General features: G+C 32.6%; 51 protein-coding genes and 1 tRNA gene (2 of these 52 cut by a window edge). 21 read left to right on the forward strand and 31 right to left on the reverse strand.

Translation table 11 applies throughout. From position 1 onward, the window contains the following. The 4 genes from KO504_RS14780 to KO504_RS14795 form a co-directional block, all read right to left on the reverse strand. On the reverse strand, positions 1-64 hold the 5' end (the start) of the coding sequence (locus KO504_RS14780; RefSeq protein WP_215928090.1) for a polysaccharide lyase family 7 protein. It extends 983 nt beyond the left edge of the window; only the first 64 of its 1,047 coding nucleotides appear in the window; its start codon is at positions 62-64; the stop codon falls past the left edge of the window. Positions 65-88: 24 nt separating this feature from the next. Then, entirely contained in the window at positions 89-2,395 is a 2,307-nt protein-coding gene (locus tag KO504_RS14785) for a chondroitinase-B domain-containing protein (RefSeq protein ID WP_215928092.1), read from the reverse strand. 88 nt (positions 2,396-2,483) lie between these two features. Beyond that, positions 2,484-3,434 carry a T9SS type A sorting domain-containing protein gene (locus KO504_RS14790; RefSeq protein WP_215928093.1) on the reverse strand — a complete coding sequence of 317 codons (951 nt, stop codon included), beginning with the start codon at positions 3,432-3,434 and terminating at the stop codon, positions 2,484-2,486. Between the two features lie 498 nt (positions 3,435-3,932). Next, a tRNA-Leu gene (locus KO504_RS14795) sits at positions 3,933-4,014 on the reverse strand. A gap of 179 nt (positions 4,015-4,193) precedes the next feature. On the opposite strand from KO504_RS14795, the gene KO504_RS14800 reads away from it, so the two are divergent. From KO504_RS14800 to pth, 3 genes are all read left to right on the forward strand, one after another. Next, positions 4,194-5,135 carry a ribose-phosphate pyrophosphokinase gene (locus tag KO504_RS14800; protein WP_215928094.1) on the forward strand — a complete coding sequence of 314 codons (942 nt, stop codon included), beginning with the start codon at positions 4,194-4,196 and terminating at the stop codon, positions 5,133-5,135. A 179-nt stretch (positions 5,136-5,314) separates the two neighbouring features. Further along, positions 5,315-5,947: a 50S ribosomal protein L25/general stress protein Ctc gene (locus KO504_RS14805; protein ID WP_215928096.1), complete on the forward strand. Its 633-nt coding sequence runs from the start codon at positions 5,315-5,317 to the stop codon at positions 5,945-5,947. Positions 5,948-6,027: 80 nt separating this feature from the next. Next, a complete protein-coding gene (gene pth / locus KO504_RS14810) occupies positions 6,028-6,660 on the forward strand; it encodes an aminoacyl-tRNA hydrolase (protein WP_215928097.1) in 633 nt (210 codons plus the stop codon). A gap of 58 nt (positions 6,661-6,718) precedes the next feature. Here the strand turns inward: pth and KO504_RS14815 are convergent, their stop codons facing one another. Next, on the reverse strand, positions 6,719-10,684 hold the full coding sequence (locus KO504_RS14815) for a reprolysin-like metallopeptidase (protein WP_215928099.1): 3,966 nt from the start codon (positions 10,682-10,684) through the stop codon (positions 6,719-6,721). Positions 10,685-10,749: 65 nt separating this feature from the next. On the opposite strand from KO504_RS14815, the gene KO504_RS14820 reads away from it, so the two are divergent. From KO504_RS14820 to KO504_RS14870, 11 genes are all read left to right on the forward strand, one after another. Further along, positions 10,750-11,682 carry a bifunctional riboflavin kinase/FAD synthetase gene (locus tag KO504_RS14820; protein WP_215928100.1) on the forward strand — a complete coding sequence of 311 codons (933 nt, stop codon included), beginning with the start codon at positions 10,750-10,752 and terminating at the stop codon, positions 11,680-11,682. Then, a complete protein-coding gene (locus KO504_RS14825) occupies positions 11,675-12,982 on the forward strand; it encodes an HTTM domain-containing protein (RefSeq protein WP_215928102.1) in 1,308 nt (435 codons plus the stop codon). The genes KO504_RS14820 and KO504_RS14825 overlap by 8 nt, the downstream gene beginning before the upstream one ends. A gap of 172 nt (positions 12,983-13,154) precedes the next feature. Beyond that, positions 13,155-14,426, forward strand: coding sequence for a serine--tRNA ligase (gene serS / locus KO504_RS14830; RefSeq protein WP_215928103.1), 1,272 nt, complete (start codon positions 13,155-13,157; stop codon positions 14,424-14,426). 408 nt (positions 14,427-14,834) lie between these two features. Beyond that, the gene (locus tag KO504_RS14835; protein ID WP_215928105.1) at positions 14,835-16,619 is read left to right on the forward strand and encodes a tetratricopeptide repeat protein; all 1,785 of its coding nucleotides are present in this window, start codon (positions 14,835-14,837) and stop codon (positions 16,617-16,619) included. 187 nt (positions 16,620-16,806) lie between these two features. Further along, positions 16,807-17,127, forward strand: a complete 321-nt coding sequence (locus tag KO504_RS14840) for a DUF4286 family protein (RefSeq protein WP_215928107.1) — start codon at positions 16,807-16,809, stop codon at positions 17,125-17,127. An 81-nt stretch (positions 17,128-17,208) separates the two neighbouring features. Continuing rightward, entirely contained in the window at positions 17,209-17,997 is a 789-nt protein-coding gene (rsmA, locus tag KO504_RS14845; protein ID WP_215928109.1) for a 16S rRNA (adenine(1518)-N(6)/adenine(1519)-N(6))-dimethyltransferase RsmA, read from the forward strand. A gap of 89 nt (positions 17,998-18,086) precedes the next feature. Then, positions 18,087-19,460, forward strand: coding sequence for a magnesium transporter (mgtE, locus tag KO504_RS14850; RefSeq protein ID WP_215928111.1), 1,374 nt, complete (start codon positions 18,087-18,089; stop codon positions 19,458-19,460). A 49-nt stretch (positions 19,461-19,509) separates the two neighbouring features. Next, positions 19,510-20,448, forward strand: a complete 939-nt coding sequence (locus KO504_RS14855; RefSeq protein WP_215928113.1) for a 2-hydroxyacid dehydrogenase — start codon at positions 19,510-19,512, stop codon at positions 20,446-20,448. A gap of 29 nt (positions 20,449-20,477) precedes the next feature. Beyond that, positions 20,478-20,933, forward strand: a complete 456-nt coding sequence (locus KO504_RS14860) for a DUF1801 domain-containing protein (protein WP_215928115.1) — start codon at positions 20,478-20,480, stop codon at positions 20,931-20,933. Between the two features lie 54 nt (positions 20,934-20,987). Next, the gene (locus tag KO504_RS14865) at positions 20,988-21,374 is read left to right on the forward strand and encodes a VOC family protein (RefSeq protein WP_215928117.1); all 387 of its coding nucleotides are present in this window, start codon (positions 20,988-20,990) and stop codon (positions 21,372-21,374) included. Between the two features lie 73 nt (positions 21,375-21,447). Beyond that, positions 21,448-21,927 (forward strand): YtxH domain-containing protein, encoded by a 480-nt coding sequence (locus KO504_RS14870; protein WP_215928119.1) that lies wholly within the window; start codon positions 21,448-21,450, stop codon positions 21,925-21,927. Positions 21,928-21,972: 45 nt separating this feature from the next. Here KO504_RS14870 and KO504_RS14875 read toward each other — a convergent pair whose 3' ends face one another. The 4 genes from KO504_RS14875 to KO504_RS14890 are packed head-to-tail and all read right to left on the reverse strand — an operon-like array spanning position 21,973 to position 26,557. Continuing rightward, positions 21,973-22,992 (reverse strand): carboxypeptidase-like regulatory domain-containing protein, encoded by a 1,020-nt coding sequence (locus KO504_RS14875; protein WP_215928120.1) that lies wholly within the window; start codon positions 22,990-22,992, stop codon positions 21,973-21,975. Then, positions 22,982-24,811 (reverse strand): GNAT family N-acyltransferase, encoded by a 1,830-nt coding sequence (locus tag KO504_RS14880; RefSeq protein ID WP_215928122.1) that lies wholly within the window; start codon positions 24,809-24,811, stop codon positions 22,982-22,984. The genes KO504_RS14875 and KO504_RS14880 overlap by 11 nt, the downstream gene beginning before the upstream one ends. A 19-nt stretch (positions 24,812-24,830) precedes the next feature. Further along, positions 24,831-26,081, reverse strand: coding sequence for an aspartate kinase (locus KO504_RS14885; protein WP_215928124.1), 1,251 nt, complete (start codon positions 26,079-26,081; stop codon positions 24,831-24,833). Continuing rightward, entirely contained in the window at positions 26,081-26,557 is a 477-nt protein-coding gene (locus KO504_RS14890) for a GNAT family N-acetyltransferase (RefSeq protein WP_252723707.1), read from the reverse strand. The genes KO504_RS14885 and KO504_RS14890 overlap by 1 nt, the downstream gene beginning before the upstream one ends. Positions 26,558-26,684: 127 nt before the next feature. Between KO504_RS14890 and fbp the strand changes: the two genes are divergently transcribed. Continuing rightward, on the forward strand, positions 26,685-27,689 hold the full coding sequence (fbp, locus tag KO504_RS14895) for a class 1 fructose-bisphosphatase (protein ID WP_215928137.1): 1,005 nt from the start codon (positions 26,685-26,687) through the stop codon (positions 27,687-27,689). Positions 27,690-27,762: 73 nt separating this feature from the next. Here fbp and KO504_RS14900 read toward each other — a convergent pair whose 3' ends face one another. Further along, entirely contained in the window at positions 27,763-28,194 is a 432-nt protein-coding gene (locus tag KO504_RS14900) for a TerB family tellurite resistance protein (protein WP_215928138.1), read from the reverse strand. 116 nt (positions 28,195-28,310) lie between these two features. Between KO504_RS14900 and mfd the strand changes: the two genes are divergently transcribed. From mfd to KO504_RS14920, 4 genes are all read left to right on the forward strand, one after another. Then, on the forward strand, positions 28,311-31,643 hold the full coding sequence (mfd, locus tag KO504_RS14905) for a transcription-repair coupling factor (RefSeq protein WP_215928139.1): 3,333 nt from the start codon (positions 28,311-28,313) through the stop codon (positions 31,641-31,643). Continuing rightward, positions 31,640-32,506, forward strand: a complete 867-nt coding sequence (locus KO504_RS14910) for a DMT family transporter (RefSeq protein WP_215928140.1) — start codon at positions 31,640-31,642, stop codon at positions 32,504-32,506. The genes mfd and KO504_RS14910 overlap by 4 nt, the downstream gene beginning before the upstream one ends. Positions 32,507-32,570: 64 nt before the next feature. Then, on the forward strand, positions 32,571-33,284 hold the full coding sequence (locus KO504_RS14915; protein ID WP_215928141.1) for a class I SAM-dependent methyltransferase: 714 nt from the start codon (positions 32,571-32,573) through the stop codon (positions 33,282-33,284). Between the two features lie 35 nt (positions 33,285-33,319). After that, positions 33,320-34,621 (forward strand): TlpA family protein disulfide reductase, encoded by a 1,302-nt coding sequence (locus tag KO504_RS14920; RefSeq protein WP_215928142.1) that lies wholly within the window; start codon positions 33,320-33,322, stop codon positions 34,619-34,621. A gap of 255 nt (positions 34,622-34,876) precedes the next feature. On the opposite strand, the gene KO504_RS14925 is transcribed toward KO504_RS14920, so the two are convergent. Continuing rightward, positions 34,877-35,824: a nicotinic acid mononucleotide adenyltransferase gene (locus KO504_RS14925; protein ID WP_215928143.1), complete on the reverse strand. Its 948-nt coding sequence runs from the start codon at positions 35,822-35,824 to the stop codon at positions 34,877-34,879. Positions 35,825-36,036: 212 nt separating this feature from the next. Here KO504_RS14925 and KO504_RS14930 point away from each other — a divergent pair, with 212 nt between their 5' ends. Beyond that, complete coding sequence (locus KO504_RS14930; RefSeq protein WP_215928144.1) at positions 36,037-37,038, forward strand: NAD(P)H-dependent glycerol-3-phosphate dehydrogenase; 1,002 nt, start codon at positions 36,037-36,039, stop codon at positions 37,036-37,038. A gap of 21 nt (positions 37,039-37,059) precedes the next feature. Here the strand turns inward: KO504_RS14930 and KO504_RS14935 are convergent, their stop codons facing one another. The 9 genes from KO504_RS14935 to KO504_RS14975 form a co-directional block, all read right to left on the reverse strand. Beyond that, positions 37,060-37,455, reverse strand: a complete 396-nt coding sequence (locus tag KO504_RS14935; protein ID WP_215928150.1) for a hypothetical protein — start codon at positions 37,453-37,455, stop codon at positions 37,060-37,062. Between the two features lie 18 nt (positions 37,456-37,473). Next, complete coding sequence (locus KO504_RS14940) at positions 37,474-38,067, reverse strand: TetR/AcrR family transcriptional regulator (protein WP_115838318.1); 594 nt, start codon at positions 38,065-38,067, stop codon at positions 37,474-37,476. Between the two features lie 6 nt (positions 38,068-38,073). Next, positions 38,074-39,492 (reverse strand): efflux transporter outer membrane subunit, encoded by a 1,419-nt coding sequence (locus KO504_RS14945; protein WP_215928151.1) that lies wholly within the window; start codon positions 39,490-39,492, stop codon positions 38,074-38,076. Between the two features lie 5 nt (positions 39,493-39,497). Next, entirely contained in the window at positions 39,498-42,635 is a 3,138-nt protein-coding gene (locus KO504_RS14950) for an efflux RND transporter permease subunit (RefSeq protein ID WP_215928153.1), read from the reverse strand. Positions 42,636-42,657: 22 nt separating this feature from the next. Further along, positions 42,658-43,794 (reverse strand): efflux RND transporter periplasmic adaptor subunit, encoded by a 1,137-nt coding sequence (locus tag KO504_RS14955; protein WP_215928155.1) that lies wholly within the window; start codon positions 43,792-43,794, stop codon positions 42,658-42,660. A gap of 4 nt (positions 43,795-43,798) precedes the next feature. After that, positions 43,799-44,299: a GbsR/MarR family transcriptional regulator gene (locus tag KO504_RS14960; RefSeq protein WP_215928157.1), complete on the reverse strand. Its 501-nt coding sequence runs from the start codon at positions 44,297-44,299 to the stop codon at positions 43,799-43,801. A gap of 135 nt (positions 44,300-44,434) precedes the next feature. Further along, positions 44,435-45,454 carry a phenylalanine--tRNA ligase subunit alpha gene (gene pheS, locus KO504_RS14965; protein ID WP_215928299.1) on the reverse strand — a complete coding sequence of 340 codons (1,020 nt, stop codon included), beginning with the start codon at positions 45,452-45,454 and terminating at the stop codon, positions 44,435-44,437. Between the two features lie 93 nt (positions 45,455-45,547). Continuing rightward, positions 45,548-45,952 (reverse strand): lipocalin family protein, encoded by a 405-nt coding sequence (locus KO504_RS14970; protein ID WP_215928158.1) that lies wholly within the window; start codon positions 45,950-45,952, stop codon positions 45,548-45,550. A gap of 41 nt (positions 45,953-45,993) precedes the next feature. Then, positions 45,994-46,350, reverse strand: a complete 357-nt coding sequence (locus KO504_RS14975) for a hypothetical protein (RefSeq protein WP_215928160.1) — start codon at positions 46,348-46,350, stop codon at positions 45,994-45,996. A 186-nt stretch (positions 46,351-46,536) separates the two neighbouring features. On the opposite strand from KO504_RS14975, the gene KO504_RS14980 reads away from it, so the two are divergent. Continuing rightward, positions 46,537-47,049, forward strand: coding sequence for a CvpA family protein (locus KO504_RS14980; protein WP_215928162.1), 513 nt, complete (start codon positions 46,537-46,539; stop codon positions 47,047-47,049). Positions 47,050-47,079: 30 nt separating this feature from the next. Here KO504_RS14980 and KO504_RS14985 read toward each other — a convergent pair whose 3' ends face one another. The 11 genes from KO504_RS14985 to KO504_RS15035 form a co-directional block, all read right to left on the reverse strand. Next, complete coding sequence (locus KO504_RS14985) at positions 47,080-47,706, reverse strand: carbonic anhydrase (protein WP_215928164.1); 627 nt, start codon at positions 47,704-47,706, stop codon at positions 47,080-47,082. A 6-nt stretch (positions 47,707-47,712) separates the two neighbouring features. Continuing rightward, a complete protein-coding gene (locus KO504_RS14990; protein ID WP_215928166.1) occupies positions 47,713-49,575 on the reverse strand; it encodes a SulP family inorganic anion transporter in 1,863 nt (620 codons plus the stop codon). A 68-nt stretch (positions 49,576-49,643) separates the two neighbouring features. Further along, positions 49,644-50,327 carry a DUF2490 domain-containing protein gene (locus KO504_RS14995; protein ID WP_092445514.1) on the reverse strand — a complete coding sequence of 228 codons (684 nt, stop codon included), beginning with the start codon at positions 50,325-50,327 and terminating at the stop codon, positions 49,644-49,646. A gap of 17 nt (positions 50,328-50,344) precedes the next feature. Then, entirely contained in the window at positions 50,345-50,971 is a 627-nt protein-coding gene (locus tag KO504_RS15000) for a carbonic anhydrase family protein (protein WP_215928168.1), read from the reverse strand. A 39-nt stretch (positions 50,972-51,010) separates the two neighbouring features. Then, positions 51,011-51,811 carry a universal stress protein gene (locus tag KO504_RS15005; RefSeq protein ID WP_215928170.1) on the reverse strand — a complete coding sequence of 267 codons (801 nt, stop codon included), beginning with the start codon at positions 51,809-51,811 and terminating at the stop codon, positions 51,011-51,013. A 6-nt stretch (positions 51,812-51,817) separates the two neighbouring features. After that, positions 51,818-53,410: a SulP family inorganic anion transporter gene (locus KO504_RS15010; RefSeq protein ID WP_215928172.1), complete on the reverse strand. Its 1,593-nt coding sequence runs from the start codon at positions 53,408-53,410 to the stop codon at positions 51,818-51,820. A 91-nt stretch (positions 53,411-53,501) separates the two neighbouring features. Continuing rightward, positions 53,502-53,795, reverse strand: a complete 294-nt coding sequence (locus KO504_RS15015; RefSeq protein WP_215928174.1) for a hypothetical protein — start codon at positions 53,793-53,795, stop codon at positions 53,502-53,504. 48 nt (positions 53,796-53,843) lie between these two features. Then, a complete protein-coding gene (locus KO504_RS15020) occupies positions 53,844-54,602 on the reverse strand; it encodes a tetratricopeptide repeat protein (RefSeq protein ID WP_215928175.1) in 759 nt (252 codons plus the stop codon). Position 54,603: 1 nt separating this feature from the next. Next, the gene (locus tag KO504_RS15025; protein ID WP_215928177.1) at positions 54,604-56,373 is read right to left on the reverse strand and encodes a BatD family protein; all 1,770 of its coding nucleotides are present in this window, start codon (positions 56,371-56,373) and stop codon (positions 54,604-54,606) included. Positions 56,374-56,445: 72 nt separating this feature from the next. Beyond that, on the reverse strand, positions 56,446-57,270 hold the full coding sequence (locus KO504_RS15030) for an aerotolerance regulator BatC (RefSeq protein ID WP_215928183.1): 825 nt from the start codon (positions 57,268-57,270) through the stop codon (positions 56,446-56,448). Between the two features lie 83 nt (positions 57,271-57,353). After that, positions 57,354-57,671, reverse strand: the 3' end of a protein-coding gene (locus KO504_RS15035) for a VWA domain-containing protein (protein ID WP_215928185.1). The gene runs 723 nt beyond the window's last position; only the last 318 of its 1,041 coding nucleotides appear in the window; its start codon lies beyond the right edge, outside the window — the gene reads right to left on this strand; it ends in the stop codon at positions 57,354-57,356.

The raw sequence follows: 57,671 nt of genomic DNA on the forward strand, positions 1-57,671 counted from the left end.
CTGTTTCGTTCTTACACGATACAATTGTTAAAAGTATAGCGAAGGTGAATAGTGTTTTTTTCATGTATAGAATAATTTAGCAGTTAGATTAATACATCAGCGTCATAACTAAGTTTTCTTCTGTCTTAATTTGCCCTGAATTGATAAGGGTGTTGTTTGACTCAACATTGTTTTTTGCTCCCCAAAGAATGGAAACAAATTTCACCTTATTGTTTTTAAAGGTATTATTATTAATATTCACATTTACAATTCCGTTATGGTTTAACAATCTTTGGTTTTTCTCTTCTGATCCACTATTTGTAAAGGTACTGTTAGTAATTAAAAGATTTCCTCCAATAGTAGACTCGTCGTAACCACCTCTATAATAATCAACAACATTTTGTTTTACATTATTAAAAGTACAGTTATCAATGGTTAGATACTCTGTGTTATAATCTCCTCTGTCGTTTGTTTCTTCAGATAATTCGATACCATTTTCACAATCAGCAATTGTAGTGTTTTTGAAAGTGATCTCTTCTGAAAACGCTTGTTTGTATACTCTTAACGCGTAATTAAAATTGCTGATTTCAGAATCTATAACTTCTAAACCAAAATGATTAGACATATTTTCTTTTAAACTGGCAAATGCATAATTTGAAGTGTTACCTATTAGCTTAATGTTCTTAACTGTTAATTTCCCATAAGGGGTTAAAGAAAAAGCAGGTGTATTTGCAGCTCCCTCGTGTACTATTTCGGTATTACCTTTAGATTGAATAGTGATGGTTTTATCAATAATTAAAGATTCTGAAATCTTAAAAACTTCAGCATTTAATTCTAAAATATCTCCATTTCCTGCGTCTTTAAGTTTAGCCACTAATTCTGAAGCATTTGATACACTATGCGTTTTAGGGTCTCTAACTTCTACTTCATTTGAATACCAATCTGCACCGTAATTGGCTTTATTCAAAATATCTAACTTGATATTTTCTACATCTAAAATCGCCCCCACCTGATTTGACTTACCTCTTGAATTTCCTAATACATCTTCAGTGATTGTTTCAAAATCAAAACCGTTATAAACCTCAACATCACTAAAACCAGAAACTGGAGCAGAAATACCTGAACCTATAGGCGTTAGTGTTAATTTTTTTGAAGTTAATCCGTCTCTTTTAGAAAAATCTACTCCATTATTATCTATAATATTGCTTGCAAAAGTTACACCATCAGCTTTATCGTGCTCAATAATTGGATTAGCATCACCAACAGAATTATAGATAACATTATTTACAACTTCTGTTCTTAATGGTCTAGCGGAACGAATTTCTGATTTAGGTAATACATCAGCTTGCGAAATATTAGTACCAACCCCAAACTGCCAAGGCGAATCTGAATCTATAAACGTATTATAAGCAACAACCACATCTGTTACCTGATTATACCTATTTAATGGCGATTTTGGTATTCCGTTCATAATTGCTATTGGACTTCTAAAATTCTTTCCTTTTATTTTATAAAAAAGGTTATTTGTAATCCAATGCCCTGTATTAATAATTCTTATTCCACCATATTGGTCGTTTACACCATCACCAATAAAATAATTACCATCAACAGTAACATAGTTTCCATGACGTGTTACTACAGAGCCTTCACTTTTATAAAATACATTATTTTTAATGATGTTGAAGTTAGTTTTGCTTGATATAATTTCAACTTCACCATTGCATTCTTCAAATAAATTATTGGCAATTGTTGTATTACTTGGACTCATAGATGTAAAACTGCTTCCTAATTGAATGGTTTCACCTCTTGCACCACCTTTTCTAGGTCTTGGCCCAAAATGATTGTTTATAATGTTATGATAGTTTCTTATACTTTGATTCCCTTTAAGATCTACCCTAACTGTTGGTCCGCCATTAGTTTTACCAGCAATATAACAGTTACTTAATTCATTTTGCTTTCCGTAAAACTGCACCCAAATATTATCTTGGTCTCGTTCTAAATTATTAAAATCCAGAATAACACAATTTGTAACTTTAGAATGATTTGCAACCTCTTTTGCACTAGTTCTGAATGCAATTACGTTAGTTTTAGGAGAATGACCGTTTCTAAAAAACAATCCACTAACCTCTAAGTGATTTCCGCTTAGTTCTAAACTGGAAACACCTTCAATAAAAACCTCTCCTGCTGTTTCTGCTTTTAAGATAATTGGGTTTTCTTCTGTACCATTTCCTAAAAATTTAATTTCAACATCTTTCCAAACTCCATTAGCTAAAACAATTTCATCTCCAGCTTTGCAGTCTTTAATAGCAGCGTTTAATTCTTCTAGATTAGACACCTTAATTAGCTTAGAGATTTTAGGCTTACTACAAGCTGTAAGTAATACTAATAGACAAATAATGGTTGTTATTTTTTTCATAAATGGCACTATTTTATTTCATATATTGTTAAAAAGACAAAAGCCTTTTGTTTTTAAAAGGCTTTTTTAATAGTTATTAAAGCTTAGACTACTCAATAATTATCTTTTTAATTGTCGTATTTCCGTTAGCATTAATTTGTAAAAAATAAACACCGTTATTTAACATAGAAACATCTAAACGGTTATTGTTTAATCCTTTTTGAGAAAGTACGTTCTTTCCTAAAATATCATAAACCGCTACAGAAGCCACTTCTAATGTATTTGAATCTATATTAATATAATCTTTTGCTGGATTAGGATACACTTTAACCCCTTGAGCAGAGAATTCTCCTACTGATAGTGACTCATTAGTTAAAGCTACATAATCTATTCTCGTTTCTTGATCACCTGCAGACCAAGTATAACATCTTGTAATATCTTCTGGAGCATCATCACAATCATTATCATCATTAGGAGTATTTGGTCTACCTATACCTCTCGCCAAAATTGCTATACTTGTTTCATCTCCTGTATTAAACGTAAATTCAGCAAGCGTATAATCATCATTACCTGGATAAGGTTCTACAATAGTAGCTATATTATTTGCTACATTTTCTACCACAGTAATATCAGAATACCCAAACCCATCAGATGGCACTTCTACAGGTGCAGCATAATAGGTAGGCACATAACCGTCTGTATAACCTGTTCCTTTTAAAACACGTATTTCTAATTCACTTGTTCCATCTTCACCACCACTAACTCTATAACGATACGTTAATTTATAATCTGTATTTGCTAAAACTGCAATTTCTTGATACATTAAATCGGCTTCAAAATTATCAAATTTAATGGCATCATTACCTGGTGTTTCATCAATATTTTCAGAAGATTCCGCTTGATCTCCTAATGATTTATTCATCCATCCCGAACAAGAACAATCACTACCAGAAATTTTAGGTATTTTATCAAAATCGGAATTCAAAACCACAGGGTCTTGAGCAAACATTGTACTACTAGCCAAAGCTAGAATAAAACTAAAAAGTAAATTTGTTTTCATAATAATGTAATTTAATTGTGGTTAATATTTAATGTGTAACTTATTAAGTTTCTTTTGTTGTATTCACCTACAGGTTAAGTTTAATTTCCTATTAGAAAAATTAATATCTAATTATTAACGCCCCATTATTCATCATCTACCACAACTACATTCTTATCTAAATACAAAAAAAAAGCACTTTAGAAACAACCTATATCGAAGCTAAGTTCCACCTCATTTAATACTTTTATATTTTGGTAAACCAATCTGGTAAACCAAAAGTAGAGATAATTTTTCACACTAAAAAAGGAATTGGGTTAATTTTGCATATAAAACGGATAATTTTCTTAAGAAAACTGATTAATCACGTTAAAAAAGCCTTTATTAAAACGTCATTAAATCTTATAATAGAAGTACAATTAGGCAGCATATTAAGAATTAAACTAACTAATTCTCAAAAAAAACAAAGTTTACAAACAAAAAAAGCCTCCAACCTGTAAAAGGTTGGAGGCTTTAGCGTACTCAAGGCGGGAATCGAACCCGCACGTCTCGCGACATTGGATTTTGAATCCAACGTGTCTACCAATTCCACCACTTGAGCAATTAAAAATAATTGGTAACTTCTAAACTGCTAATGCAATTTTGGACTGCAAAAATAGAAAATTATTTCTGTCAACCTATCAAAATTAGTAGGTTTTATCCTTTTTGTAGTAAAATAATTTTCTAAATTTGAAGCAAATAAAAAACACAACACAACACCAACCAAATAACTGATATCAAATGTCATACGAAACCAAAGAAGCCAAATTTTTTGCTTGTACACAAAGCACAGACCTTGCAGAACAAATTGCAAAATCCTACGGTGTTAAACTAGGAAATGTAATTACATCTACTTATAGTGATGGCGAATTTCAACCATCTTACGAGGAATCTATTAGAGGTACACGTGTTTTTATTATTGGATCTACGCATCCAGGACCAAAGAATTTAATGGAAATGCTTTTAATGATAGATGCAGCTAAGCGTGCTTCGGCAAGACACGTCACTGCTGTTATGCCATATTTTGGTTGGGCAAGACAAGATAGAAAAGACAAACCTAGAGTTCCTATTGCTGCAAAATTAGTAGCTAAAATGTTAGAAGCAGCTGGTGCAACACGAATTATCACTATGGATTTACATGCTGATCAAATTCAAGGATTCTTTGAAAAACCTGTAGATCATTTATTCGCTTCAACCATATTTTTACCATATTTAAAAAGCTTAAACTTAGACAACCTAACCATAGCTTCACCAGATATGGGAGGTTCAAAACGTGCCTATGCCTATTCTAAAGCATTAAAAAGCGATGTTGTTATCTGCTACAAACAACGTGCAAAAGCAAATGTTATTTCTCATATGGAACTCATTGGAGATGTTACTGGTAAAAATGTCGTTTTAGTAGATGATATGGTAGATACAGCTGGGACATTAACCAAAGCCGCAGATTTAATGATGGAACGTGGTGCTTTAAGTGTAAGAGCGATTTGTACACACCCTATTTTATCTGGTTCTGCTTATGAAAGACTTGAAGCTTCTAAACTTGAAGAATTAATTGTTACCAATTCTATTCCTTTAAAACAAGAAAGCAAAAAATTAAAAGTCTTGAGTTGTGCCGATTTATTTGCCGAAGTTATGCACCATGTACACCATAACGAATCTATTAGTAACAAATTTATAATGTAAATCTAGATTTTAAGCCCTTTTCAGACGAAACTTAAGGCTGAAAAAATGCTTATTTAATTTCAAAAAAAAGTGACCTTATAAAAAATAGTCCACTAACACTAGTATTTTCATATAATATACCTAAATTTGCAGCCCTCAAAATGAGGGAATTAAATTTTATATAAACAAACATTTTAAAAATGAAATCAATTACAATTAACGGATCTCAAAGAGAAAGCGTAGGCAAAAAGGCAACGAAGGCCTTACGTAATGCTGGTCAGGTTCCTTGCGTTATATACGGAGGAGACAAAGCTTTGCATTTCTCAGCACCAGAATTAGCTTTCTCAAAACTTGTATACACACCTAACGCACACACAGTTGTGATTGCTTTAGATAACGGTGAAGAATACAATGCAGTAATGCAAGATATTCAATTTCACCCTGTAACAGACAGAATTACACACGTAGATTTCTATCAAATTTTCGAAAACAAAGCGATTACAATGGAAATCCCTGTGAAAACAATAGGATCTTCTAAAGGTGTAATGAATGGTGGTAACTTAAGAATGCCTTACCGTAAACTTAGAGTAAAAGCTATCCCTTCTAAATTACCAGATTTTATTGAAATCGATATTACTCCATTAAAAATTGGAAGTAAATTTTATATCACTGAATTAGAAAACGAAGATTACAAATTCTTACACCCAGACAACACTGTTGTTTGTCAAGTAAGACGAAGCAGATTAGCTGTTGTTGATGCTGATGATGACGAAGATGAAGCAGGAGATGTACCAGCTACTGAAACTGACGATGTTGCTGCAGTAAAAGAATAGATATTACAATTTTCAAATATTTAAAAAGCATTCTATTTATAGGATGCTTTTTTTATTTTTACACAAAGATGAAATACTCTATGTATAAACTTTTAAAAAAATGGTTTGGTTTTAGCGATAAGGCTAAACTTACAGAAGACGATATAATGAAAAAATTCTTAATTGTTGGCTTAGGAAACATTGGAGAAAAATACACCCATACCAGACACAACATTGGCTTTAAAATTCTTGATCATTTAGCTGAAACTAATGCAGTGTCCTTTGAAACTGTAAAACTAGGTGATGTTGCGACTTTAAAAATTAAAGGAAGAACCTTAATTCTTTTAAAGCCTAGCACATTTATGAATCTCAGCGGAAAAGCCATAAAATATTGGTTAGAAAAAGAAAAAATACCTTTAGAAAATCTACTCGTTGTAACAGATGATTTGAACCTGCCTTTTGGATCACTACGCCTTAAAACAAAAGGTAGCGACGGAGGGCACAACGGTTTAAAAGACACACAAGACAAATTACAAACCGTAAAGTATAACCGTTTTAGATTTGGTATTAGTGACGAATTTAGCAAAGGAAGGCAGGTAGATTACGTTTTAGGCGAATGGAATGAAGAGGAAAATTCTAAACTCGATGAGCGCTTAAAAATTTCCGCAGAACTTATTAAATCTTTCGCCTTAGCTGGTGTAAATACAACAATGAATCAATTTAATGGAAAATAAAAAAGCTGTCTGAAAAATTATATTTTCAGACAGCTTATACTAATTTCTACTCTGTAAGTTAGTTCACTACAATTTTCTTAATAATTTGATGATTTCCATCTTTAACTTTTACCAAATATATACCAGACTGTATCTGACTTAAATTTATTTGTTCATCAACTATTTGAGTAGAGTTAAAACGTTTTTCAAAAATTCTTCTACCATTAATATCATAAACCTCAATATCAACTTTATTAGATATAGGATTACGCATTGTAATATTAAATGTTCCGTTATTAGGATTTGGATAGATATTTAAATCCGAATTAAATGTAACTTCATTTACAGATAACAAAGGAAGCACACACAATTCTAGTGTAAACTCTTCTATTGATCCTCCATCTCCATTAGCATCATCAACTACGGTTAACGTCCAATCTCCCGCTGCAGATTCTCCATATATGGCTGACAAATCACCTTCTGGTAAAAAGCTTCCCGTAAATGGAGCTGAAGCACTAGAGATTGATGCAGAAGCCTCTCCATCAAATAAAGTATCTGTATAATTATCACCACTACCACCATTATCTGTAGACAATTCTACAACTGTTCCACTCGGACTAGTTATTGATATATCTAAATCTGAAGCGTAAGAATGTGAAACATTTAGTAAGACATTAACATCAGACACCAAACCAGTATTAGCAATAGAAATTGTAGAGGTATATACAACATTACCTACATTAGATATAGTAATTGGAGTATCTGTTGCTGAAGTTATACTACATTCAAAATCACATACGTCACCTATTCCATTTTCATTTGTATCAGCTTGATCTGTATTAGCATATAAAGGACAGTTATCACTATCATTTAAAATTGTATCACCATCAATATCGTCATCACAAACATCTCCTATACCGTCTCCATCTAAATCTGCTTGATCTGAATTTGCTGTCATTGGACAATTGTCTGAATCATTAGGTATACCATCATTATCATCATCTGCTTGAATCACACCACATATTTCAATAGACCAACTTTCTAAATTACCTCCAATAAAAAATCCTGTATCAGACGCATTTAAAATCCAATCACCACCTGAAAGACTTCCATTTAATGCTGATAAATCTCCTTCTGGCTGAAAAGCACCTGTAAAAGGTGCCACTCCTGCAGTTATTAATGCACCTGCCTCATTGTCAAACACAGTTCCAACATAGTCACTACCATTACCTCCATTACTTGTTGACAATGGAATTTCTGTTCCGTTTGGAGCTATTAGCTTTAAAGTAACATCTCCTACCCAATCATGAGTTACATTTACAGTTACATTTATGTCACTGATTATTGATGGTGTTGGTACATTTATAATTGAACTAACACCTGAAGTATTAAAATCTGGAATACTTAACGGTGTATCTGCAGAATCATATAATGCACATGAAATATTTGCCGTCGTAAAGCTTGATTGCGAGTAATTCCCCAATCCACAATCATTACTACTTCTCACTCTCCAAAAATAAGAAGTAAGAACATTTAAAGTCGTAACTGTATATGTTGGGTTATCAACTGTTGATGTTGCAACAATATTAGTAAATCCTGCATCTGTAGCTACATCAATGTCATACATTGTAGCATTTGAATCTGCATCCCATGTAAAAACAGCAGCATCTGCAGGTACATCAGTAGCCCCATTAGAAGGAGTTAATAAATTTAAAGTAGATAAATTAGAGTCATATACATTAAATTCTACTTCAGAAGTTTTAGTTATTGCACCAGAGGTACCAACCAAATTAAATGGATAATTCCCTGATGATAAAGCTCCAATACCATTAATAGTAACTGTAACCTCTGTACCATCTGCAGTTGCTGAAAATGGAGAAAAAGAGGCAGTTACACCTCCAGGTAAATCCGAAGCACTAAAAGTAGTGGTGTCAGAAAACCCTAAAAACGTATTATAAGTAAAGGTAAACACAGCATTATCTGGCGTACAAACATCTACAGAACTTTCAGCAACATTAAGAACAAATTCTGATTCTTGAATGGTGAAGTTTGTAGGATTTATAGCGTAGAAAATATTGTTATTTCCTTCTACTTTAACTCTAACAGTTGTTGAGTCACCACCTGTAATTGGTATAGTAACATCGTGTGATCCATCATTTGGCACAGCAGTAGCCATTACAAATGGAAATGTATAACCACCATCTGTAGACAATAAGATATTTACCGTAGGTGTATTAACAGAGCCACTGTCTGTATTAGCCACATCCCAAGTTACAGTTTGACTAGATCCTGCATCCCAAATTTCATTAGTAGTTTGAGACGTTACCACAAAAGGCCCTGAAGCATCATCAACTGTAACAGTCATCGTATCAAAATCACTTTGAGGCGTTTGCCCAACTCCATCAGCCTCACTTCTATCCCTTATAGTGAGTGCAAAATTTAAAGTTCTCCCAACATTAGATACCGTTTCCCAAGAGGAATTATTTGCCGTTACTACTGGATTTGTTTCTGTTAATTGTCCAGAAATTACACGTTCAATAATTGGCATATAACGATCTGGTGATGTACTTGGAGGTCGCGATCTCCAAACTGCACCAGAGGTTTTATTTGGTCCAAAATTCCCAAAATTTGTTGTCCCATCGTCAATTTGCTCCCATGTATATGTTAAAACATCACTTCCATCAGCATCTGTAGCGGCTCCTTTTAAAACAAAAGCAGTTCCAACAGGTATGGTATAATCTAATCCTGCATTTGATACTGGAGGATTATTAGTAATAGGAGTACTTGTCCAACACGTTCTTACATTAAGATTATCTAATATTTGCGTAATAGAGGCATAATGAAAATATGGATCTGAATGATCTTGCACATCATTATTACCTGTAATACCTGCATAACCCATAATTGTTGTACCACTACCTGGCTCTACATTTACACCTGTGTTTTCAGAAAAATTTGAATACGTATGGTTTGCCCCTAGTTGGTGCCCCATTTCATGTGGTACGTAATCAATATCAAAGAAATCTGACATATATGGTCCTCCATCATTGTCTGTAAATTCATGAGCAGAGAAACCGCTTCCTTTTTCTCCATCTACACAAACACAACCTATACAACCTGCATTTCCGTTGTTATCATCATAAGTAAATAAATGACCTATATCGTAATTTGCTTCACCTATATTATTGGTCAATGTGGTTTGTAATTGCGAATTTAAACTACCTGTGTAAGGGTCTGAACCAGCATTTGCATATATAATTTCTTTTCCTGTAACTAAAACAAATGTTACAGCCATATCAACTTCATAGATTTCATTAACTCTATTTAAAGTTGAAACAACCTGAGCCAAAGCATCGTCTTGAGCATCACCATTACCAGCATTGCCATCGTCCCAAAAGTTAGTGTATTCACCCGTTGTTGAAATTGCAATTCTAAGAGTTCTCAATATTTGATCATTAGCATCTCTACCTGCATACTCAATAGTATCGTTTTCTATAAATACATCTTCTGTTAAACATTCAAATTCTTTTAAATTTTCAGTTCGCGCAGCTCTATTGTATAGAATATACGAAGTAGCATCTGTTTTACTCAATGGTACTAAAAAATGCATTGGCGCATCAGGATAGGTTACCATACTTTGTAAACCTTGAGGAGTAATACTAAAACGCGCTCTTGCACCTGGCACTCTAGTACTAAATCCTAAATATGTTTTAATATTAGGATGCTCTAGAGATAATTCTTCGGATAAAACAGGAGTTTCAACAACCATAAATTGTTCTAATTCACCTTCTAAATTAGGAAGGTAAACCTTAGTATTAGATGTCGTTGTTGTAACAGAACGCAATGGAGCATTAATTAATTGCGCTTTAAAGGTCTCTATATCTAATTGATATGTCTGATAAAATTTTTGATTAAGAGTTGAATTGCTTCCATTGGCATTCAGCTCATTTTTATTCATTTTTTTCCAATAATTCTGCTGAGCTGTTACTGAAAATATAGATAAAAATAAGGATAATGCCAAAACAAAATGTAGCTTTGTTTTCATAAATGTTTGTATAAAAATTAAGATTCTTCGAAATTAAGGTTTTTTTTTACAAATATTTGTTAAAAATGAACACTTATAAAAGACAACGCTTGACTTCAATTTTAGCAAAAGTAACAACCATTGGCACCTTTGACGGTGTACACATTGGACATCAAAAAATACTAAAACAAGTTGTAAAACTTGCTCAAGATAGTGGTCATATTCCTGTGGTATTAACCTTATTTCCACACCCTAGAATGGTGCTTCAAAAAGATGTTTCCATAAAATTACTAAACACTATTGATGAACGAATAGATTTATTAAAAGCACATGGAATAAAAGAGGTTATTGTCAAAAAATTCACTAAAGAATTTGCTAACCTTTCTGCTAAAAACTATGTAAAACAGATTTTGGTAGACGAACTCAACACCAAACAAATTGTTATTGGTTATGACCATCACTTTGGAAAAAACCGAAATGCAAATATTAAAGACTTAAAAGAATTTGCCCAACTCTACAGTTTTAAAGTCGAAGAAATTTCTGCACAAGATATCAAAGATGTAACCGTAAGTTCTACTAAAATTAGAAAAGCATTAAACAACGGAGAAGTTGCATTAGCAAATTCTTTTTTGGGTTACAATTATTTTATTACCGGAACTGTAATTAAAGGAAAAGGCTTAGGAAGAACTATTAATTTTCCTACTGCGAATATTCATATTAAAGAGGCTTACAAATTAATTCCTCGAGATGGTGTTTATATCGTACAATCTAAATTTGAAGGTAACACTATTTTTGGAATGATGAATATTGGCTCTAATCCAACAGTTGAAGGCAAAACACGCTCTATTGAGGTTCATTTTTTCAACTTTAAAGAGAACATCTACAATGCTAAGCTAAAAATTGAATTCCTAAAACGTCTAAGAAGTGAAGAAAAGTTTGAAAATCTTGAGGCTTTAAAAATTCAACTTAAAAAAGATATGATAGACGCTTCCGATTATATAAAAACATTAAATGAATAAGTTTTTATTTAAACATATTGATAATTCAGGACTCATTATTTTTAGAGTCATTTTTGGATTACTATGTTTTTTAGAAGCAGTTGGAGCTATTTTTACAGGTTGGATACAACGCACCTTAATAGAACCTGAATTTACATTTTCATTTATTGGTTTTGAGTGGTTACAACCATTACCTGGCAATTGGATGTACATTTATTACCTCGTCATGGGTGTTTTTGGGCTCTTTATAATGCTAGGCTTCAAATACCGATTTAGCATGGTAATGTTTGCTTTAATGTGGACAGCCACTTACCTCATGCAAAAATCATCATACAATAATCATTATTACCTACTTGTTTTATTGAGTTTTTTAATGGTGTTTTTACCCGCAAATCGTTATGCTTCATTAGATGTAAAATTAAAACCATCGCTCAAAAGTATTTCAATGCCTAGTTGGTGTAAATGGATTTTTGTCCTGCAACTATTTATCCTTTATTCTTATGCTTCTGCAGCAAAACTCTATCCAGATTGGCTAGATGCTTCTGTTATTGAAATCCTAATGAGAAATAAAGCCAATTACCCTATTATTGGTGAACTTTTACAGCAAAACACCGTACATTATATTCTGGCCTATGGAGGCATTCTATTTGATGGTTTAATTATTCCTCTGCTACTCTTTAAGCCTACTCGAAAATATGCATTTTTTGCATCTATTTTCTTTCATTTATTTAACTCTATTGTCTTTCAGATTGGTATTTTCCCATACATGTCGTTAGCCTTTAGCTTGTTCTTTTTTGATCCAAAAACCATAAAAAATATCTTCCTAAAGAAAAAGCCCTTTTATGACGCTAATGCTATCATTGTTCCAAAATATAAACCCATATTAGTTTCGTTTTTCTCAATTTACTTTATGGTTCAAATGGCTTTACCTCTTAGACATCATTTCTTTAAAGACGATGTGTTATGGACCGAAGAAGGTCATCGCCTCTCTTGGAGAATGATGCTCAGAGCAAAAAGTGGTAGAACAACCTATTCTGTAATTAACGCCAATACGAATAAAGCTATTCCTATAAAGCTAGATGATTATCTGACCAAAAAGCAGCAACGAGGTGCAAGTAGTAAACCCGATGTTATTTGGCAATTTGCACAGCACCTTAAACAAGATTTTGCTAAACAAGGAATCCCTGTTAAAGTGTTTGTAACATCTTATGTAAGCGTAAACGGTAAACCCTCAAAACAACTCATAGACCCTAAAGTTGATATTGCAAACGAAGAATGGCACCATTTTAAGCATCACGATTGGATATTACCTTCAGAATAGGATTTAGTTGAGAATGAAAAGGTTGAAATTCGTGTCTAAAAAACAGAAACTCGACCAAGACCCAAATCCTCAGTCAAAATTGACCACTTTATATTTTTTTCTGCTTATTTTATTTTTACTTTTGTTTCCTGTTTTTACTGAGCTCAATTGGTAAAAACCTAAATTAAAAGATATGTTACAAGTTGCTTTTATTAAAGAGAATAAAGAAGACATCATAGCACGTTTAGCAAAACGAAATATTGATGCTACCGAAATGATTAATGAAGCTATTGCTTTAGATGAAGACCGTAAAGCACTTCAGACCTCATTAGATAATACAAAAGCAGAATCAAACGCATTATCTAAAGAAATTGGTAATTTGTTCAAATCTGGAGAAACTCAAAAAGCAAATCTTTTAAAAGAGAAGACCACGCAATTAAAAGAATCTACTAAAAACTTTGAACAAGAGCTAAACGACAAAGCTAATGCCCTTGCAGAGTTATTGTATAAGATTCCTAATGTCCCAAATCCTATTGTTCCTGCTGGAAATACAGACGAAGACAATGAAGAAACATTTAGAGAAGGTGATATTCCAAAATTACATGACGGCGCTTTACCACATTGGGAATTAGCAAAAAAATACAACATCATTGATTTTGAATTAGGAAACAAAATCACAGGTGCTGGTTTTCCTGTTTACATTGGTAAAGGTGCTAGATTACAACGTGCACTTATTGCATATTTCTTAGACAAAAACACTGAGGCTGGTTATACAGAATACCAAGTACCACATTTAGTCAATGAAGCGTCTGGCTTTGGAACTGGACAATTACCAGATAAAGAAGGACAGATGTATCATGTTACTTTAGATAATTTATATTTAATTCCAACTGCAGAAGTACCTGCAACAAATATTTTTAGAGACACACTTTTAAACGAAAGTGATTTACCTATTAGTATTACAGGTTACACACCTTGTTTTAGACGTGAAGCAGGAAGTTATGGTGCTCATGTTAGAGGACTAAATCGCTTACACCAATTTGATAAAGTTGAAATTCTAAGAGTTGAACATCCTGATAATTCTTACAAAGCTTTAGATAGCATGGTAAATCATGTAAAAGGAATTTTACAAGACTTAAAATTACCATACAGAATACTAAGATTATGCGGTGGAGATTTAGGATTTACCTCTGCTCTAACTTATGATTTTGAAGTATTTTCAACAGCACAAGACCGTTGGTTAGAAGTGTCTTCTGTTTCTAATTTTGAAACGTTTCAAGCCAATCGTTTAAAATTACGTTTTAAAAATAGCGATGGTAAAAATGAATTATGCCACACACTTAACGGAAGCTCTTTAGCATTACCTAGAATTTTGGCTGGTATTTTAGAAAACTGCCAAACCGAAAATGGTATTAAAATCCCAGAAGTTTTAGTGCCTTACACTGGATTTGACATAATATCTTAACGCCATAAATTAATTCATATTTTATGTGAATTGTTAAACAAATATGTATTTCATCGATTATTAAGGCATTTCTTCGTTTTATTTGAATATTTTTCAGAAGTTAGTGCTTCCAAATCAGAATAACCTAATTATGAAAAACTTAAAACGAATTGTATTACTTGTTTCATTAATTGTTATGGTAAGCAAAGTTTTGTTTTAACTATTTTCATTTAGAAATAATAAAACAGAACCAAGACAGAATAATTGAATCATATTTACAAAAATAATGGTTAATAGCACATTTATTTTGCTGGTAAATGCCTAAACTAAAGTTTAGGCATTTTTTTTGTGAAATGTTTTTAACTAACTTTTACAATATCTAGGTTTAGCATTTGTTATATTTGGAGTTATCTTAACAAAAACAGTTACATGCTACAGCGATTTTTCATTTTACTTTTTATTTTAGGATGGCATTCTGGCTTTGCTCAAAACAACGAAGCTCAAGCAGAAAGTTATTACAAGAAAGGAGAGTTTAAAAAAGCACTTATCATTTACGAGAACCTAGCTAAAGAAAAGCCATATAACTCTAACTACATTTATAAACTAATTGATATTCATCAGCAATTAGAGCAATATAAAGACGCTGAAAACATTATAGTACAACGGCTAGCAAAAAGACAAAATCCCGCTATGCTTGTTGCTTTAGGTTACAATTTTCAACTTATAGACAGTTTAAATAGAGCAAATAAACTATATGATGAAGCTATTGCTTTTGTAGATGAAAAACCCAACTACATTTATAGTATCGCACAAAAATTTGAAGATTATTCACTCTTAGACCAAGCGATTAAAGTTTACGAGAAAGGAAAAATTTTAACACCAGATAGAAATTACACAATTCAATTGGCTCGTATTTATGGTGATCAAGGCAACATAGAACAAATGTTTGCTAATTATATAGATTACGTAAATTTTAAACCTAACAACCTCAACAATATAAAACGTGCCATCACTGATTTTATTTCAGAAAATAAAGACAATGAGAACAATGTTTTTTTAAGACGACTACTTTTAAAAAAAATACAACAAGAACCAAAACCTTATTGGTATGATATGTTGAGTTGGTTATATATTCAAGAAAAAGCCTATAACAAATCCTTTATTCAAGAAAAAGCACTTTACAAACGTAATCCAGAAAGTTTAGACCGTATAATTGAATTGGCAGAAACCGCTAGAAAAGATAATGATGATGACACTGCAAAATCAATTTTTAATTACATATTAGAAACCACACAAGACAGAGCTACTGCTTTAATTGCTCATCAATATATTTTAGAAATAGATACTAAAACTGCAGACGAAAAAACCTTAAAACTTATTGATGAAACTTATAAGAATCTGTTTCTTGAGTTTGGCAAGTCTCAGTTAACTATTCCGCTACAGTTAGCCTATGGAAAATTCTTAGCCTTTAACCTTAAAGACACAAAAACTGCTACTAATTTCTTAAAAGAAAGCTTAGAACTAAACATTTCTTATTATAGAAAAGCTAAAATTAAATTGTTATTGGCCGATATTTTAGTGCTCCAAGAAAAGTTTAATGAAGCCTTAATTTTTTATTCTCAGATTCAGACCGAATTAAAAAACAGCACTATTGCGCAAGAGGCACGCTTCAAGGTGGCCAAAACAAGTTATTACAAAGGAGATTTTGATTGGGCAGAATCACAGCTCAAAATCTTAAAATCGTCAACATCTCAATTAATTGCAAATGATGCTCTAGATTTAAAACTCTTAATTTCAGATAACAAATTTGAAGACAGTTTACAAACTTCATTAAAATTATATGCTAAAGCAGACTTGTATGCTTTTCAGAATAAAACAGACGAGGCGATATCGCTTTTAGATAAAATTTTAGAAGAACACAAAGGTGAAAGTATTATTGATCAAACACTTTACCAACAAGCAAAACTCTTCGAAAAGAAAAAACAATACAGTAAAGCCGAAGCTAATTACTTAGAAATAATAAAGGATTATAGAGACGGTATTTTGGCTGATGATGCACATTACCATTTAGCAGAACTCTATAATACACCATTAGCAAACCCAGAAGAAGCCAAACAACTGTACGAAAAAATAATATTTGAATACCAAGACAGTATTTACTTTATAGAAGCACGACGCAAGTTTAGAATGTTACGTGGCGATAGTATTAATTAATCGTTCAGACTTTAGTTTGCATATTACCAATTATATCCAATAGCCTCAAGTTGACCTCTTTTCTTTTTATAGATATTTATGCTAAAGTTATAACACATTTACATTAGCACCTTTTTCAACTTTGTAAAACCGCAAAACCGTTTACTTCAAAATTCATACTTTTGCATCAAATTCTTATGACCCAAATATGATTATTTATAACGTTACCCTTAACATAGATAAAAGCATCCATCAAGAATGGCTTGAGTGGATAAAAGAACACATTCCACAAGTACTGGCTACAGGACTATTTAAAGAAGCCAAACTCACTAAAGTTTTAGTAGAAGATACCGAAACAGATACCTACTCGGTACAATACAGAGCGCATTCTAGAGAAGCGTTAAATTCTTATTATGCCGAACATGCAGAACGCTTAAAACAAGATGGATTACAACGTTTTGGTGAAAAAGTTCTATCTTTTAGAACAGAATTAGAAGTTGTAGATGAATATTCGGTAACTATAAATTAAGGTTTCTAAAGTAATTCTGCTTATCTCTATCTAGCTCTATGTATCTTTGCGTAACGACTAATTAAAAACATCCGTGTATTTGTGGCAAATCAACACCAAGTAAAAGCAAAAAAACATCTAGGGCAACACTTCTTAGAAGATGAATCTATAGCACAAGACATTGCAAATAGTTTATCTCTTGAAGGTTATAAAGATGTCTTAGAAATTGGTCCAGGAATGGGTGTATTAACGAAGTACCTTTTAAAAAAAGATACCACTACACATGTTATTGAAATTGACACAGAGTCTGTAGACTACCTAAAAAACAATTACTTAAACCTTGCCGATAGAATTATTGAAAAAGATTTTTTAAAATACGATTTAAACCTTGTTTTTAAAGACAAACCTTTTGCTATTATTGGTAACTTCCCATACAACATATCCTCTCAAATACTCTTTAAGACCTTAGAATTAAGACATCAAATCCCTGAGTTTTCAGGTATGTTTCAAAAAGAAGTTGCACTACGTATTTGCTCTAAAGAAGGTTCAAAAGTTTATGGTATTTTATCAGTGTTAACCCAAGCGTTTTACAATGCAGACTATTTATTTACAGTTCCTCCAACCGTTTTTAATCCTCCACCAAAGGTAGATTCTGGAGTATTATTATTAAAACGAAAAGAAAATTACACGTTACCTTGTGACGAAAAACTATTTTTTAGAGTTGTAAAAACAGGTTTTCAACAACGCAGAAAAACATTACGCAACAGTTTAAAAACATTCAATCTGTCGGATAATTTAAAAGCAAATACTATATTTGGGCAGCGACCAGAGCAATTAAGTGTTTCTCAGTTTATTGAACTGACTTCACTTATTGAAAATGATATAAATTAATTGTAATTGCGAGTATTGCGAAGCAATCTATCTCTCTATTAAAAAAAGATTGTTACGCCTTTTATCCTCGCAATCAAGGAAAGCATTAAGTGGAAGACATCCAAGAAAACATACAATTTCAGCTTACAGATGAACTTATTGAAAAGGTAGAAATCCTTGTCGAAGATCAAAATGACAAAGATTTAAAAGCTTTATTAAATGAGTATCACCATGCAGATATTGCCGAAATTCTAGATGAATTAGATTTAGAAGACGCGGTTTATGTCATAAAACTTCTAGATTCTGAAACCACTTCAGAAATCCTAATGGAACTCGATGAGGACATTAGAGAAAAAGTACTTAAAAATCTTTCTACCAAAGAAATTGCTGAAGAGGTTGAAGAACTAGATACCGATGATGCGGCAGATATGATTGCCGAGCTTCCTGAAGAAAGGCAAGCAGAAGTTATCTCCCAAATAGAAGATGACGAACACAGAGAGGAAATCCAAGAACTTTTGGCCTACGATGAAGACACTGCAGGTGGACTCATGGCGAAAGAATTAGTAAAAGTTTACGAAACTTGGACTGTTGCAGGTTGCCTACGTCGTATTAGAGGACAAGCCAAAGACGTTACAAGAGTACACTCAGTTTACGTAGTAGATAAGCAAGACAAACTTATTGGCAGATTATCTTTAAAAGATTTAATCATTTCTAAAAGCGACCAAAAAATAGCAGATATAGCTAAAGATAATGTGGACTGGGTTCATGTTAATGACGATGTAGAAGATGTTGCCAAAGTAATGGCAAAATATGATTTAGAAGCCATTCCTGTTGTTAATGACAATCAAACTTTAGTAGGTAGAATTACTATTGATGATATTATTGATGTTATAAGAGAAGAAGCAGATAAAGATTACCAATTAGCGGCTGGTATTTCGCAAGATGTTGAAGCAGATGACAGCATTTTTAAATTAACAAAAGCACGACTACCTTGGTTGTTTATTGGTATGTTTGGCGGACTTGGAGCTGCTAGTATTATTGAACAGTTTAATGACAATATGGGCAATTTTATTGTATTGCTTAGTTTTGTGCCGTTAATTCAAGCTACTGCGGGTAATGTTGGTGTGCAATCTTCGGCTATTGTAGTTCAAGGTATAGCCAATGGTACTATAGATGGTAAAATCTTAAAACGATTATTTAAAGAATTTTTACTAGGTTTGGTCAATGGTGTCGCAATTTCACTTGTTGCCATTCTTATCACACATTTTATATTTGGAACTCCATATATAGTATCTATAACCATAAGTATTGCGTTAATTGCTGTAATTATTATGGCTGCTATTATTGGCACATTTATTCCTATTTTTTTAGACAAAAGAGGTATTGATCCGGCTGTTGCAACAGGCCCATTTATTACCACAAGTAATGATGTTTTTGGTATATTAATTTACTTCTTAATAGCGAAATTGATTTTAGGAATTTAAGCCCCTAAAAACATCTAAATATTAAAAATCTGCTTAAACTAGTATGACTATGAAAGTACTACACCTAGACTCTAATCACCCTTTACTTATAAAACAACTTAACGCGTTAGGATTTACCAATCACGAAGATTACAAAGCCTCAAAATCTGAAATTGAAGCCAAAATTTCCGAATATGATGGCATGATTATTCGCAGTCGCTTTAGTATTGATAAGGCTTTTTTAGATGCCGCAACAAACCTAAAATTTATAGGACGTGTTGGAGCAGGATTAGAAAACATAGATTGTGATTATGCCAAAAAAAAAGGCATTCATCTCATTTCTGCCCCAGAAGGCAATAGAAATGCTGTTGGCGAACATGCTTTAGGAATGTTATTATCCCTATTTAATAAATTAAATAAAGCAGACAGAGAAGTTAGACAAGGCCAATGGTTACGAGAAGAAAACCGTGGGTTAGAATTAGACGGAAAAACTGTTGGACTCATTGGCTATGGAAATATGGGTAAAGCCTTTGCAAAAAAATTAAAAGGCTTTGATGTAGAAGTATTATGCCATGATATAAAAACAGGTGTTGGAGATGCCAATGCTAAACAAGTTATTTTAGAAGAGTTAAAAGCCAAAGTAGACGTATTAAGCCTTCATACACCACAAACTGCATTAACGTTAAACATGGTTAATTCAGAATTTATAAATGGATTTAAAAAACCCTTTTGGCTAATAAACACAGCACGCGGAAAAAGTGTAGTCACAGAAGATATAGTATCAGCTTTAAAATCTGGACAACTATTAGGTGCAGGATTAGATGTTTTAGAATACGAAAAATCATCTTTTGAAAATTTATTTTCTTCAAACACCATCCCAGAGGCCTTTCAATATTTAATAGAATCAGAAAATGTTCTTCTCTCTCCTCATGTGGCAGGTTGGACTGTTGAAAGCAATATAAAACTAGCACAAACCATTGTAGATAAAATTAAAGCAAAATTTTACTAAATTTATAACAGTGTTAAATCTAAAATCAAATGACATCAACAGCAACTACTCCCGAAGAATATATTACACAACTTCCCAAAGATCGGAAAGCACCAATTACCAAACTAAATGAACTCATAAAGAAACACATGCCTGAGGGACTAGAAGCGGGTATAAGTTATGGTATGTTAGGTTATTATGTACCAAAATCTATTTATCCTGATGGTTACCATTGTAAGCCTTTTCCGCCTTTGTCTTTTATAAATTTGGCTTCACAAAAAAACTTTATTGCACTTTACCATTCCGGTATGTATGCCAAAAAGGAATTATACGATTGGTTTGTAGCAGAATATCCTAAACATTGCAAATACAAATTAGATATGGGGAAAAGCTGCGTGCGTTTTAAAAAAATAGATGATATTCCTTATAATTTAATAGAAGAACTATTAGGCAAAATGTCTGTTGAAGAATGGATTAGCATTTATGAAAATACGATAAAAAAATAACATATAAAATACAGGATTTCAATAGCTGAAATTCTGAAATAAATTCAGGATAAAATGAAAAAAAGAGTTACGGGAATTGGCGGACTATTCTTTAAAACCAAAGATCCAAAAGCAGCAAAAGATTGGTATAAAAAACATCTTGGTTTTAATACAGACGATTATGGTTCTACTTTTTGGTGGAAAGACAAAGAAGGAAAAGACTGCTCAACACAATGGAGTCCGTTTGCAGAAGACACTAAATATTTTGAACCGTCAAAAAAAGACTTTATGTTTAACTATAGAGTTGAAAATTTAGAAGCGCTTTTAAAGGTTCTAAAAACTGAAGGAGTAACTATTGTTGGTGATATGGAGACTTATGATTACGGGAAATTTGCATGGATTTTAGATAATGAAGGCAATAAGATTGAATTATGGGAACCTATTGATGCTGCTTTTCAGTAATTCATATTTGTTTTTTTACTAAATTTAACGTTTTAACTTTTATACCAAATACTAACCTCTAAAACGATTAAAAATGTCAGATGATAATAAAAATTTAAGTGATGACCTAGATGATATGATAGGTGATGCTAAAGAAGGAGCAAAAAAAGCAGGAGATAAAATAAGTCAAAAAGCTAGCGAATTCTCAGAAGATGCTAAAGAGTTTGGTCGTGATGCCAAAGAAGCAGCTAGTGAATTTGCTGATGATGCTAAACAAGTATTCAGTGATGGTAAAAATGTTGGCATTATTGCTCATATGACCTTTATTGGCTGGATAATAGCTATTGTAATGAATAGTAGTAATAAAACCGAATTTGGTTCTTTCTACATAAGACAGATGTTAGGCTTAGTTATAATTGCTATAGTTACATCATGGATTCCAATTATAAATTTAATCATGTGGCTTGTCTTACTTGTAGCATGGATTATGAGTGTAATTGCCGCTTTAGGTGGTGAAATGAAACCAACATTTTTATTTGGTAAACAATTTCAAGAATGGTTTAAAGGCCTTTAAAAATATTAAAACCCAGAATGTTAATTCTGGGTTTTCTTTTTAGCATTAGTTTTCACTTTTATTAAATCTATAATCCAAAGGCAGAGTATCGCCAACACGTTGGTTGCCCATAACTCCACTAAAATAGACTCCAACAATTGGAGAATAATTGCCATACTTGTCTACATTGAATTTAGGAACAGATGTCTGTATCACTGAGCCTTGATCAATTTTATAATAAATATCCAATTTCTCTTTTAACATAACCGTTTTATAACCAAACGCATCTGTATCATAAATAGTAAAAAAATCATAAGGATTAACCGTAAAACGCTTTTGGGCAAACATATAACCATCCTCATCTAAAGACCCATGAAAAAGTGCTCGCATGAAGTGTTGTACAGATCCCTTAAAAGCATGGTCTCGGTGTTTTATTGTTTTAGATTTTTCAGATTTATTTAAATCTTTATAAAATGAAGTCCCAAAATAGACCACAGAATGTGTAGTAAATGTTTTGGTTTCTAGATTTACATATTTAAAGTTGACTTCAAAATCTGCAAGATCATAAGAGATTTCATATTGCAATGCCTTGTTTTTAATCTTAAGCACAGCATTTGAGCTTACGTATAAAGCTTTATTACTTTTATCATACTTTAAGACTAAGTCATCTTCATTTACTATTTTACAAGACTTACCAAACTCAGATGTTCCTAAAAATTCCTTTCTAAAAAGACGTAATTTTTGTCGTCTAGTTAAACCATCATCATATTCAATAAGCACTTCACTTAAAGCGTTATCTGCTTCAACGAGCTCTATAGTAATATTGTTTTGACTTCTATAATCGGAAATAAAAACTTTTTCATAGCCTAAATAAGAAATAACTAAAGTAGATTGTACAACGTCTGTATAAACTATTGAAAACACTCCATTGCTATCTGTCGTTGTACCTATTGTGGTATTATCAAAATATACAGCAGCAGTTTCAATAGGTTGTTGTGTTATTTTATCTACAACACGCCCTGTAAACGTTTGCGACACACAAAATAAAGGTAAAAGAAAAATAATTAGATAAGTTTTACTTATCATGATTATCCATGAATTTACGTTCTAACTCAGCTTGGAACTCTTCCATTACTGGTCTAACAGTACTTTCTGGTAGGTCTGCAATTTTTATATACATTAAGCCGTCAACCGCATTATTAAATAAAGGATCGACGTTAAATGCAACGAGCTTAGCATTCTGTTTGATATATTTTTTAAGTAAAACGGGTAATCGTAAAGCTCCTGGCTCTACTTCGTCTATAATCTTATCAAACTTATTTAAATCGGCTTCTGTTGCATCAAAAACAAAATCCTTATCTGCATCTTGAAGTTTTACTTTAAATTCTTTTTTAGGATGCACATATTGCGCCACATAAGGATCGTAATAATGAGACTTCATAAATTCAATCATCAAACTTTTAGAAAAGTTAGAAAACTGATTACTTATACTTACTCCTCCTATTAAATATTTATGTTCTGGATAACGTAACGTGGTGTGTACAATTCCTTTCCAAAGCAAAAATAAAGGCATTGGTTTTTGTTGGTATTCTTTAATGATAAAAGCACGACCCATTTCTATGGATTGGCTCATCATTTTATGTAATTCGGGCTCAAAACGAAATAAGTCTTGCAAGTAAAACCCATCGATTCCAAAACGTTCAAAAATTTTAGATCCTAAGCCCATTCTATAAGCTCCTGCAATGACATTTTTCTCGTTATCCCATAAAAACATTTGATGGTAGTAAGCATCAAATGTATCTAAATCAATAGCTTCATTAGTCCCTTCTCCTACTTCTCTAAATGTAATTTCTCTAAGCCTTCCTATTTCTCTTAAAATATTAGGAATATCTTTAGGAGAGGCTAAAAACACTTCGTAATTTTTGCTTTCTAAAAGCCTACAATCACTTACTCTAAGCTTATCTACCTCAGCAATCATCACTTTTGGTGCAATAGGAGTCACAATACGTTTGGGTATTTTGGCCACCTTTAATTGTGATTGAATATTATCTAAAATCTTAGGTTTATCTTCAAACGTTTTAGATAACATATACGTTTTTCGCCTTAAAAACTCTGAAAATTCGGGAAGACTAGGATGCTCTTTTTGATCTTTTACAGAAATTGCTTTTCCAACTCTAACCTTAATAACACGGCGTTTTTGAGTTAACAACTCCGAAGGTAATTTTGCTGTTCTAAGTGTGTCACTTAATTTAGAAAGCCTATAAAACAAACGGCTATTTTTAGCATGAAAATAAATAGGAACTACAGGCACTTCTGCTTTCTGAATTAATTTCATAGCCGCAGCTTCCCACTCCTTATCAACCACTAACTTTCCATCTCTATATGTAGAAACCTCTCCTGCTGGAAAAACCCCTAACGGGTGCCCTTCTTTTAAATGTAAAATTGCATTTTTAAAACCGGCAATACTGCTTGCCGCATCTTTTCTGCCTTCAAAAGGATTTACAGGCATTATATATGGCTTTAGAGGCTCTATACGATGCAATAAAAAATTAGCAATAATTTTAAAATCGCTTCGCTGTTCTATCATTAATTTTAACAGTAAAATACCATCAATACCTCCTAATGGGTGATTAGAAATTGTAATGTAAGGCCCTTCTTTAGGCAGACGCTTCATATCTTCTTCAGGTATTTCAAACTTAATCTGAAATTCATCCAAGATAGCATCAAGAAATTCTACATTACTAAGGTGTTTATTTCGGTTATAGATTTTATTTAGAGTAGAAATATTAAGCACTTTCATTAATACCCATCCCAAAAAAGTACCTAAGAATCCATACTTATCAGCATGGATTGCTTTAGCGACTTCCTTAGCGGTTACTAAACCAGTATCAGACGATTTCCCCATAAAACAAATGTAGTAAAGTTTATTTAGTTACAATTTGTACTGTTCCTTGCGTTAATTGCTTCAATAATACCTCTTTATCTTTTTCAAGCTCTTTTATAGCAGCATCATTATAATGCCTAATGGTATATAGACTTACATTTTCGTGACATGTTACATTGAATTTTGCTTTTAAATGCTGAAGCAATTTTTCTAAATTATCGTATAAATTATCTATACAAACAGAAAAACTAATTGCTGAATTCTGAATGACATCAACTTTCATTTTATACAAATGTAATAAACTAAAAATCTCACTAATATTCTCTTCCATAATATATGAAAAATCTAAAGACGATAAAGAAATTAAAGTCTGATTTTTTTTCACAATAAAACACGGAATCTCAGGAACTAGAGCTTCTCCTTTACTAACACATGTACCACTTCCCTCTGGGTTTAAAAAAGATTTTACATACAAAGGGATTTCTTTTCGTTGTAAAGGTTGAAGCGTTTTTGGATGAATTACAGAGGCTCCATAAAATGCTAATTCAATAGCTTCTCTGTATGAAATTTGATGCAATAATTGTGCATTTTCAAAGTAGCGTGGATCTGCATTTAATACACCTGGTACATCTTTCCAAATTGTTACACTATTTGCATTTAAACAATAAGCAAAAATTGCGGCTGTATAATCACTTCCTTCTCTACCTAAAGTTGTTGTAAAGTTATTAGAATCACTCCCTAAAAATCCTTGCGTAATATTTAAAATATTTACATCTAAATGAGATAAAATATTAGCTTGGGTTTTTTCCCAATTTACGTTAGAATGCCTGTAATAATTATCTGTTTTAATAAACTCTCTTACATCTACCCAATTATTCTTTAAACCAATATCATTGAGGTAATGGCTAATAATTGTCGTTGAAATTAATTCACCAAAACCAATAGTTTGATCATAAACATAATTGTAATCTGGTGATTTATTACTTTTAAAAAATGTATTTAATTCGTCAAAAAGTGCTTTTATATCTGAAAACACTTGGTGATTTTCATTTTCAAACAAATCGACCATAATGTCGTTATGACATTTAACAACCTCATGTATTGCACTTTGCAGTTCAGCTTTATTTTCAAAATAATTTTTGATAACCAATTCCATTCTATTGGTTGTCTTGCCCATTGCAGAGATTACAACTAAAGTGTTATTATAACCTGTAGTTTGCAATACTTGTGCTAAATTTTTTACACCGTTTGCATCTTTTACCGATGCTCCTCCAAATTTATAAACGCGCATTATAGTTGGTTTAAATAATTAGTAATTCCATTTTCGTCCAAATGCACCACATCCCAATCTCGCATTACATTTGCTCCTTTACTTTCATAGAATTTAATGGCAGGCTCATTCCAATCTAAAACGTCCCAACAAATTCGTTTTACACCTAAATCTTTTCCATACTTTACTACAGTATCTAAAAGTTGAGAGCCTAATCCTTTACCTCTACTTTTTTCGCTAATAATAAGGTCTTCTAAATGCAAAACTTCACCTTTCCATGTAGAATATCTAGGGTAAACTAAAGCAATTCCTTCTATAATATGGTCTACTTCTAAAACAAAACAAGTAAATTTTGGCTGAGTACCAAAACCATCTTTTTCTAAGTCAGAAACACTAACTTCTACAGCTTCTGGTTCTTTTTCAAAGGTCGCTAATTCTTGAATGAGTTCTAAGACTCTTGGCATATCTTCCTTTACGGCTAATCTTATCTGGGTCATTATATGTCTTAAATGAAAACTCAAATATAAACCAACTCTGTTGACATAACAATTAATTTACAACACGAAAACGTTATAGTTTGTTAAAAAATGCGATATTTGCTTGCTACTAATCAATAATTTACTCATGTCTAAAAGAAATCAAACCTTAGGAGAATTTATAATTGAAAATCAAACGTCTTTTAAATACACTTCTGGGGAACTTTCCCGACTTCTTAACTCTATACGCTTAGCCGCTAAAGTTGTAAACCACGAAGTAAACAAAGCAGGTTTGGTAGATATAATTGGTGCTGCTGGAGACACTAACATTCAAGGTGAAGATCAGCAAAAACTAGATGTATATGCCAATGAAAAATTCATACAAACCTTAACCAAAAGAAATATTGTTTGTGGTATTGCTAGTGAGGAAGAAGATGATTTTATTACGATTAATAGTCAAGATGAAAACCACCAAAATAAATATGTTGTATTAATAGATCCTCTCGATGGCTCTTCTAATATAGATGTTAATGTGTCTGTTGGTACTATTTTTTCAGTTTACAGACGTGTAACTCCATTAGGCACACCTGTTTCTTTAGAAGATTTTCTTCAAAAAGGAAGCGCGCAAGTCGCTGCAGGCTATGTGGTTTATGGAACCTCTACAATGTTAGTTTATACAACTGGTGATGGCGTTAATGGTTTTACATTAAATCCGGCAATTGGTTCATATTATTTATCACATCCAAACATGCAATTTCCTGAAGATGGAAATATTTACTCTGTAAATGAAGGAAACTATTTAGATTTCCCTTTAGGCATCAAAAAATATATTAAATATTGTCAGGAAGATGAAGGCGAAAGACCTTACACAAGTAGATATATTGGCTCTTTGGTTTCAGATTTTCATAGAAACATGATCAAAGGAGGTATTTATATGTACCCCAAAAGTTCTAAAAACCCTAAAGGAAAATTACGCTTGCTTTATGAATGTAATCCTATGGCATTTATAGCAGAGCAAGCCAACGGAAAAGCTAGCGATGGCTACACACGTATTATGGACATAGAGCCAACAGAGCTTCATGAACGCGTACCTTTTATTTGTGGCAGCAAAAACATGGTAGAAAAAGCAGAAGAGTTTATGCGTAATAATTAAGTCTAGAAAAAAGTAATAAAAAAAAGCAACCTAAATTAGGTTGCTTTTTTTTATAATATAAGATCTAAAACGACTATTTATTCATGTTTTTCATTTCTTCAACAAACGCATCCAAATCTAATTTGTCGTGTGCAAGAGCTAAAGCTTTATCTGCAATATATTTTGCATTTTGAGAATGAAATCCTAAGCCAACACATAATTTTTCTAATAACCAATGCTGATTTGGTCCTTCGATATCATCAACCCAAACCATACGCGCCAAATCATATAAACGCTCTAAACGCATATCATAAGATGTTGGTGGATTTATAGAATGTGTATCGTAATCTTTTAAAATTAATTTATAATCGGCTTCTGAGATATCTAATCGTGTTGCTAAACGATCTAAAAAAGCTCTTTCTTTATCAGTGATTACACCATCACTCATTGCAACTCTTACAATAGCTGCAAAATGGTCTTCATTACGTTTTTTAAATCCGCTATCGAATAAATCTGAAAATGACATATATATACTTTATTTATTATCTAATTAATAATTCTGAACAAATATAATTCTATTCAAAGAATTATCATTAGTGAACACTTCAAAAATTTTATATTTGCATCTTCAAACAAAGAAACTTGAGTAAAGGATCTATTGCCCAAACATTCGCACAGACTTTGCAACTGCAAAATCTGCAGACTGCTATTGCCCAAAGCGAAACAAAAACACATTTAAAAGGTCTTGTTGGCTCTTCATTTTCAATTACGGTTTCTGAAGCCTTTAAAACGGCCGACAAACCCTTTTTACTAATCTTTGACGACAAAGAAGAAGCCGCCTATTATCTCAACGATTTAGAACAACTCATAAACACTAAAGATGTGTTGTTTTATCCAGGAAGCTATAGGAGACCTTATCAAATTGAGGAAACCAATAATGCCAACGTACTCTTACGAGCCGAGGTTTTAAACCGAATTAATTCGCGTAAAAAACCGTGCATTATTGTTACCTATCCTGATGCGCTTTTTGAAAAGGTCGTCACCAAAAAGGAACTTGAAAAGAACACTTTAAAAATTTCTGTTGGCAACGATTTAAGCATCGAGTTTGTTAACGAAGTCTTATTTGAATACAAATTTAAACGTGTTGATTTTGTTACCGAACCTGGAGATTTCTCAGTAAGAGGTGGTATTGTTGATGTGTTTTCATTTTCACATGACGAACCTTACCGAATTGAATTTTTTGGTGATGAAGTAGATAGCATTAGAACGTTTGATGTAGAAACACAACTCTCTACAGAGCGCATTAAAAAAGTAAGCATCATTCCTAATGTGGCTAATAAAATGATTGCAGAACAACGCGAAAGTTTTCTAAAGTACATTTCTAATAAAACTGTTATTTTTTCTAAAAATGCAGCTTTAGCGTTTTCACGAATTGATGATTTTTATGAAAAAGCAGAAGACGCTTTCAAAAATTTATCTAGCGAAATTAAGCAGGCTTCACCTGAAGAATTGTTTTGTAATTCAGACTTATTAAAACGTCAGTTTTTAGAATATCCTTTTATCGAATTTGGAAATGAAGCCTATTTTGCTCAGCAACTTATAGCATTTTACACCAAGCCACAGCCAGCATTTAATAAACAATTCAATCTGTTAATTGAAGATTTAAATGAAAATCACGCTAAGGGCATCACCAATTATATCGCTTGTGTAAGCGAACAGCAAGCGAAACGTTTTCATGATATTTTTGATGACGCGGAACAAACCGTGCACTACAAAACAGTAGTGCTTTCACTTTATCAAGGTTTTATAGATACCGAACACAATTTAGCAATTTATACCGACCATCAAATTTTTGATCGTTATCATAAATTCCATCTTAAAAATGGTTATGCCAAAAAGCAAGCCATTACTTTAAAGGAATTAACAAATCTTGAAATTGGAGATTATGTTACGCATATCGATCATGGTATTGGTAAATTTGGAGGTCTACAAAAAATAGATGTTGAAGGCAAAAAGCAAGAGGCTATAAAATTAGTCTATGGCGAGCGCGATATTTTATACCTAAGTATACATTCACTTCACAAAATCACTAAGTTTAACGGTAAAGATGGCAAACCACCAACCGTTTATAAATTAGGAAGTAAAGCGTGGAAAACCTTAAAGCAAAAAACAAAATCAAGAGTTAAGGAAATTGCCTTTAACCTTATTAAGCTTTATGCCAAACGAAAACTAAAAAAAGGCTTTCAGTACGCACCAGATAGCCATATGCAATTGGAGCTCGAAGCTTCATTTGTGTATGAAGATACTCCGGACCAAATCACGTCTACAGCAGATATAAAAGCTGATATGGAAAGTGAACGACCAATGGATCGCCTAATTTGCGGTGATGTTGGTTTTGGAAAAACGGAAGTTGCTATAAGAGCCGCTTTTAAAGCCGTAGATAATGGCAAACAAGTTGCTGTTTTAGTACCAACGACGATATTGGCATATCAACATTCACGTACTTTTAAAGAACGTTTAAAAGATTTTCCGGTAACTGTTGATTATGTTAACCGTTTTAAAACAGCTAAAGAAAAACGCGAAACTTTAGAAGGTTTAGAAAAAGGAAACATTGATATTATTATTGGTACGCATCAATTGGCTAGCAAAAACGTAAAATTTAAAGATTTAGGCTTACTAATTGTTGATGAAGAACAAAAATTTGGAGTCGCTGTTAAAGAAAAACTGAGAACCATTAAGGAGAATGTTGATGTGTTAACATTAACAGCCACGCCTATTCCTAGAACGCTTCAATTTAGTTTGATGGCTGCTAGAGATTTATCCGTTATTAATACAGCTCCACCAAACCGTTATCCTATTGAGAGTCATGTGATTCGTTTTGGAGAAGAAACCATGAGAGATGCGGTGAGTTATGAGATTCAGCGTGGTGGTCAAGTATTTTTTATTCATAATAGAATTGAAAATATAAAAGAAGTTGCTGGAATGATTCAGCGATTAGTGCCTGATGCCAAAATTGGTATTGGTCATGGGCAACTCGATGGTAAAAAATTAGAAAATCTCATGCTCGCGTTTATGAATGGTGAGTTTGATGTCTTGGTGAGTACCACGATTATAGAAAGTGGCTTAGATGTCCCAAATGCAAATACCATTTTTGTTAATAACGCTAACAATTTTGGTTTAAGCGATTTACACCAAATGCGAGGTCGTGTTGGTCGTAGTAACAAAAAAGCCTTTTGTTATTTTATTACGCCAGAATATTCGGCAATGACAGCCGATGCTAGAAAACGAATTTCAGCCTTAGAACAATTTACAGAATTGGGTAGCGGGTTTAACATTGCGATGAAGGATTTAGAAATTCGTGGTGCAGGTGATTTACTAGGAGGAGAACAAAGTGGATTTATTAATGATATTGGTTTTGACACCTATCAGAAAATTTTAAATGAAGCCATAGACGAATTAAAAGAAACGGAGTTTTCAGATTTATATAAAGATGACGGTAAGCCAAAGGAATATGTAAAAGACATAACTATAGATACCGATTTTGAGTTACTATTTCCAGACGATTACATCAACAATATTACTGAACGTTTAAATCTCTACACCAAATTAAACGCGATTAAAACCGAAGAAGAACTCGCTAAATTTGAAACTGAAATTATTGACCGATTTGGAGAACTACCAACACAGGTTTCAGATTTATTAGATAGTGTACGACTTAAATGGATTGCCACAAAAATGGGCATTGAAAAACTGATTATGAAGCAAGGCAAAATGATTGGTTATTTTATTCAAGATCAACAAAGTGGCTTTTATCAGAGTGAGGCATTTACTAAAGTCTTACAATTTGTACAGATGAATGCAAGTAAATGTAAAATGAAAGAAAAACAAACCCGAAAAGGATTACGCTTAATACTAACTTTCGAAAAAATTAAAAACACAAAACAAGCACTTGCTGCCTTATCCGATATTAAATGAATGAAAAAAGTCATTTAAATCATCTTTTACTGCTCATTTTTGCAACAGTTTGCCTTAGCACTTCCGGTCCTTTGGGTAAATTTATAGACATGCCAACTCCTGTAATTATTTGGTGGCGCTCTATTTTAGCTGTAATTATACTTTTCTTGTTTTGTGCTTATAAAGGCATTAATTTAAAAATAAGCAACAAAAAAGATCGTCTCACCTTTTTTATCGCTGCTTTATTAATGGGTGGCCATTGGATTTTTTATTTCTATGCTCTAAAGCGCTCTAATGTAGCTATTGGCATGATTTCGTTATTTACGTTTCCTGTTATTATAGCCTTATTAGAACCTTTTTTTTCAAAAACAAAATTAGATCCTATACACATTGTACTAGGATTAATGGTACTAGTTGGCATATCTATTTTAGCCCCAGAATTCAATTTAGAAAGCAGTCAATTACAAGGTATTATGTTTGGTTTGCTTTCTGCTATATGTTATGCTTTAAGAATTTTAATGTTAAAGGAGCATATTGCTACCTATAATGGTACCATGCTTATGTTTTATCAAGTCGTAATTTTAACCATTATATTGGCACCTGTTTTATTTTTTATGGACACCTCTAATATTACAACACAATACCCTTACGTTTTGTTATTAGCTATAGTAACTACAGCTATTGGACATACCATGTTTGTTCAAAGTTTAAAATACTTTAAAGCTAGTACAGCGAGTATTATTGGTAGCACACAACCTATATTTGGAATTATAATTGCATTTTTTTTCTTGAATGAAATACCATCGTTTAATACATTTATTGGTGGCAGTTTAATATTAGCAACCGTAATTATTGAAAGTATTAGATCTAAAAAGATTAAATAGCGTTATAATGGCTTAATTATTGAGGGTATTCAGTGGTTAGCATTTTTGCAAATAAGGCTTAAGCATGAAAGAAATTTACGAACCAAAATTCGTCGAAAATCTGTTTGATAAAATGTCGGGGTCGTATGCTTATATGAATTACATCACTTCATTTGGATTTAGCGAACGTTGGCGAAAACAATGTGTTGAAGAACTACATATTGAAGACAAAAAAGTGATTGTGGATTTAATGACTGGTATGGGCGAATGTTGGAAGCACGTACTCAATAAGAACACTCTAAATTCACAGCTTATTGCCTTAGATTTTTCATCTGAAATGATAAAACAAGCAGAGAAAAACAAACTAAAATTTCCACATTCTAAAATTACAATTTTAAAAGAGGATGTTTTTCATAATTCAATAGAAAACGAATCTGCAGATTATATTATTTCAGGGTTTGGACTAAAAACGTTTAATGCAGAACAACTAAATGCTTTGGCAAATGAAATTGACAGGCTATTAAAACCAAATGGAACGTTTTCCTTAATTGATGTGTCTGTTCCAAAAAATAATATTTTGAAGTTTTTTTATCTATTATACTTAAAAAATGTCATTCCGCTTTTAGGAAGGCTTTTTTTAGGCAGTCCTGAAACTTATAAAATGTTAGGTATTTATACGGAAGCTTTTGGCAATTCAAAAAATGCTTTTCAAATTTTTAAAAGAGATAATTTTGAAGTCGAATATATCAATTATTTTTACGGTTGCGCAAGTGGCATAAAAGGCAAGAAAATAAAATAACAATTAGCAAACAGTTTTACAAAACATACAATATCATGAAAAAATTATTAATCCTATTTTTGGTTTTACCTTTAATATGTCAAGCTCAAAGTGTAAAAGGCACATTTTCACCCGCCGAAGATTTCAGCTATGCCTTTTTATACCAAGCTACGCCAGAAAGTGCTAATTACGTCGACAGAGGACAGCTTGACCGTACAGGTAATTTTGAAATCCAATTAGACTCTACCGCAAAACCTGGTATTTATAAAATTGTATATGCGATTCCGCCAGAAGAAAACAATTTCGATTTTATCTACGATGGAAAAGAAAATATCTCCTTTAATTTTAGTCAAGAAAATGGTGTAAGCTTTACAGAATCGGAAGAAAATAAACTTTGGAACTCTTATCTTAAAAGCATTGATATGGTTAACCAAACCATAAGCAATTACTTCGCTAAAGAAAACTCAGATAAAAAAGGTTTTAAAGCTATTTTTAAAACCTTAAAAGATACACAAACAGGCTATGAAGAATTGGCTCAAGGTAAATTAGTGTCTAGTTTTATTATCGCAAACAGACCTTATATTCCTACGGAATATGAAGACATCTCCACCTATTCAAAAAACTTAAAGCAACACTATTTAAGTCAGATTGATTTTAGCAATTACCTACTACAAAGCTCATCATTTTTAATAGATCGTGTTACGGCCTATGTGTTTAATATGGTAGAAAACCCAAGCAACGCCACTTATAAGGCGCATATTGACGATGTAGCAGCAGCTATAAACACCAATGACTTAATTATTAAAACAAGTTTATTGGAAATGATTTGGAAGCATTTTGTAGATCAAAAAAATCATGAAGTTGCTAATTATATTACTACCAATTATTTATTAGAACTAGCTAAGGCTACGGAAAATAATGTTTTACTAGACATGGTTATTTCTTTTAAAAACACCTCTATTGGGTCTAAAGCTCCTAATTTTGATATTACCTCTAACGGAAAAAACACCAACTTACATCACTTAAAAGGTGCAGAACATTATTTGCTTATTTTTTGGAGTAGCACTTGCAGTCATTGTTTAAGCGAACTACCAAAGGTTAAAGAAATGGTTGCCAACAAACCCAACTTAAAAGTTGTTGCCTTTGGATTGGAAGACGATAAAAAGAGCTGGAATAATGAAATTAAAAACTACCCCGATTTTATTCATCAAATTGGTTTAAATAAATGGGATAATCCTGTTGTAAAAACCTATGGAGTTTCGGCAACACCAATGTATTTTTTATTGGATTCTTCTAAAATTATTACAGAGAAACCTTATGAACTTAAAGATCTAGAAATTTTACTAAAGCAATTATAAAAACATTAAAAAGTAGACTATAGTCATATTAGCACTTATTTATAGGATAATTAATCAAAGAGGTACAAACGCTAACAATTTTGATTAATTTCAAACTAATTAAAAAAGAAAACGCTCAGAAAAACAAGTGTTTTACCTGAGCGTTTTGAAACTAAATAACCAACCAAATTTAGTTTCATTTCTATGATTTTATCTTTTTTTGAGGTCACTTAGACCACCTAAATTTAAATTCTATCATATAATTTAAGTTTCTATTTATATGCTTCTTGTGTTTTCTCTAGTATTCTCTACTTTCTTTGTTTTTTGCTTACGTTTTTTAAGTTCTTCAGACTGTTTAGCCCCTTTACCATCTTCTACATTTACATTTCTGTAATATTGTATATATCCTCTTCCTGTAAATTCATAAACAGTACCAGAACTCGAATGGTATAACGCAATCTTACTATCATTAATAACGCTGAGTTCAAAGAATTCATTGTCAAAGAAATCATAATCTAATGTTAATGTTTTTAAGTACATATTTCCTGACACATTACCTACACCATAACTCCCTATAAAATCCCAATAAATGTTATTAATATTGTAAGCGTTTACGTCTTGAGAACTTCTAAATGTATCGTCATTTCCACCAGATAAAAACTGAAGGTAGTTCTCATTATCAAAATCATTTAAAACTCCATAATTACTTGTGTATGTTTTTTCCCAAGCTGTATATTCTTGTAAGAAATAATGAATGTTGTCATAAAACACATAGTCATAATCAAAGTTAGCACGCTGGTAACCATTTAAGAAATACGACGTATCATTAAATGGGTTGTATAATTCAATCGTATTATAATCTACTTGATAAACGTCAAAACTATCATACCCATCAATAATATGGTAAACGTCTAAAACCCTATCGTAAGCATCATAACTTCCTATTTCAACACCATAACCATTTCCTTGGCTTCCTATACCAACTAAATTATTGTTTGCATACATACGACCATTATTAAACGACACTGTAAATGCAATTTGTAAAAATGGTGTTTCGCCATAACCTTGTGTTGCATTAATATCTACATACCACAAATCATAAGAACTTAATAATTGATTTAGTGACACTGGTGGCTCATCTATATAATGCGTTTCCTCTACATAACACGATGTAAATAATGTTGCAACAAATGCAAATCCGAAAAGTAGTTTTATAGTCTTCATAATCTAACGGTTTTAAGGTTATTAATTGTAGCGTTTCAAAACACGTGCCAAAAAAATATTATGACGCTATTTAAAACCATACAAAAAGCATATTTGTTCTGGTTATTTTCACTTCTTCAAGGTCTTAAAACAAGGAAGCGTTAACATGGTTTTAGCTCGAATAATTCTATAAATTTTCCGTAACTTTGGTATACTAAACTGATTTAACCTCTATGAGTGATACAACAAAATATGCTGTTTTTGGTGCCGGAAGTTGGGCAACTGCTATTGTAAAAATGCTTTGCGAAAATTTAGATGAAATAGGTTGGTATATGCGAAGTATTTACGCTAAAGAACACATTTTAAAAGAACAACACAATCCTAGTTATTTAAGTTCGGTTGAGTTTAAAACTGAGCAATTAAAACTAAGCAACGATATTAACGAAATAGCAGAATGGGCCGATGTTCTTATCTTCGTGATTCCTTCTGCTTTTATTCATGCCGAATTAGAGAAACTAACGGTAGATATCAGTAAAAAAACGATTGTTTCTGCTGTAAAAGGTATTATGCCAGAAACAGGAAAACTTGTTGGTGAACAATTTCATGATGCTTATAATATTCCGTTTGAAAATATTGCTGTTATTGCTGGTCCTTGTCATGCAGAGGAAGTAGCATTAGAGCGTTTATCTTACTTAACAATTGCTTGTGACGACTCTAAAAAAGCACAAGCTATTGCCGATAATTTATCAAGCGATTATATTAAAACAAAAATTAGTGATGATATCATTGGAATTGAATATGCAGTAATGTTAAAAAACATCTACGCTATTGCTGCCGGAATTGCACATGGACTAGGTTATGGCGATAATTTCCAAAGTGTACTAATGAGTAATTCTATTCGCGAAATGAAACGCTTCATTAAAAAGATGCACAAGATGAAACGCAACATTAATAACTCGGCTTATCTAGGCGATTTATTAGTAACGGGATATTCTATTTTTTCTCGAAACCGTATGTTTGGCAATATGATTGGTAAAGGCTACACTGTAAAATCTGCTCAAATGGAAATGAACATGGTTGCAGAAGGTTATTACGCCACAAAAAGTGCATTTGATTTAAATAAAAAGAATAAGAAAAAAACACAACTCCCTATTATAAATGCCGTTTACGACATTCTATATGAAGGAAAAGATGCTAAAAAGGTATTTAAGAAATTAACGGACAAGTTAGATTAGTTGGAATTTTAGCTATGTTTCTTACTTAACTAAAACACCACGCAATTGCATTAAAGGCAAGGTTTGCAATGCCTTTTCATTTATAGTATTTTTTCTAAAAACATAGGTTTTATCAAACATTTTATTGCCTTCAAAAAAGGTGACCTTAAACGTATTGTTTAGCTCTAAAACCTTCTCTTGCAGAAACTCAATCTTGGCGTAACTACGTGCTGGTAATTTAGCAATAGTATGACGCATCGGTGGAGTTATTTTTGTTTCAGATTTCCCTTGAGAAACAATAAGAACGGTTTCTAAATCGGTATCACTATTGTTTATGATGTAAGCGTTCCAGTCTAAGGTTTTATATTCTAAGTGTTTTTCTTGCACAACAGCAACGTGCACATTTTTTACTTCAGGAATGTCTATGTCTTTTTTCATACTGCAAAAGTAAATATTCTACTCAAAATAAGAATTAGAATACGCACTACTTATAATTCCTTTTAAATTATAAATCACAAGATGCTTAAAAAGTTCTTCTTCTGTATAAGATTTAAATAAATTACCCTCTTTAAATAATAGATAATCTACTCTATAAAAATAGAGTTTTACCACCAAAGCTACATTAACGTCCTGTCTAATAGCACCGGCTTTTTTAGCCTTAATCAGTAAGTCTGATATAATATCCTTACTTAACTCTTCAATAAAATCCTGATATAACTTATTGGCTTTAGGGTAGTATTTCTCAATACCAAAAAGAAAAGAAGGCTTGAAGTATTTTAAATACTCAAACCCTCTTTTGTAAATAAGTATAACGCTTAAAATTGGATCTGTACTATTGCTATTAATCAATCTATTTATATCGCCTTTATACTCATTTAGTAAACTTTCTACTCCACTTGTAACTAAATCTTCTTTGTTTTTAAAAAACGTATAGATGGTTTTCTTAGAGATGCCAAGCTCTTTTGCCAAATCATCTAAGGTAACATGTTTGCTACCAAATTGAGTAAATTTGGCTATGGCACATTGTAACAAGTCGTCTTTAGTAATCATTATATGTTATTTCCAACCTCCACCAAGAGCTTCATACAAATCAACAATAGCAACAAATTGCTGCAATTTGCTATCTATAATATTAAGTTCTGCACTTAATGCGCTTTCTCTTGCTGTTAATAAATCTAAATAATTGGCGTAACCGTTTTTAAGTAATTCTTCAGAGTTGGCTTCAGCAGTACGTAGTGCTTCCACTTCATTTTTTCTAAATTCGAACTTTTTAGTTTCGGCTTCGTAAGAATACAAGGCATTAGACACTTCATTTCCTGCCACTAATAAAGTCTTTTTAAACTGCAGTAAAGCTTGTTCTTGTTGTGCAATTGCGACTTCTTTTTGCGTTTTTAGTTTCCTCTGGTTAAAAATTGGTTGTGTTAATCCGCCAACTACAGTTGCAAACAACGAATTGGCATTTAATAATTTATCTAACTCTAAACTTTGAAATCCACCTGAAGCCGTTAACGTTAAAGATGGGTAAAAGTTACTATTAGCCACGTTGGTAAGTTCAAAGGACTGAATTAAACCATACTCCGCTGCCATAACATCTGGTCTGTTACTTAATAAAGTAGCTGGTACTCCGAGTACAATATCTTGCTCAATATTTTGAGAATCTAAGCGACTTCTTTCAAAATGCTGTGCTGGTTTGCCTAATAAAATACTTAAAGTGTTTTCCGTTTTAAAAATTGCAGTTTCAATATCTACTTGTAGTGCTCTAGCACTGTTGTATTGTGCAATATTTTGGTCTACAGCAACTTGAGTTACTTGTCCGGCATCTTTTAAAGCCTTTATGGTTTTTACACCACTTTCTCTCGTGGCTATAGTCTGTTTCGTTATTTCTAACTGTGCATCTAAAGCTAATAAGTTATAATATGTGCTTGCAATGCTAGATACCAACTGTGTTTTAATTAACTGATGGCCTGCAACACTTTGCAAATAGCCTGCTTGTGTGGCACGTTTATTACTTCTTATTTTCCCCCAAATATCGGCTTCCCAAGATAGGTTTGCAGTAATATCATAAGTATCTATACCTCCACTAAACAACGATCCAAATTGACTATTTTCTGATAGTTCTTGGTGCGTTGCATTAGCGCCAATACTCGCAGAAGGCAAATAACCTGCTTTACCTTGTTTGGCATAGGCTTCTGCAGCTAGCATTTGCTGCAGTGCGATACGAACATCCATATTGTTTTGCAGGCCCTCTTCAATATAATTTTGAAGGTATTGATCTGTAAATAACGTTTTCCAAGATACATCTGCCATAGACACGCTGTCCGTTGGTAAATTATCTGTTCTATATAGCGCTTCAGTTTCAGATTGTATATCTGGTCTTACGTAATCTTGTGCCACAAAACAACTTTGTAATGTGAAGCCAACAACTAGTAACAACGCTCCTTTGCTAAAATTTCTATGTTTTATAATTGATTTCATTATTCTTAGTTTTCAATTGTTTGTACTGCTGGTTTACTTGAAACTTTTTCTTGTAACCACTGAAATAAAATAAAAAGAATAGGAATAACGAAGACTCCTAAAATAGTTCCAATAAGCATACCTCCTGCAGCCCCTGTACCAATTGAGTTGTTTCCTTCTGCACCTACTCCATTCGCCAACACAAGAGGCATAAGTCCTAAAATAAAGGCAAAAGAAGTCATAAGAATAGGACGTAAACGTGCTTCCGCACCATGGATGGCAGCCTCTACAATACTTTCTCCTTGTTTACGGCGTTGCAGTGCAAATTCTACAATAAGAATCGCATTTTTAGCCAATAAACCGATAAGCATAATAAGGGCTATTTGGAAATAAATGTTGTTTTCTAAACCGAAGAATTTCGTACTTATATAGGCACCAAATACACCAAACGGCAAGGATAATACCACGGCAAATGGCAATAAGTAACTTTCGTATTGTGCACTTAATAAAAAATACACAAATAGAATACTTAATATAAAGATAAAGGTGGTTTGGTTACCTGCATTGACCTCTTCACGTGTTAAACCAGAATAAGCCACTGTATAATTACTTGGTAATTTTGCCACTTCTTCTTCAATAACTCTAATCGCATCTCCTGTACTATAACCTTCGTTTGTAGCTCCTGTTATACTTGTAGAGTTTAGTAAGTTAAAACGTGTTACCGATTGCGGACCATATACACGTTTTAAGGTAACAAACTGAGTAATAGGAGTCATTTCGCCACTATCTGTTCTTACATACATGCTATTTAATGCACTTTCATCTGCTCTGTCTTCTGGTAATGCTTGAATATAAACTCTAAATTGTTTTCCGAATCTCGAAAAATCTGAGGCATAAATTCCACCGATATAGCCTTGTAATGTTGAAAAAATACTAGTAACCGAAACTCCCTTTTCTTTAGCTAAAGGTACATTAACTTCCATTTCGTATTGTGGATAATTAGTACTAAAAGAAGACGTTGCGTACTTAATTTCTGGATGACTCATTAAAGCCATAGAAAAATCTTTATTCACTTTGTCCAAATCTGTGAATTCTCCACCATACTTGTCTAACAAATTAATTTCGAAACCTGAAGCATTACCAAAACCACGAATACTTGGTGGTGAAAAGAATATGATATTAGCTTCGGGGATAGTCGCTGCAATTCCAAATAATTTTCCTGTAATGGCTTGTGCGGAAAGTGAAGGGTCTTCACGGTCTGCCCAATCTTCTAATTTAATAATACCAAAACCATAGTTACTACCAGAACCAGAAATTAAACTTCTTCCTTTTATAAAGTTAACACCAACAATACCATCTATCCCTTCAATTTTACTGTATAACGTTTTAGCAACTTCATTGGTTCTATCTAAAGACGCTCCTGGAGGTAATTCAATATTTGCAAAAATAATTCCTCTATCTTCATTAGGCACAAAACCTGTTGGAGTAGTTGTCGATGCCCAATAAATACCAACTCCGGCAATAATTAATAATAATACCGAAACAAATTTTCTTTTGTATAAAAACTGAAGTGATCTTCCATAACGCTCTACAGTAGCATTAAATCCACGATTGAATAAGGTATAAAAACGTTTTAACGGACTTTTCCCTTTTAATTCTTCATCGTCTTTATGCTCTTTTAATAATAAAGCACATAAAGCAGGACTTAAAGTTAAGGCATTAACGGCAGAAATAAGAATGGCAATAATTAAGGTCACACCAAACTGCTCGTAAAAAACTCCGGTTGGACCTGTAACAAACGTTACTGGTATAAATACGGCTGCCATAACTAAAGTAATGGAGATAATAGCTCCAGAAATTTCATTCATCGCTGTTAATGTTGCTTTTTTCGGGTTGTGCTCCCCTTCGTCCATTTTAGCATGTACGGCCTCAACAACCACAATGGCATCATCCACCACAATTCCGATAGCGAGTACTAATGCAAATAATGTTAAAAGGTTGATAGAGTATCCAAAAACATTCAAGAAAAAGAAGGTACCAATAATAGATACAGGTACTGCAATCGCCGGAATTAAAGTAGAACGAAAATCTTGCAAGAAGATGAATACGACTAAGAATACCAGTAAAAAGGCTTCTAATAGTGTACTAACCACTTTCTCGATAGAAGCATTTAAAAATAAACTTGTATCGTATGGCACAAATATATCGAGACCTTCAGGAAGATCGGCTTTTACATCCTCTAGAGTAGTTTTAATGTTTTCAATAATTTCTTGCGCATTTGAACCTTTGGTTTGAAAAATCCCCATAAACACTGCTGGATTTCCTAAACTCATAGCGTTAGAAGCATAAGATTGTGCATCTAACTCAATAGTTGCTATATCTTTAAGACGCAAAAATTCGCCATTTCCTAAAGCTTTGATAACGATATCGCTGTATTGCGCTTCATCTTTAAAACGACCGCTATAGGTTAAGGTATATGAAAATGATTCCCCATTATTTTCACCTAAAGACCCTGCGGCTGCTTCTAAATTTTGTTCGGCTAATGCAGCAGAAACATCTGACGGTATTAAGTTATAAGCGGCTAATTTTTGTGGATTTAACCAAATACGCATGGCGTAATCTTGTTGAGAAAACACACTTACATCACCCACACCACTGATACGTTGCATAGCAGGAATGACATTAATTTTTAAGTAATTCTGAATAAACGTAGCGTCATAATTTTCACTTTCAGAATACATGGCAATAAACATTAACGCACTCGTCTCTTGCTTTTGTGTTACAACACCTGTTTGAGTAACTTCCGCAGGTAATAATGGAGCAGCTCTAGCCACACGGTTCTGAACGTTTACGGCTGCAATATCAGCATCCATTTCTTGATCAAAATAGACCGTAATTTCTGCGGTTCCGGTGTTAGAAGCAGTAGACGTTATGTACGTCATCCCTTCCACTCCATTTATTTGTTCTTCAATAGGAACAATAACACTTTCTAAAACGGTTTCGGCGTTTGCACCTGTATAATTGGCTGTTACCTTAATTGTAGGTGGTGCAATATCTGGATATTCCTCTATGGGTAAGCTAGTAATACTAATCACTCCTAGCAAAACTATGATAATAGAGATTACTGTTGAAAGCACAGGTCTTTCAATAAATGTTTTTAACATGACTATTAAATTTGTAGGTTAATTAGTTTTTAAATAACGTTGGCACTTGCTTAATGGCTTCTTCAAAAGGTATTTCTTGAGGAGATATTGCCATACCATTTCTTAGTTTACCAATACCAGACACAATAATTTTATCTTTTGAATCTATACCAGACTCTACAACATATAAGTTATCTACGGTGCCTTTAACATTTAAAATTGAAGTTTCAACTTTATTTTCTGCTCCAAGTTTAAAAATCATCACATTACCTTGTTGTTCAAACGTGGCAGATTGTGGTACAACAATAGCGTCTTTGTATTCTATTGGAAATCTTATTTTACCACTATTTCCGTTGGTTAAAATTTCATTTGGATTATCAAATGCTGCTCTAATTTGAATGGTACCTGTATTTTGGTTAATCTGACCAGTACTGGTTTGAATACGTCCTTTTTCAGAATATGCTTTACCATTAGCCAAGATTAACGTTAAGTCTGGTGCATTTTTAATACGTTCTGCTTTTGTTTTCCCTTCCGAGCGTTGTAAATGATCAATATATTGTGCTTCATTAAAACTAAAAAAAGCGTAAACTTCATCTATTTGGCTCACCGTAGTTAATGGTGTTGCATCACTTGGGCTAATTAAAGCTCCTTCTCTAAAATTAATAGCTCCTACAAAACCATCGATTGGGCTTTTAATAGTTGCATACCCAATATTAGCTGTAACACTACTATAATTTGCCTTTGCTTGAGCTAAATTTGCTTTTGCTGTTTCTAATTGTACAGGACTAATAATGTTTTTTTCAACCAAAGGAATCAGTTTATTTACCTCAACTTGTGCTACATTAACTTGTGCTTTTGCCGCATCAGCATCTTGACTTAAAGATTGTGTTTCTAATCTAAATAGCACTTGGCCTTTACGTACTTTTTCTCCTTCATCTACATATACTTTTTCTATATATCCAGAAGTTTTTGCTCTAACATCACTATTTACTTTACCTTCTATAGTGGCTGGATAATCGGTATAACCGGTTACCGTTTTAGGTTGTAACTGTGTCACCGGAAAAGGTGCAGGTGGAGCTGCAGCTGCTCCAGACTGTGTATTCTCTTTATTACCACAGCTCACCACAATTAGAAATACACTAACGATGGTTAATATTGATACGATTTTATTTGTTTTCATTATTTTAAAGGTTGAATTTATTTTTAATTAGGTTTTCTTTAAGTTCTTTCATTGATGCCGAAGCATTTGCAATAAATTTGAGGTAATTAATATGAAATGTTAGATCAAATTTCTCATCTTCATCGGTTACATTCTCATTGATAGCTTCTTTGTACGCTTTCATTTCAAGATGAAGCGCCTTAACCGATTCCCATTCTTCAATCATAGTATCAATGTGGTTTAATACTGAATCTTTATTAACTACAAAATACTTTTTACGGTCACCTGTTTTAGTGAAGTATTCTATTTTTTTTAAATCTTGTAAATGGTTTAAATGCGTAGAAATTGTGCTTTTACTTGCGCATAACACTTCAACCATCTCATCGAAAGTTGTACCTCGTCTGCCTGTTAAAATTACGTAAGCCATGATGCGTGCTGCAACAGGTGCTATATTATTTTTACTTTCTAAATGGACACCTAGCTTTTCTACAAGCGCCATTTTTTTACTGCATACCTCTTTCGTCATTATTACTTATTTTAATAATTACTTGGCAAAAATATAGTATAGTTCGGAACAAACCGAACTAATCGAAGTTAAATTGTTGTTAAATAAAAAAAGCCGACTGCTAACAGTCGGCTTCTTATTATATTGTAGTAAAATCTATAGAGCAGATTTAAACTGCTCTAAGAAACGCACATCGTTTTCACTTAATAATCTAATATCACTAATTTGATTCAATAACATTGCTATTCTGTCTATTCCCATTCCGAAGGCAAAACCAGAATATTCTTTAGAATCAATACCACAATTTTCCAACACGTTAGGGTCAACCATACCACAACCCATAATTTCTAACCAACCTGTTCCTTTGGTAATTTTATAATCGGTTTCGGTTTCTAAGCCCCAATACACATCAACTTCAGCACTTGGCTCTGTAAAAGGGAAGTAAGAAGGACGTAATCTAATCTTTGATTTCCCGAACATTTCTGTAGTGAAATATTGAAGGGTTTGTTTTAAGTCTGCAAAACTTACATCTTTATCAATATATAAACCTTCTACCTGATGGAAAAAACAATGTGAACGTGCCGAAATCGCTTCATTTCTATAAACTCTACCAGGTGAAATAGTACGAATTGGTGGTTGATTATTTTCCATATAACGTACTTGTACAGAACTGGTATGTGTACGTAATAAAATATCTGGATCTGTTTGAATAAAAAACGTATCCTGCATATCTCTTGCCGGATGATATTCTGGTAAATTTAATGCTGTAAAATTATGCCAATCGTCTTCAATTTCAGGGCCTTCACTAACGTTAAAACCTATACGCGAAAAGATATCAATAATTTCATTTTTAACAATAGAAATAGGATGACGCGCACCAATAGCAATTGGTTCACCTGGTCTTGACAAATCTCCATAAATACCTTTGTCCTCTTCTTGACTTTCTAAAGCTTCTTTTAGGTTATTTACTTTGGCTTCAGCTGTATTTTTAAGCTCATTTATTATTTGGCCAAATTCTCTTTTTTGGTCATTCGCCACATTTTTTAATTCGCCATAAAATGCCTTTAAGTGTCCTTTTGAGCCTAAATATTTAATTCTAAAAGCTTCAACTTCTTCTTTAGATTGCGCTTTAAAAGCTTCTGCTTCTGCTATAAGTTCTTTTATCTTGTCTATCATGGTTTCTAAAAAGTAGGTGGCAAATTTAATGATTTTATCAACAAAAAACGCCTTCAAATTGAAGGCGTTTTTAAGTATTTAAAAAAAAACAAATTATTGTCTTATAAAAACATCTTTGTAAACGACACCTCCATCAGTTTCTTCAAAGTACATAGTATTACCCTCAAAACCAATTTCTTGAACATAAGCACCTCCATCTTCGTCTGTTGTAGAATATAGACCTGCGCCTAAGTTATCCCATGTACCACTAGAAACGTAATCTAACTCACACCCACTTCCATAATCTTCATAAATAGTAGTTGTATAGGTTTCATTAGACGAAACAACTATAGTTGTTAGCTCATCACAGTCTTCTACAGAAAGTTCAACTCCATCTTCATAATATTTGTAATATTTCCAAGTTCCAACGAAAGGGTCTTGAGAACCTCCATCATCATCACTACTACAAGACGTAAATACTAGTACAAAAACACTTAAAAGTAAAATTATTTTTTTCATTTTTAGATTTTCATGTTAGCTGTCAAAATTATCATAAAAAATTATTCAATATAATTTAACTCTAGAAAGTAATTCACAATCGCTTCTTTCATCAATATACTTTGCTCACCGGCTTTTAAATGAGGTAACTGTGCTAATACCTTGTAATGAGGCCAACCATCGTCATCTACATAATCGAATTCATAAAAACCATAAGGTTCTAAAACCTTACAAATAGCGATATGCATTAAATCGAGTTTTTGGTTTTTTTTATACTCGCGATGTAGTTGTCCTAATTCTTGTACGCCAATGAGGTATATAATAGCATCAAGATCTAAAATATCTCCATCAGCAAATTGATTTGATAGTTTTTCTACTAACAAATCCCATCGTTCCTTTAATTGTTCGTCTCTTGCCATGATCACTTCCCATAAAAAAGGGAATCTTATTAATTATTAAAATTCTTTTTTTATTTAAAAATTTCGAATTCCTATTTCGAGTTCAAATTCTTTAAGTTTTCAAAGTTAAGAAACTAAAGCATCTTCATTTGCGTTATTATATTAAAATGGCAAAATTCATGTACTTTTGTTTAAACCGCTAGTTGTATGAGTATTATTGATATTATTTTGGCTGCCCTTTTACTATTTGGATTTGTACGTGGCTTATTTAAAGGTCTTTTTGTAGAAGTCGCCTCTTTAGTTGCTCTAGTTTTGGGTGTTTATGGCGCCATTCACTTTAGCTATTTTGCTTCTGGTTTTTTAGAAGCTAAGGTAGATTGGAATGAAAAAACCATTAACATTGTAGCCTTTGCTATTACTTTTGTTGTAATTGTCTTAGCAATAGGATTAGCAGGAAAAGCATTAACAAAACTGGCAGATTTTGCCGCTTTAGGTATTATTAATAAATTGGCAGGAGCCGTTTTTGGTGCACTTAAAATTGGATTAATCCTTAGTGTACTCTTGGGTGTCTTTCATAAAATGAATAATACATTGCCGTTTATGGAAAAAGAAGATTTAGAAAAAAGTATGCTTTACGAACCTGTAAAATCGTTAGCACCCATGATTTTTCCAACTATTATTAAAAGCGAATCAGAAGAAAACACTGAAGAAGACGCGTAAAAAAACACGCTTTCAAGTGGCTTTATTGTATTAATCTAAATGATAGATTTCCATAATATCCTTGAGATACTTTTCAAAGTCTATTTTTAAATCGATGAGTTTTCCTGTATGCACATCAAACACCCATCCGTGAACTTTTAAACCTCTATCTCTATAGGCTTTTTGTACGGCAGCTGTTTTAATTAAATTAACACATTGTTCTTGTACATTAAGTTCTACTAAACGATCGTACTTTTTATCTTCATTTACTATAGCGTTTAGTTCTTTACGATGCATTCTATATACATCTCTAATATTTCTTAACCAACCGTTTAATACACCTAAATCCGCTGATAGCATGGCGGCTTTAACACCACCACAGGCATAATGACCGCAAACCACCACATGGTTCACTTTTAATTGCGTTACCGCATAATTAACCACAGACATCGCATTGGCATCGGTACCCACCACCATATTTGCAATATTTCTATGTACAAAGACTTCGCCAGGACCTAGACCCATGAGATCTTCTGCCGTAACTCTACTGTCCGAACATCCTATGTATAATAATTCAGGACTTTGTCCTTCTCCTAATGTCTCAAAATATTTAGGATCAACGGCCAATTTGGCTTTTATCCAATCACTGTTATTTTTAAATACATTCTCTAAATCCATAGTGTTCTAATGTACATCTTTCACATGAGATTTAATCCATTGCAGGCACATTTTAAAATCTTTGAAAATATGTTCATTTGGAATAAATTCTGGAATGATACCTATGCGCTCCATCATGTAACGTGGTTGTTTAAGCAAACCTACAAACAAGACTCTTACATCTTTCTTTTTTAAATCTTGAAGCATATCTTCCATAGCATACAGACCTGATTGATCCATATATTGCATACGACCTAACCTTAAAATCACGGTTTTTGCCGTATCGGGAATTTGCTCAGTTAATGCCTGAAAATCACTTGTAGATCCAAAGAATAAAGGACCTTTAAGATGCTTAATAAAAACTTCTTCTTTTAATGCTGAAGGGAAATTACCTTCGTCATCCCAAGCTTCTTCTTTTAATGATTTAACATCGCTGCGTTCTGCTGTTAGATCTCCTATTTTTTTCATAAACATAAGCGATGCGATAACCAAACCAATACCTACAGCATAAATTAAATCCCAAAATGTAGATAAAAGTAATACGACCAGCATAATTAAGACTTCAGAACTTAATCTTACAGGTCCAAATTTGATATCTCTTGGTAAACTTGGTATCGCTTTAAGACCTCTATAATCCATAACACCAATGCCTACTGTTATTAATATTCCGGCTAAAACGGCAGCAGGAATTTTTGATGCCACATCACTCAATGCCAACATTATTAATAATAACATTATACCTGCAATCATACCAGATAACTTGGTTTTTCCTCCGGCATTAATATTAACGACCGTTCTAATGGTTGCTCCTGCTCCTGGAATGCCTCCAAATATAGCCGCAATACTATTACCAATACCCTGACCAACTAATTCTTTATTAGGTTTGTGTTTGGTTTTGGTCATATTATCAGCAACGACACTAGTTAATAGAGAATCTATGGCTCCTAATAAGGATAAAGTAAGCGCTGTAAAAATGTACGGAGTAATGCTCCCTAAACTAAAATTAGTGAACATTTCTAATCTAGGAATAGGAATGCCACCTGGGATTTCTGAGATAGGACGATAACCTAAATTAAATCCATAGGCAATTCCCGAGACCACAACTAAAGCTACCAAAGTACTTGGAATCGCGGTGGTAATACGTTTAAAACCATAGATTATAATAATTGTTCCTAAAGCTAGCATAAGTTCTAACCAATTAATGTGCTTTAATGCTCTAGGTAATACTTTAATAGCTCCTACGGTACCAGATGCTTCTTTAGCCGCTAATGTTTGTGATTCATTTAAAATTTGTTCTGGTGTAATCTGCTGTGCACGGTCAATAGTTTCTTTAAAATTTTCAAGTACTAAAATGCCTTCACCAGCTTCTTCTTTTAAAATATTTTCTAGTATAACCTCTTCAGCTTGCGGCTTAAATTGTGCTACAAACTCTGCATCTTCTTTTGGGTAGTACCCAATTGAAGGTAATATTTGGGTCAATAAAATAATGACTCCGATGGCCGTCATAAATCCAGAAACTACAGGATAAGGAATGTATCTTATATATTTTCCCAAGCCTAAAAACCCCAGTCCAATTTGTATAAGACCTGCTAGAAGAAACACCGTTAATATTGCTGGTAAGGCTTTTTCTACACTACCATCATTGGCTGCCACAATACCAGCAATAATGACCATGCTCACAGCTGTCATTGGTGCTGTTGGACCCGAAATTTGAGTTGCAGTACCGCCAAAAAGAGCAGCAAAGAAACTTATAAATATGGCTCCATATAAACCTGCTTCTGGACCTAAACCTGAAGACACTCCAAATGCTAAAGCCAATGGCAAAGCAACAATTCCTGCAGTAATGCCACCAAATGCATCACCTTTAATATTTGAAAATAATTTCTTCATAGTTCGATAATTATTGGATTAAAATAGTCTAATTTTTACTTAAACCGAAACCCTTTCACAAAGTTTTGTTAGAAATTAACAAAAGCAATAATATTTATTTGATCCCTTCCTGAGGTTTCAAAAAACTGATTCATATATCCTAGCTCTAGTCTTAAATTATCCGAAAATGTATAACCAATACCACCAAATACGCGGTTTCTATCAAAAACAGAAGACTCAGTATTTAAAAAGATTTCATTATACAAGGATACGTATAAAGGGTTCTTAGCTTCTTCTTTATATTGAAGTGGTATTTTTACACCTAAGAAATATCTAAAACGCATTTTAAAATCATCTTCAACAAATCGCTGCTCAAATCTATAGCGATGACTTAAACCCACTTTACCAACCTTTTGTTTCGTTGTAAATTGCTGAAAAATTCGATGCTCATTTACAGCGGTTTTATCATCAGTATCATCTATGTAATTTTCTGACAAGATATAACCGTATCCTAATAAAATATTATCATTATTATCAGATAAATTATAGCCAACACCAGTTCTAAGTAGTAATTGCTCTAAATCACCAACGGCATTATAATTTCTATACTGCACTTCATTATGAATATTCCATTTAGAATTTAGCTTTTTGTTACCTATGTATATTAACCAATTTCCTAAATTACTATCTTGACTCATAGCAAAAAAAGGCAACACTAATGCGATGATTAGTGTTGCTATTTTACTCGTCTTTTTTAATTTAAATCGACTCATTTATATGTAAGTTATTTTTAGTAAAACTCTACTGCACCAGTATTAATATTATACATAGCACCAACAATTTTTATTTCACCTTTCTTTTCCATTTCTGTTAATATTGGACTCTCTGCATGAATTCTATCTATTGTTAATTCAACGTTTTTCTTAGAAACCTCATCAACAAAATCTAAATTTTTAGAGGTACGTAAATCTTCATCTTTAGGCTCTGTAACGGCATTTACTGCAGGTGTAATTTTTTCTATCAACTTTGTTAAATTACCCATTTCTGCATGATCACAAGCTCCTTTTACAGCACCACAACTGGTATGTCCAAGTACTACAATAAGTTTTGTTCCTGCTAATTTACATGCAAATTCCATGCTTCCTAAAATATCTTCGTTGACAAAATTACCTGCAATACGCACACTAAAGATATCACCTAAACCTTGATCAAAAACCAATTCTGCTGACACTCTAGAATCAATACAACTTAAAATCGTTGCAAACGGAAATTGTCCCTCACTAGTATCGTTTACTTGCTCTAATAAGTTACGATTAGCTTTTAAATTATCTTGAAATCTTTTATTACCTTCTTTTAAATATTGCAATGACTTTTCTGGTGTCATTGTAGCTTGTGTTTCTTTTGTATGTGCTTTCATCGTATATGTTTTTATATGTTTATTAAAATTTGTGTTTGATTATGCTTCTGAAACTAATACCGAAACATTGATCTTATTGACTACCTCATGTAAAGGCATTTCTTGTGTGCTTTTCTTTTGTTTTTCATTTCTATCTACACACAATAAGTTAATATTACTTTTTAAAAGATAAGAAGATAGTGTGGTTAAAGTATTATCATTCTGCTCAAATTTATACTCAATCACTTTGTCTTCCATAACATCTAAAGCTTCTGCTTCTTCGTTTTGGCTACTTATAATTTTGAAAGATTTTAAAGGAGTTGCTGTATGTGTCATTAACGCTTTTGACAGACCTGTATTAAAAATTTTACGAGAACTATTTAACATTGCTAATGTCATTTTTTTGTCTGGTTCTAAGGCATTTTCATTTGAAGCAATCATCACAATTCCTTTAAACTTTTTTAGAATAAAACGGGTAACGCTATCTCCAAATAACTTAAATGATGAGGCATCTCGTTGTCCTAAAACAATAACATCTGGATTATAAAGTTCGATTTGTTTCTGTATTTCTTCCTTTATTTTTCCAAAAGCATAATTACCACTAATATTTAAACCATAGGTATGTGAAACCGTTTCAACTAAGTTATCTATTTGTTTTTTAGTATTGTTATGTTCTTCATTTAGACTTCTCATAGCAGAGAATTGATTCTCTCGCTTTACAATATCTATATGCTTTTTAACATGAAACAATTTTACTTCTCCATCAATCATTTTGGCCAAGCCAACGCTACTTTTCAATAATGTACTTTCCGACTTCTTTAGGTCGGAAAGTACTAAGATTTTATATCTATTATTTTTCATAGCGTTCTAACTTAAACTTAAACTAGATTTAGGTCTCAGTTGAAAAAACTCAATAAAACTTGGTGGATTTTCAACAATTCCACGTTTTGAAATTAATTTGATATCTATATTTCTCTCTTTGGCTTTAAAGGCAAAATCTTCAAGAATTTCTATAATATCATAATCGAGATATCTTGTTTTGGTGACATCAAATTCTAAATAGGTGTCTCTTGGTAAACTATCTAATTCCTTTAAAATCGCACCTTTGTTAAAGAAAGTTACCTCTTCAGCAAGTGCCATCTTAATTTTATGTTTTCCATTACTGTGATCTTCAATATGCAAGAAATGAGAGTTTTGGTAGCTTTTTAATAAAATAACAATAATACCAACGACCAAACCTAAACCAATACCTACTAATAGATCTGTAAATACGATTCCAAAAACCGTAACAAAGAAAGGCACAGATTGTTTCCATCCTAACTTATACATTTTCACAAACAATGCAGGTTTTGCTAATTTATAGCCTACTATTAATAAAATAGCTGCCAATACAGATAAAGGAATTTTATTTAATAAAGTTGGAATTAAAATAACCGAAATTAATAGTAAAAACCCATGTAAGATGGCAGATAATTTACTCTTTCCTCCAGATTGAATATTAGCAGAACTTCTTACAATTACTTGCGTTATTGGCAAACCACCGACCAAACCAGATAATATATTACCTGTACCTTGGGCTAATAACTCTCTATTTGTTGGTGTTACGTTTTTATCGGGATCTAATTTATCCGTTGCTTCTACACACAATAAGGTTTCTAAACTTGCTACGAGTGCAATGGTAAATGCTACAATCCAGACTTCAGGATTTGTAATTGCTGAAAAATTAGGAAAACTAAATTGCCCAATAAATGAATCAAAACTATCTGGAACAGGCACACTAACCAAATGTGAATTTGCAATAGCAAGGGTCTCATTAGATTGTGTAACGATATAAAAAACAATACCAACAACCACAGCGACTAATGGTCCTTGTATAATTTCAAAAAACTTACCTTTTTTAACTAAGACATTACTCCACAACAATAAAATACCTAAGGCAATAAAGCCAACGACCATTGAACCAAGTATAAGGTTATCGAAAATATTAAGTAAAGCAGAAAATGTATTTTCTCCAGAAGCCTCAACAAAACTATCAGCTCCTTCTGGTTCTGCATCATAACCAAAGAAATGAGGAATTTGCTTTAATATAATGATTATTCCAATACCTGTTAACATGCCTTTAATTACTGATGATGGAAAATAATACCCAATAATTCCGGCTTTTAAAACACCAAAAAGCAATTGAATTACTCCACCTAATACTACAGCAACTAAAAAGTTTTCATAACCACCTAAAGTTCCTATGGCAGTTAATACAATAGCAGCCAAACCTGCTGCAGGTCCACTAACTCCAATCTTAGAACCACTTAAGGCTCCAACTACAACTCCTCCAATAATTCCAGCAATTAAACCAGAGAAAAGAGGTGCTCCACTGGCTAAAGCAATACCTAAACATAAAGGTAATGCCACAAAAAATACAACGACACTTGCAGGCAAGTCGTTTTTTAATGTTTTAAACATTTGATATAATGATTTTATACTATTGAAGCGATTTCAATAGTGATTTTAATATTTTTTTTGGGGGACACATGACGTGTCAGGCGAAAAAATATTAAATAAAATCTGGTGGTGGAGAAATAAGGTTAAGGTGAGGTTTAGGATAGTTTTTAAATGTATATCCTATTAGATTAGTGCTTGTATAATCTTCAAACACACTATCAGAATCTTGATTTGTGCTTCCGAAAATCAATTTTGCGCCATGATTTTCTTCCTCTTCAGTAATACTATAGAAACAAGTTACATCAACAGAGTCGTCAAAAGATACAATTATAGTGGGTGCAGAAATAAGCGCCATTAATACAATGGTAAAAAATACAGCCGATCTATATTTATATTTTTGAAACATAAGCCGCAAATATAATAGCTTAGATTTTAACAGAGTGTTAAATAAGTTCTAAAAAAACTTCAATAACTTAATGTCATTTGATGGAATCCAGCCTGTAGAATTATCAGAAAGTTGAATTTTTTTCCAATCTTCATACGTTTCTAACACTTGTACTTTGGTGCCTTCATGTAGCCTAAACACTTCTTCACTTGAGGGGTTAGGATCTGTTTTCACTCTACTTTCTTGAGCAAATACAATGGCAGGATTGTCTTTTTTATCTAAACCTGCTTTCTGAAAAGCCATTGCTACAGAAAAGCAAGCAATACCTAAACTTATAATACTCGTTACAAAAGCAATTCTTTTCTTAGACGTCGTATAAGAAAAATGATAAGCTAAAAATATAACTACAAATAAAAGGACACCGCCAACGGTAATTTTTGCCCAAGTATCTGTTTTAAATGTATTCACAACATTATTTATAATTCTAGAAAACCCTACAACAGGCACATTATCAATGGCGTCAATTGTCATGTTTTGTGCAAAGGCTAAATTATTCTGTATGTCCTTATCATTTGGGTTTAATAATAATGCTTTTTCAAAATAATAAATGCTTGGAGCAATATTATTAAGTTTATAATTGGCATTGCCTAAATTAAAGTACAATGCTGCAGAATGCTGTTTTGAATCTAAAATAGATTCATACTTATCAATGGCTTCGGCATATTTACCATTATTATACAAGGCATTGGCTTCACTAAAACTTTGATCGTTTTGCGAAAAAACAATGGTATTAAAACAACATAAAAGTAAGATTATTAGAGCTCTCATATTATCTCAGTTGCTTATCGATTAATGAAATGGTTTTTGCTGCTTTGTCATAATCATTCTGCATGGTGACCTGTGTAATTGGTGTGTAACGTGCCAATTCACAATTTTCTAAGATGGATATAAAATCTGAAACAACACCACTTTCTACTTGCCGCTCTGCTAATAGGTTTTCAATTTTTTCTTTATTGAAATCACTCGTTTCAATATTTAATTTTGCTTTTAAATAATTATGAAGTGCTTTTTCTAAGGCTAAGTAAAAGGCTTCTTTTTGTCCAAGTGTTTTTTTAGCGGCGCTTAAGTATTTTTTAGCCAATCGGTCTGCTTTTCTTATACGATTACCTTGCACGTCTGCATCGCGTTCGTCTTTCTTTCGTCTTACAACAATAGCTAGAGGAATCGCTAAAAAAGGTAACAACACCAATGACCAAAATCCTTTAGATTTAAAAAATGGTTCTGTTTTTATACTGGACCAATCAGATGTTGTTTTTATAAAGGCAAACGTATTAGTGTTTGGATTTATCGTTTGTTTTATACCTTCCGTTGAACTTTCGTTGTTGCTAATTGCAGCCGTTGGTCCTTCTAAAACATCAATAACAATCTCATCTGATGTAATGCGTTTATAACTTTCTGTATCTGGATCAAAATATGAAAATGAAATACTTGGTATAGGATATTTTCCTCTGTACTGTGGCACAATGGTGTACGTATCGGAAATACGACCTTGCATTCCGCTTAAATTGGTTCGCACATTTTCTTGGTGTTCTGGCTCATAAACTTCTAAAGAACTTGGGACGGTTAATTTTGGTAATTCAAATAAATTCAAATTGCCTTTTCCTGCAACTTCTATTTTAGCTTGAAGCGATTCTGTTGCATTTAACTGTGTTTTAGAAGTTGATACTTTAAATGAATAATCTCCAACAGCTCCTTTAAAATCTGATGGTTTCCCTTGTTCTGGCAATGGTTTTACATTAATTGTTCTACTGCCAGCAGTTACAATTTTAGGAACTTTACTCATCATTGGTCGTCCAAAGATATCCCGTCTATTTGTTGGTACTTCTACTGTTATGTCTAATACTAAAGGTTCTAACTTTAATTCTCCTGTTTTTTGAGGATAAAGCACAGTTTTTTTGAGAACTACATAACGATATTCTTCTCCTTTGTATTCACCTTTTTGAATATTAAGTCCTTTGATTTCTATGTTCTGACTCCAAAAATCGTTATATCTAGGATTGTCTTTTTCACGCCAATTACTTACACCTGTTTCTAACGAGACATATAGCTTGTAAACAACTGTAATGGCTTCATTTAAATACGGGTTCGTTTTAGAAACCTCAGCAACTAAATGAATATTCTCTGAGGCAATATCTGATGCCGTTGTATTTCCGTTTGGTTTATCAACTGCAGCAGTTACATTAATAGTTATAGGAAACGTTTTATAGATTTCTCCATCAATTTCAATAGTAGCTTGTTTAATTGTGAATTTTCCTCGTTTTTTTGGTGCTAAAAAGTAACTGTAAGTTTTAGAATAAGATCGTTTTCCGTTTCTTGAATAATTACTCATAGATGTGTTAGGTCCACCAACCACATCGAAATCTGCAAAACTTGGTGGCACAAAATTATCGCCATCCCTGTTCATTTCAAAATCGATACGCAAGCGTTCGTTAACACCTAATTTCTTCTTACTAACTTTAGCTTCAAACTTTACTTGTGCTGAAGCGATACTTGTTGCAAGTATTAATAATATTATTGATATATAATTTTTGATATTCATAATTTTGACGATTTTAGATTTACGTTTCTTTACATTAAATAAAAATTCGTAGTTCAACAATCGTAATTCGTTTTACCAATCTTTTTCAGTTTTAACTTTAGCTCCCTTTTGCTTTTCGGCATTCATTTTTTCTTGAACTTTTTGTTCTTGATTTTGCATGGCATCTAAAATATTTCTCACCTGCTGAGGAGACATTTGTCCTGGTTGTGGTTTAGGCTTTTGATCTTTTTTATCCTTATCTCCTTTACCATCATCCTTTTTATCATCTTTTGGTTTACCTTCATCATCCTTATCCTTGTCACCATCTTTTTTATCTTGGTCTCCTTCGTCTTTTTTATCTTTATCCTCCTTTTGTTCATCGTCCTTCTTCTCCTCGTCTTCCTTATCTTGTTGGTCTTCCTTATTGTCGTCTTTTTTATCGTCTTCACCACCACCATCTTCTTGCTGATTGGCACACTCTTTTGCTAAAGCATAATTATAGCGTGTCTCCTCATCATTTGGATTGTTTCTAAGGGCATTTTTAAAAGCTTCAACAGCATTTTTACACTGTTTATTCTGCATTAAAATATTACCAATATTATGGAATGCTCTGTGTTTTTCGTCTTTAGTTACGGCATTTTTAGCTGCTTCTTGACTTCTAAATAAAGCCTCATCAAAACTGCCTTTTCTAAAATATGTATGTGCTAAATTATACGACCCAATAGCTTTGTTTGGCGCTTCTGAAATGGCTTTTCTATATTCCATTTCGGCTTCAACATAATTATCTTCTCCAACTAACTCATTAGCTTTATAAACCAAATTAGTGGCTTCTTTTTCTGCTTTTAATTGCGCTTCAATATCTTGGGCAAACCCAAAACTACCAATTAAAAGTATAATAAGTACCAAATAAAATCTCATGTGTATGTTTTAATTATTGTACTAATAATGACTAAATTACTAAAGCCTTTGAATACTTAGCGTTAAAATAATTCTAAAAAATTTTAGATTGACGCTTCATTAAATAAATTCAACTTCTTTAACCATGCTGTCTTTCGTTCTAAAAAGAAGATATCAATGAATAACAATAGTATTCCGAAAGCCAAAAACCACTGAAATTGATCTTTAAAATCTGCAATTTGCTTAGATTCAAATTCTTGTTTATCCATTTTATCTAATTGCTCTTTAATGGTTTTTACAACTTCTGCTGTATTGCTTCCATTAATATAAACACCATTAGCTTCCGTGGCGATATCTTTTAAGGTGGTTTCGTTTAAGCGTGTAATTACCGTCTCACCATTATTGTCTTTTTTATAATTTAA

Origin of the sequence: Winogradskyella psychrotolerans (assembly GCF_018860565.1) — a bacterium.
In the GTDB taxonomy this organism is placed as follows: Bacteria; Bacteroidota; Bacteroidia; order Flavobacteriales; family Flavobacteriaceae; genus Winogradskyella; species Winogradskyella damuponensis.

Excerpts from the sequence above, each read along its gene's own strand:
- KO504_RS14980 (WP_215928162.1), top strand. The coding sequence starts at position 46,537 with ATGAGTATTATTGATATTATTTTGGCTGCCCTTTTACTATTTGGATTT.
- KO504_RS14900 (WP_215928138.1), bottom strand. The coding sequence starts at position 28,194 with ATGTCATTTTCAGATTTATTCGATAGCGGATTTAAAAAACGTAATGAA.
- KO504_RS14915 (WP_215928141.1), top strand. The coding sequence starts at position 32,571 with ATGAAAGAAATTTACGAACCAAAATTCGTCGAAAATCTGTTTGATAAA.
- KO504_RS14880 (WP_215928122.1), bottom strand. The coding sequence starts at position 24,811 with ATGGGGAAATCGTCTGATACTGGTTTAGTAACCGCTAAGGAAGTCGCT.
- KO504_RS14885 (WP_215928124.1), bottom strand. The coding sequence starts at position 26,081 with ATGCGCGTTTATAAATTTGGAGGAGCATCGGTAAAAGATGCAAACGGT.
- KO504_RS14820 (WP_215928100.1), top strand. The coding sequence starts at position 10,750 with ATGAACACTTATAAAAGACAACGCTTGACTTCAATTTTAGCAAAAGTA.
- KO504_RS14785 (WP_215928092.1), bottom strand. The coding sequence starts at position 2,395 with ATGAAAAAAATAACAACCATTATTTGTCTATTAGTATTACTTACAGCT.
- KO504_RS14825 (WP_215928102.1), top strand. The coding sequence starts at position 11,675 with ATGAATAAGTTTTTATTTAAACATATTGATAATTCAGGACTCATTATT.
- KO504_RS14930 (WP_215928144.1), top strand. The coding sequence starts at position 36,037 with ATGAGTGATACAACAAAATATGCTGTTTTTGGTGCCGGAAGTTGGGCA.
- KO504_RS14860 (WP_215928115.1), top strand. The coding sequence starts at position 20,478 with ATGACATCAACAGCAACTACTCCCGAAGAATATATTACACAACTTCCC.
- KO504_RS14995 (WP_092445514.1), bottom strand. The coding sequence starts at position 50,327 with ATGAGTCGATTTAAATTAAAAAAGACGAGTAAAATAGCAACACTAATC.
- KO504_RS14875 (WP_215928120.1), bottom strand. The coding sequence starts at position 22,992 with ATGATAAGTAAAACTTATCTAATTATTTTTCTTTTACCTTTATTTTGT.
- KO504_RS14955 (WP_215928155.1), bottom strand. The coding sequence starts at position 43,794 with ATGAAAACAAATAAAATCGTATCAATATTAACCATCGTTAGTGTATTT.
- KO504_RS14855 (WP_215928113.1), top strand. The coding sequence starts at position 19,510 with ATGAAAGTACTACACCTAGACTCTAATCACCCTTTACTTATAAAACAA.
- KO504_RS14985 (WP_215928164.1), bottom strand. The coding sequence starts at position 47,706 with ATGGATTTAGAGAATGTATTTAAAAATAACAGTGATTGGATAAAAGCC.
- KO504_RS14950 (WP_215928153.1), bottom strand. The coding sequence starts at position 42,635 with ATGTTAAAAACATTTATTGAAAGACCTGTGCTTTCAACAGTAATCTCT.
- pth (WP_215928097.1), top strand. The coding sequence starts at position 6,028 with ATGTATAAACTTTTAAAAAAATGGTTTGGTTTTAGCGATAAGGCTAAA.
- KO504_RS14940 (WP_115838318.1), bottom strand. The coding sequence starts at position 38,067 with ATGATTACTAAAGACGACTTGTTACAATGTGCCATAGCCAAATTTACT.
- KO504_RS15015 (WP_215928174.1), bottom strand. The coding sequence starts at position 53,795 with ATGTTTCAAAAATATAAATATAGATCGGCTGTATTTTTTACCATTGTA.
- KO504_RS14990 (WP_215928166.1), bottom strand. The coding sequence starts at position 49,575 with ATGAAGAAATTATTTTCAAATATTAAAGGTGATGCATTTGGTGGCATT.
- KO504_RS14865 (WP_215928117.1), top strand. The coding sequence starts at position 20,988 with ATGAAAAAAAGAGTTACGGGAATTGGCGGACTATTCTTTAAAACCAAA.
- KO504_RS14835 (WP_215928105.1), top strand. The coding sequence starts at position 14,835 with ATGCTACAGCGATTTTTCATTTTACTTTTTATTTTAGGATGGCATTCT.
- KO504_RS15005 (WP_215928170.1), bottom strand. The coding sequence starts at position 51,811 with ATGAAAAATAATAGATATAAAATCTTAGTACTTTCCGACCTAAAGAAG.
- KO504_RS14815 (WP_215928099.1), bottom strand. The coding sequence starts at position 10,684 with ATGAAAACAAAGCTACATTTTGTTTTGGCATTATCCTTATTTTTATCT.
- KO504_RS14945 (WP_215928151.1), bottom strand. The coding sequence starts at position 39,492 with ATGAAATCAATTATAAAACATAGAAATTTTAGCAAAGGAGCGTTGTTA.
- KO504_RS14970 (WP_215928158.1), bottom strand. The coding sequence starts at position 45,952 with ATGAAAAAAATAATTTTACTTTTAAGTGTTTTTGTACTAGTATTTACG.
- pheS (WP_215928299.1), bottom strand. The coding sequence starts at position 45,454 with ATGATAGACAAGATAAAAGAACTTATAGCAGAAGCAGAAGCTTTTAAA.
- KO504_RS14975 (WP_215928160.1), bottom strand. The coding sequence starts at position 46,350 with ATGGCAAGAGACGAACAATTAAAGGAACGATGGGATTTGTTAGTAGAA.
- KO504_RS14960 (WP_215928157.1), bottom strand. The coding sequence starts at position 44,299 with ATGACGAAAGAGGTATGCAGTAAAAAAATGGCGCTTGTAGAAAAGCTA.
- KO504_RS14790 (WP_215928093.1), bottom strand. The coding sequence starts at position 3,434 with ATGAAAACAAATTTACTTTTTAGTTTTATTCTAGCTTTGGCTAGTAGT.
- serS (WP_215928103.1), top strand. The coding sequence starts at position 13,155 with ATGTTACAAGTTGCTTTTATTAAAGAGAATAAAGAAGACATCATAGCA.
- KO504_RS14870 (WP_215928119.1), top strand. The coding sequence starts at position 21,448 with ATGTCAGATGATAATAAAAATTTAAGTGATGACCTAGATGATATGATA.
- KO504_RS14910 (WP_215928140.1), top strand. The coding sequence starts at position 31,640 with ATGAATGAAAAAAGTCATTTAAATCATCTTTTACTGCTCATTTTTGCA.
- KO504_RS15000 (WP_215928168.1), bottom strand. The coding sequence starts at position 50,971 with ATGAAAGCACATACAAAAGAAACACAAGCTACAATGACACCAGAAAAG.
- KO504_RS15030 (WP_215928183.1), bottom strand. The coding sequence starts at position 57,270 with ATGAGATTTTATTTGGTACTTATTATACTTTTAATTGGTAGTTTTGGG.
- KO504_RS14890 (WP_252723707.1), bottom strand. The coding sequence starts at position 26,557 with ATGACCCAGATAAGATTAGCCGTAAAGGAAGATATGCCAAGAGTCTTA.
- KO504_RS15010 (WP_215928172.1), bottom strand. The coding sequence starts at position 53,410 with ATGTTTAAAACATTAAAAAACGACTTGCCTGCAAGTGTCGTTGTATTT.
- KO504_RS14925 (WP_215928143.1), bottom strand. The coding sequence starts at position 35,824 with ATGAAGACTATAAAACTACTTTTCGGATTTGCATTTGTTGCAACATTA.
- KO504_RS14840 (WP_215928107.1), top strand. The coding sequence starts at position 16,807 with ATGATTATTTATAACGTTACCCTTAACATAGATAAAAGCATCCATCAA.
- KO504_RS15020 (WP_215928175.1), bottom strand. The coding sequence starts at position 54,602 with ATGAGAGCTCTAATAATCTTACTTTTATGTTGTTTTAATACCATTGTT.
- KO504_RS14805 (WP_215928096.1), top strand. The coding sequence starts at position 5,315 with ATGAAATCAATTACAATTAACGGATCTCAAAGAGAAAGCGTAGGCAAA.
- KO504_RS14935 (WP_215928150.1), bottom strand. The coding sequence starts at position 37,455 with ATGAAAAAAGACATAGACATTCCTGAAGTAAAAAATGTGCACGTTGCT.
- fbp (WP_215928137.1), top strand. The coding sequence starts at position 26,685 with ATGTCTAAAAGAAATCAAACCTTAGGAGAATTTATAATTGAAAATCAA.
- KO504_RS15025 (WP_215928177.1), bottom strand. The coding sequence starts at position 56,373 with ATGAATATCAAAAATTATATATCAATAATATTATTAATACTTGCAACA.
- KO504_RS14920 (WP_215928142.1), top strand. The coding sequence starts at position 33,320 with ATGAAAAAATTATTAATCCTATTTTTGGTTTTACCTTTAATATGTCAA.
- KO504_RS14800 (WP_215928094.1), top strand. The coding sequence starts at position 4,194 with ATGTCATACGAAACCAAAGAAGCCAAATTTTTTGCTTGTACACAAAGC.